General features: G+C 40.0%; 43 protein-coding genes, 1 tRNA gene and 3 pseudogenes (1 of these 47 running past the window's edge). 26 read left to right on the forward strand and 21 right to left on the reverse strand.

Annotated elements, in window-relative coordinates:
- Nucleotides 1–257 precede the first annotated feature (257 nt).
- The gene (gene abuO / locus AC1M9D_RS04285; protein WP_481611568.1) at nt 258–1,598 is read left to right on the forward strand and encodes a multidrug efflux outer membrane protein AbuO; all 1,341 of its coding nucleotides are present in this window, start codon (nt 258–260) and stop codon (nt 1,596–1,598) included.
- Between the two features lie 96 nt (nt 1,599–1,694).
- Nucleotides 1,695–2,420, forward strand: a complete 726-nt coding sequence (phoU, locus tag AC1M9D_RS04290) for a phosphate signaling complex protein PhoU (protein ID WP_035263928.1) — start codon at nt 1,695–1,697, stop codon at nt 2,418–2,420.
- Nucleotides 2,421–2,818: 398 nt separating this feature from the next.
- Here phoU and AC1M9D_RS04295 read toward each other — a convergent pair whose 3' ends face one another.
- The 3 genes from AC1M9D_RS04295 to ompR form a co-directional block, all read right to left on the reverse strand.
- On the reverse strand, nt 2,819–4,336 hold the full coding sequence (locus tag AC1M9D_RS04295; protein ID WP_481611569.1) for an acetyl-CoA hydrolase/transferase family protein: 1,518 nt from the start codon (nt 4,334–4,336) through the stop codon (nt 2,819–2,821).
- Nucleotides 4,337–4,544: 208 nt separating this feature from the next.
- Nucleotides 4,545–6,005, reverse strand: coding sequence for an ATP-binding protein (locus AC1M9D_RS04300; RefSeq protein WP_481611570.1), 1,461 nt, complete (start codon nt 6,003–6,005; stop codon nt 4,545–4,547).
- Nucleotides 6,006–6,111: 106 nt separating this feature from the next.
- Complete coding sequence (gene ompR / locus AC1M9D_RS04305) at nt 6,112–6,876, reverse strand: osmolarity response regulator transcription factor OmpR (RefSeq protein ID WP_481611571.1); 765 nt, start codon at nt 6,874–6,876, stop codon at nt 6,112–6,114.
- A 482-nt stretch (nt 6,877–7,358) separates the two neighbouring features.
- On the opposite strand from ompR, the gene AC1M9D_RS04310 reads away from it, so the two are divergent.
- Nucleotides 7,359–9,725 (forward strand): Tex family protein, encoded by a 2,367-nt coding sequence (locus AC1M9D_RS04310; protein WP_481611572.1) that lies wholly within the window; start codon nt 7,359–7,361, stop codon nt 9,723–9,725.
- A 198-nt stretch (nt 9,726–9,923) separates the two neighbouring features.
- Nucleotides 9,924–12,120, forward strand: a pseudogene (locus tag AC1M9D_RS04315) (bifunctional SulP family inorganic anion transporter/carbonic anhydrase).
- 58 nt (nt 12,121–12,178) lie between these two features.
- Here the strand turns inward: AC1M9D_RS04315 and AC1M9D_RS04320 are convergent.
- The 4 genes from AC1M9D_RS04320 to AC1M9D_RS04335 form a co-directional block, all read right to left on the reverse strand.
- On the reverse strand, nt 12,179–12,496 hold the full coding sequence (locus AC1M9D_RS04320; RefSeq protein ID WP_092767300.1) for a hypothetical protein: 318 nt from the start codon (nt 12,494–12,496) through the stop codon (nt 12,179–12,181).
- A gap of 113 nt (nt 12,497–12,609) precedes the next feature.
- Complete coding sequence (locus AC1M9D_RS04325) at nt 12,610–12,909, reverse strand: hypothetical protein (RefSeq protein WP_035263939.1); 300 nt, start codon at nt 12,907–12,909, stop codon at nt 12,610–12,612.
- A 116-nt stretch (nt 12,910–13,025) separates the two neighbouring features.
- Complete coding sequence (locus tag AC1M9D_RS04330) at nt 13,026–13,913, reverse strand: SDR family NAD(P)-dependent oxidoreductase (protein WP_035263940.1); 888 nt, start codon at nt 13,911–13,913, stop codon at nt 13,026–13,028.
- A 241-nt stretch (nt 13,914–14,154) separates the two neighbouring features.
- The gene (locus AC1M9D_RS04335; protein WP_481611573.1) at nt 14,155–15,432 is read right to left on the reverse strand and encodes an O-acetylhomoserine aminocarboxypropyltransferase/cysteine synthase family protein; all 1,278 of its coding nucleotides are present in this window, start codon (nt 15,430–15,432) and stop codon (nt 14,155–14,157) included.
- A gap of 298 nt (nt 15,433–15,730) precedes the next feature.
- On the opposite strand from AC1M9D_RS04335, the gene ettA reads away from it, so the two are divergent.
- On the forward strand, nt 15,731–17,392 hold the full coding sequence (ettA, locus tag AC1M9D_RS04340) for an energy-dependent translational throttle protein EttA (protein ID WP_035263944.1): 1,662 nt from the start codon (nt 15,731–15,733) through the stop codon (nt 17,390–17,392).
- 52 nt (nt 17,393–17,444) lie between these two features.
- Here ettA and AC1M9D_RS04345 read toward each other — a convergent pair whose 3' ends face one another.
- The 5 genes from AC1M9D_RS04345 to AC1M9D_RS04365 form a co-directional block, all read right to left on the reverse strand.
- Nucleotides 17,445–17,750: a hypothetical protein gene (locus tag AC1M9D_RS04345; RefSeq protein WP_481611574.1), complete on the reverse strand. Its 306-nt coding sequence runs from the start codon at nt 17,748–17,750 to the stop codon at nt 17,445–17,447.
- A 158-nt stretch (nt 17,751–17,908) separates the two neighbouring features.
- Entirely contained in the window at nt 17,909–18,250 is a 342-nt protein-coding gene (locus AC1M9D_RS04350) for a zinc-ribbon domain-containing protein (RefSeq protein ID WP_035263946.1), read from the reverse strand.
- A gap of 105 nt (nt 18,251–18,355) precedes the next feature.
- Nucleotides 18,356–18,431, reverse strand: a tRNA-Glu gene (locus tag AC1M9D_RS04355).
- 114 nt (nt 18,432–18,545) lie between these two features.
- A complete protein-coding gene (gene gltX / locus AC1M9D_RS04360) occupies nt 18,546–20,054 on the reverse strand; it encodes a glutamate--tRNA ligase (RefSeq protein WP_481611575.1) in 1,509 nt (502 codons plus the stop codon).
- A gap of 127 nt (nt 20,055–20,181) precedes the next feature.
- Nucleotides 20,182–20,496, reverse strand: a complete 315-nt coding sequence (locus tag AC1M9D_RS04365) for a DUF4179 domain-containing protein (RefSeq protein WP_481611576.1) — start codon at nt 20,494–20,496, stop codon at nt 20,182–20,184.
- 404 nt (nt 20,497–20,900) lie between these two features.
- On the opposite strand from AC1M9D_RS04365, the gene AC1M9D_RS04370 reads away from it, so the two are divergent.
- The 9 genes from AC1M9D_RS04370 to AC1M9D_RS04410 all read left to right on the forward strand — a co-directional run bounded on the left by AC1M9D_RS04370 (nt 20,901) and on the right by AC1M9D_RS04410 (nt 31,337).
- Entirely contained in the window at nt 20,901–21,875 is a 975-nt protein-coding gene (locus tag AC1M9D_RS04370) for a sulfate ABC transporter substrate-binding protein (RefSeq protein WP_481611602.1), read from the forward strand.
- Nucleotides 21,876–22,115: 240 nt separating this feature from the next.
- Nucleotides 22,116–23,132 (forward strand): sulfate ABC transporter substrate-binding protein, encoded by a 1,017-nt coding sequence (locus tag AC1M9D_RS04375; RefSeq protein WP_481611577.1) that lies wholly within the window; start codon nt 22,116–22,118, stop codon nt 23,130–23,132.
- Between the two features lie 184 nt (nt 23,133–23,316).
- On the forward strand, nt 23,317–24,240 hold the full coding sequence (rsmH, locus tag AC1M9D_RS04380) for a 16S rRNA (cytosine(1402)-N(4))-methyltransferase RsmH (RefSeq protein ID WP_481611578.1): 924 nt from the start codon (nt 23,317–23,319) through the stop codon (nt 24,238–24,240).
- Nucleotides 24,240–24,584, forward strand: coding sequence for a cell division protein FtsL (gene ftsL, locus AC1M9D_RS04385; protein WP_035263955.1), 345 nt, complete (start codon nt 24,240–24,242; stop codon nt 24,582–24,584). The genes rsmH and ftsL overlap by 1 nt, the downstream gene beginning before the upstream one ends.
- A gap of 9 nt (nt 24,585–24,593) precedes the next feature.
- Nucleotides 24,594–26,423, forward strand: coding sequence for a penicillin-binding protein PBP3 (gene ftsI, locus AC1M9D_RS04390; RefSeq protein WP_035263956.1), 1,830 nt, complete (start codon nt 24,594–24,596; stop codon nt 26,421–26,423).
- Nucleotides 26,424–26,430: 7 nt separating this feature from the next.
- Nucleotides 26,431–27,927 (forward strand): UDP-N-acetylmuramoyl-L-alanyl-D-glutamate--2,6-diaminopimelate ligase, encoded by a 1,497-nt coding sequence (locus AC1M9D_RS04395; RefSeq protein ID WP_481611579.1) that lies wholly within the window; start codon nt 26,431–26,433, stop codon nt 27,925–27,927.
- Nucleotides 27,928–27,936: 9 nt separating this feature from the next.
- Nucleotides 27,937–29,340 carry a UDP-N-acetylmuramoyl-tripeptide--D-alanyl-D-alanine ligase gene (locus AC1M9D_RS04400; protein ID WP_481611580.1) on the forward strand — a complete coding sequence of 468 codons (1,404 nt, stop codon included), beginning with the start codon at nt 27,937–27,939 and terminating at the stop codon, nt 29,338–29,340.
- Nucleotides 29,341–30,459: a phospho-N-acetylmuramoyl-pentapeptide-transferase gene (mraY, locus tag AC1M9D_RS04405; protein WP_092767279.1), complete on the forward strand. Its 1,119-nt coding sequence runs from the start codon at nt 29,341–29,343 to the stop codon at nt 30,457–30,459.
- Between the two features lie 71 nt (nt 30,460–30,530).
- A complete protein-coding gene (locus tag AC1M9D_RS04410) occupies nt 30,531–31,337 on the forward strand; it encodes a putative RNA methyltransferase (protein ID WP_481611581.1) in 807 nt (268 codons plus the stop codon).
- A gap of 32 nt (nt 31,338–31,369) precedes the next feature.
- Here AC1M9D_RS04410 and ponA read toward each other — a convergent pair whose 3' ends face one another.
- Nucleotides 31,370–33,895: a penicillin-binding protein PBP1a gene (ponA, locus tag AC1M9D_RS04415; RefSeq protein WP_481611582.1), complete on the reverse strand. Its 2,526-nt coding sequence runs from the start codon at nt 33,893–33,895 to the stop codon at nt 31,370–31,372.
- A gap of 168 nt (nt 33,896–34,063) precedes the next feature.
- Between ponA and AC1M9D_RS04420 the strand changes: the two genes are divergently transcribed.
- The 12 genes and pseudogenes from AC1M9D_RS04420 (at nt 34,064) to AC1M9D_RS04475 (ending at nt 49,608) form a co-directional block, all read left to right on the forward strand.
- Nucleotides 34,064–35,122 carry a pilus assembly protein PilM gene (locus tag AC1M9D_RS04420; RefSeq protein WP_035263966.1) on the forward strand — a complete coding sequence of 353 codons (1,059 nt, stop codon included), beginning with the start codon at nt 34,064–34,066 and terminating at the stop codon, nt 35,120–35,122.
- Nucleotides 35,122–35,748 (forward strand): PilN domain-containing protein, encoded by a 627-nt coding sequence (locus AC1M9D_RS04425; protein WP_481611583.1) that lies wholly within the window; start codon nt 35,122–35,124, stop codon nt 35,746–35,748. The genes AC1M9D_RS04420 and AC1M9D_RS04425 overlap by 1 nt, the downstream gene beginning before the upstream one ends.
- The gene (locus AC1M9D_RS04430) at nt 35,745–36,473 is read left to right on the forward strand and encodes a type IV pilus inner membrane component PilO (protein WP_481611584.1); all 729 of its coding nucleotides are present in this window, start codon (nt 35,745–35,747) and stop codon (nt 36,471–36,473) included. The genes AC1M9D_RS04425 and AC1M9D_RS04430 overlap by 4 nt, the downstream gene beginning before the upstream one ends.
- Entirely contained in the window at nt 36,473–37,000 is a 528-nt protein-coding gene (locus tag AC1M9D_RS04435) for a pilus assembly protein PilP (RefSeq protein WP_481586734.1), read from the forward strand. Before AC1M9D_RS04430 ends, AC1M9D_RS04435 begins: the two co-directional genes overlap by 1 nt.
- A gap of 196 nt (nt 37,001–37,196) precedes the next feature.
- Nucleotides 37,197–37,418 (forward strand): annotated as a pseudogene (locus AC1M9D_RS04440) (AMIN domain-containing protein); the annotation flags it as partial.
- A gap of 360 nt (nt 37,419–37,778) precedes the next feature.
- Nucleotides 37,779–39,509 (forward strand): annotated as a pseudogene (locus tag AC1M9D_RS04445) (type IV pilus secretin PilQ); the annotation flags it as partial.
- A 36-nt stretch (nt 39,510–39,545) separates the two neighbouring features.
- A complete protein-coding gene (gene aroK, locus AC1M9D_RS04450) occupies nt 39,546–40,088 on the forward strand; it encodes a shikimate kinase AroK (RefSeq protein ID WP_035263975.1) in 543 nt (180 codons plus the stop codon).
- A 25-nt stretch (nt 40,089–40,113) separates the two neighbouring features.
- Nucleotides 40,114–41,193 (forward strand): 3-dehydroquinate synthase, encoded by a 1,080-nt coding sequence (gene aroB / locus AC1M9D_RS04455; RefSeq protein ID WP_179998859.1) that lies wholly within the window; start codon nt 40,114–40,116, stop codon nt 41,191–41,193.
- Between the two features lie 14 nt (nt 41,194–41,207).
- On the forward strand, nt 41,208–42,053 hold the full coding sequence (locus AC1M9D_RS04460; RefSeq protein WP_481593250.1) for a hypothetical protein: 846 nt from the start codon (nt 41,208–41,210) through the stop codon (nt 42,051–42,053).
- 413 nt (nt 42,054–42,466) lie between these two features.
- Nucleotides 42,467–46,942 carry a glutamate synthase large subunit gene (gene gltB, locus AC1M9D_RS04465; protein ID WP_481611585.1) on the forward strand — a complete coding sequence of 1,492 codons (4,476 nt, stop codon included), beginning with the start codon at nt 42,467–42,469 and terminating at the stop codon, nt 46,940–46,942.
- Nucleotides 46,943–47,014: 72 nt separating this feature from the next.
- On the forward strand, nt 47,015–48,436 hold the full coding sequence (locus AC1M9D_RS04470) for an FAD-dependent oxidoreductase (RefSeq protein WP_035263992.1): 1,422 nt from the start codon (nt 47,015–47,017) through the stop codon (nt 48,434–48,436).
- Between the two features lie 281 nt (nt 48,437–48,717).
- On the forward strand, nt 48,718–49,608 hold the full coding sequence (locus AC1M9D_RS04475; RefSeq protein ID WP_481611586.1) for a metal-dependent hydrolase: 891 nt from the start codon (nt 48,718–48,720) through the stop codon (nt 49,606–49,608).
- Nucleotides 49,609–49,638: 30 nt separating this feature from the next.
- Here the strand turns inward: AC1M9D_RS04475 and AC1M9D_RS04480 are convergent, their stop codons facing one another.
- The 8 genes from AC1M9D_RS04480 to AC1M9D_RS04515 all read right to left on the reverse strand — a co-directional run.
- A complete protein-coding gene (locus AC1M9D_RS04480) occupies nt 49,639–50,025 on the reverse strand; it encodes a Na+/H+ antiporter subunit G (protein ID WP_092767413.1) in 387 nt (128 codons plus the stop codon).
- Nucleotides 50,026–50,040: 15 nt separating this feature from the next.
- Nucleotides 50,041–50,316, reverse strand: a complete 276-nt coding sequence (locus AC1M9D_RS04485; RefSeq protein WP_092767266.1) for a monovalent cation/H+ antiporter subunit F — start codon at nt 50,314–50,316, stop codon at nt 50,041–50,043.
- On the reverse strand, nt 50,313–50,837 hold the full coding sequence (locus AC1M9D_RS04490) for a Na+/H+ antiporter subunit E (RefSeq protein WP_416224323.1): 525 nt from the start codon (nt 50,835–50,837) through the stop codon (nt 50,313–50,315). Before AC1M9D_RS04490 ends, AC1M9D_RS04485 begins: the two co-directional genes overlap by 4 nt.
- Before the next feature lie 3 nt (nt 50,838–50,840).
- On the reverse strand, nt 50,841–52,652 hold the full coding sequence (locus AC1M9D_RS04495; protein ID WP_481611587.1) for a monovalent cation/H+ antiporter subunit D: 1,812 nt from the start codon (nt 52,650–52,652) through the stop codon (nt 50,841–50,843).
- Entirely contained in the window at nt 52,652–53,017 is a 366-nt protein-coding gene (locus AC1M9D_RS04500) for a Na+/H+ antiporter subunit C (protein ID WP_092767259.1), read from the reverse strand. The genes AC1M9D_RS04495 and AC1M9D_RS04500 overlap by 1 nt, the downstream gene beginning before the upstream one ends.
- Nucleotides 53,018–53,020: 3 nt before the next feature.
- Complete coding sequence (locus tag AC1M9D_RS04505; protein WP_481611588.1) at nt 53,021–55,858, reverse strand: monovalent cation/H+ antiporter subunit A; 2,838 nt, start codon at nt 55,856–55,858, stop codon at nt 53,021–53,023.
- A gap of 314 nt (nt 55,859–56,172) precedes the next feature.
- The gene (locus AC1M9D_RS04510; protein WP_481611589.1) at nt 56,173–57,540 is read right to left on the reverse strand and encodes an AAA family ATPase; all 1,368 of its coding nucleotides are present in this window, start codon (nt 57,538–57,540) and stop codon (nt 56,173–56,175) included.
- Nucleotides 57,541–57,567: 27 nt separating this feature from the next.
- Nucleotides 57,568–57,671, reverse strand: the end of a protein-coding gene (locus AC1M9D_RS04515; RefSeq protein WP_481586744.1) for a UvrD-helicase domain-containing protein. The gene runs 1,390 nt beyond the window's last position; only the last 104 of its 1,494 coding nucleotides appear in the window; its start codon lies beyond the right edge, outside the window — the gene reads right to left on this strand; it ends in the stop codon at nt 57,568–57,570.

The raw sequence follows: 57,671 nt of genomic DNA on the forward strand, positions 1-57,671 counted from the left end.
GAAATAGACGGAAACGCTTTGGTCTAAGAATGAATTTAATTGCTGGAATGGTGAATTGGATGCTCTTAAATTAACTTTCGCAAGAGATCTAATGTATAAAACACATACATCAATGCGCATAATTCAAAATAATTCTCCGGATTAAATGAAAAAATAATAAAATTGATACGTAAAAAGCTCGATTAAAGATTATATTTGCAACATCCTATTCTAATTACTTGTTATTCAAATGCTTAAGGTACTGTGAAGTCATTATCATGAAAAAAACTCTACTTGCAGTCAGTTTAATTGCGCTTAGCCCGATGAGCTTTGCATTGAACCTCGTTGAAGCCTATGAGCGAGCAAAGCAAACCGATCCAAATTGGCAAGCCAACGTGTTGCAGTATGAGGCTGATCAGTTAAATATAGGTTTAGCAAAAGGTAATTTGCTACCGACAGTAACCGTTTCAGGAAATGTGACGCGTAAAAACCAAGATGTAAATCGTTCAAGTACAGAATCGAATCCTTTTTTTAATAGTTCTGACCTGATCGCATCGACATCGACCACTCGTCAAATTGCGATTACTGCACGACAACCCATTTTCAGAATGGATGCTTGGCAGGGATATAAACAGGTAAAAACCTCAGTTCAACTGAGTGAAGTCACTTTAAAACAGCAACAGCAACAACATATATTGAATGTCTCTGAAGCTTATTTTAATGTACTACGTCAACAGGCTTTAACGCTCACTAACGCTCAAGAAGAAAAAGCATTATTCGAGCAGCTCAATATGATGAATGCCAAACTCAAAGAAGGTTTAGTTGCTGAAAGCGATGTGAGCGAAGCGAATGCACAATATCAAAATGCGCGAGCAAATCGAATTGCGACAGGTGTTCAATTAATCTTGGCACAAGAGCAACTTGCTCAGTTGATTGGACCTTACCAAGAAAAGCTCGCTGTTTTAAGTGATGATTTCGAGTATCAAAAGCCTGTACCGAATATCATGAGTGAATGGACTAAATTAGCTCAAGAACAGAATCTTGAAATTCTACAAGCGCGTTTGCAACGTCAATATGCCAATGATCAGCGACGTGTAGAGCAAGCGGCGCTTTATCCTCAAGTCGAAGCAGTAGCCACTTATGGTTATAGTGAACAGTCACCACAAACAGCTATATCAAGTGATGGGAAATTTGATCAGGTGGGTGTAGAAATGAACTGGAATGCCTATACCGGTGGACGAACTAAAATTAATATTGATAAAGCGACAAAAAATGTTGAAAAGTCGGAACGCCAATTAGAAGCTGCGATACGTAAAGCAACCACAGATGCTAAAAAATCTTACCTACAAATTGATATGGATAGTGCTACATTGCAAGCGCGCAAAGCTGCCATGGATTCTTCCGCATTAGTCGCGAAAGCATCCCAAGCTCAGTATGATGAAGGGCTTAAAAGTATGGTTGATGTGTTGCTTGCACAAAGAAATGCTTTTGCAACGCGATTAGATTTTGTGAATGCTCAATATGATTATGTGTTGAATGTGTTGAGGTTGAAGGCTTCTGTGGGTCAATTGAATGAAAATGAGCTTCGTCAAATGAATGCATGGTTAGTTGAAAAATAGAATAAATTGATTGTTTTGTCATCAAATATTCACAATTGATATGCTTTAATATGGCAAAAATTTCAATCCATTCACGCTGTGTGGAGTAATAAGACTTTGAGCTCTAATAATCCTGTACTTAGCCACCATATTTCTTCTCAATTTAACGAAGATTTGCAAGATGTCCATACCAAATTTATGGCGATGGGTGGTTTGGTTGAGCAACAAGTTGCTAATGCCATTCATGCTCTTTTAGACACCAATGTGAATTTGGCTGTAGATGTCCAATTTCAGGATAATACGGTAAACCGCTACGAGCGTGAAATTGATGAAGGCTTGACTTTGATTTTAGTACGCCGTCATCCTGCTGCAAGTGATCTGCGTATGGTGATTGCAATGAGCAAGGCCAATACCGATTTAGAACGTATAGGTGATGAAGCAGCTAAAATTGCACGTATAGCCCAAAATCTATGTGAAGAAGGTGAGTCACCTCGTGGTTATATGGAAACACGTCATATCGGTAACCAAGTTCGAGTAATGATTCATGATGCATTGGATGCATTTGCACGCGTTGATGCAGAGCAAGCACTAAAAGTATTGTTGGCTGATGCAGATATCGATCGTGAATATCAATCTGCTACACGTACATTAATGACTTACATGATTGAGGATCCTCGTCATATTTCTCGTGTTCTGAATGTCATGTGGGTGCTGCGATCTCTAGAGCGTATTGGTGACCATGCGCGTAATATTTCTGAACAAGTGATTTATATGGCTAAAGGCTACGATGTTCGTCACACCAGTGTGGAAGAGATTGAGGAAAAAGTTCAAGGTAATCATTAAAATAGAATTCGTCTCAAACACAAAAAACCTCGAATATCGAGGTTTTTTATGTGGACACTAAACTTGAGTTCTGTAAAACATATAGACAAAAAAATTCCTAGATTTTGGGGGAAATCTAGGAAGGAAAACTGATGAAACAGTACGCTGTTATTATTATTTGTTCACTCATAATCTTGCTATGAAATAATAATATTTAAATTATGTGTAAAGTTCAGCTATAAAAGTGTGATTTTGTGTAATTTAATATTAATAAAATGTAAGCTAGTTCACACTTAAGTATCTTATTCAATCCTGCCTATTTTATTGGTTTATGTCAATTATCATGATGATTTAAAAGTATTTTAGAATCATTGAAATAAAAAAAGCCCTGAATATCAGGGCTTTTTTCAAATTCATACTTATGCAGATTTTGCTTCAGCAGGTGCAGATAACATATGACCTGTTTCTTCAAAATTAGAATGCCAAGAGAGCGCTTCTGTAAGTAGGTGAGGGGTTTGTCCACCTTTAGCACATGCACGATCAAAATAGTCGTTTAATGCATCTTTATACAATGGGTGAACACAGTTATCAATGATTGCACGTGCACGTTCGCGCGGTGCAAGACCACGTAAATCAGCAAGACCTTGTTCAGTCACAAGAACGTCTACGTCATGGCCTGTGTGATCTACGTGAGATGCCATCGGCACTACAGATGAAATGTCACCGCCTTTAGCGATTGATTTAGTCACGAAGATTGCGATATGCGCATTACGTGCGAAGTCACCTGAACCACCAATACCATTCATCATTTTTGAACCACATACGTGTGTAGAGTTCACATTGCCGTAGATGTCAAATTCAAGCGCAGTATTGATCCCGATAATCCCTAAACGGCGTACCAATTCTGGGTGGTTTGAAATTTCTTGAGGGCGTAATACAAGTTTGTCTTTGTATTGCTCAAGATTGTTGAATACTTTTTCACCATAACGTGCAGAAAGTGTAATTGATGAGCCAGAAGCGAATTTCATTTTACCAGCATCAATTAATTCAAAAGTACAGTCTTGAAGTACTTCTGAGTACATGATGAGATCTTCAAAATTCGATTCTTTAAGACCCGTTAATACCGCATTGGCAATTGAACCAATACCTGCTTGTAATGGACCTAAATTTTTAGGAAGACGTTCTTCAGCCACTTCTTTTTCAAAGAATTCGATTAAGTGGTTTGCAATTGCTTGAGTCTCATCATCTGGTGCAGTTACTGTTGATGGAGAATCATGGAATTCGCTGTTAAATACGATGCCAACAATTTTAGCAGGATCGATATTAATTGCGTGTGTACCAATACGCTCATCGACTTGAGTGAGTGGAATCGGCTGACGTGTCGGACGATAAGATGGGATATAAATATCGTGCAAGCCTTCGAATGCTGGGCTTAAATTTGTGTTAATTTCAACAATTACTTTTTCTGCAAAGATTGCAAAGCTTGCTGAGTTACCTACTGAAGTAGTTGGAATGATGCCACCATCTTCAGTAATTGCTACAGCTTCGATGACTGCAATATCAGGCTTTTTCAATTGTTTATTACGCATTTGTTCAACAGTTTCTGACAAATGCTGATCAATAAACATTACTTCGCCTTGATTGATCGCCTTACGCAAAGTATTGTCGACTTGGAAAGGTAGACGACGAGCCAATACGCCAGCTTCAGTTAACTGTTTATCTAAGTCATTACCCAAAGACGCACCAGTGATTAAAGTGATCTTTAAAGGGTTTGTATGAGCGCGTTTTACCAATGCCAATGGAACTGCTTTAGCTTCACCAGCACGCGTGAAACCACTCATACCTACGGTCATGCCATCTTCAATAAACGTTGAAGCTTGTTCAGCTGAAATGACTTTTTCATGAAGTGACTCTAAACGAATGCGATCTAAAGACATGGTTTACTCTTCTCTTGATATTCTGGATCTGGCACCGATTGTACCGATCAAGCGAGCCATTTTGCATACCTGTTAGGCTAAGGTCTAATTTTTTCAAAAAATGCGGATATAAAGATATATTATGGTTTGTAAGATATTGTTTTTTATATTTAATTTTCATTGTGGTGAATAATTAAACCAATTCAACCGTTCAACTATTCACCATTCATCAAAATCGTTCGGTGATGGTTTGCCTGATTTTATCTAAGGTGCTATTGGTTGAAATATCAGCAACTTGAGGTGTTGAACGGGGCAGTAGAATGATAGCTTCAAGACCTCCTTCAGGACGATTATGAATTTTTAATTCACCTTCGTGAATATCTACAATTCGTTTCACAATGGCTAATCCGAGACCACTCCCTTGGATGGTACGTGCTTCATTGCCACGTACAAAAGGTTGCATAAGGTCTTCAATTTGATCTTCTGGGATTCCATCACCGTGATCAGCAACACAAATTTTTAGATGATCTCCCTCGACTTTCGCACTTAGTTCAATGGGTTCAGCACCATAACGCTTAGAATTATTAATTAAGTTACCAATTAAGCGCTTGAGGGAAAGCGAACGCGCAGTAATCAGTGGGAGTTCTTCTGGTTCAAAGCGAATATCCAGGGGTTTAAACTGAATAACTAATTCTTGCAAAAGGGTATTGATATTGGTTTCTTTTAGGTCTTCATCTGAACCATCACGCATGTAAGAAATAAACTGATTAAGAATGGCATCCATATCATCCACATCAAAGATTAAGCCTTCTTTCAAGAAGTCATCATCTGACATCATTTCAGCACTCAGTCGAATTCGAGTGAGCGGGGTTCTTAAATCATGTGAAATACCAGCCAACATAATTTGACGATCACGTTCAGTGAGCTCCAATGTATAAATCATATGATTAAAGGCTTGGTTGACTTGGCGGATTTCCAAAGGTCCGTGGTTCGTCTCAAGATAGGGGGCTTTTCCAGTTTTACTATAGCTATTTGCTGCATTTTGAAGTCGGCGTAGTGGGCGATTGAGCTGTCTCACTAAAGTTAAGATAATCATGGCTGAAATCAGCGGTACGCCAAGAAACCATGCCAAAATCAATTCGGGGCTATAATTCGCATAAGTTTTTAACGGCTCTTGAACCCAATTCCCGTCCATTTCTGGAGTTTGAATCCAAATACGTGGACTGGGTTTAAATTGGAAATAGACAGTGACTTCAGGTACGTCGAGTTCTTTGGCTAATCGTTTTTCAACTTGATTCGTAAAGAATTCAGCGATGACTTTGTCACGCTGGTTGGGGAATGCAGCAGGGTCTGTAACGTATTCAATTCCAACACGCTGTTTTAACCATGTGTCAACCTCAAGTTCAGTGTCACCATGAAAAATTCGAAGGTCAGGGTTGTTGATAATTTCGAGTTCAACTGCAAGGTAGCGTGCATGCTGTTGAATCTCTGGCAAATAGAGGGTTTTCCAAAAAAACCAAAGTGACATAAACAGACTAAAGAACACCACAAAAACAACCAAAACTGTTGTTCTCATTGCAGCGGAGCGCGGCTTGATTTTGTCAAGAAAGCGTTCCCATTTCGTTCGTTTTCGCTCTGAATACGCAACAAACTCATTAAATTTTTGTGGGTCAATAGGATCAAGTTTCACGGTCTAACCTGAGAATTTGGGCTTAAAAAGAATAAGTGCATGTAATTGTTCAATACATAAAATAAAGACCCCGACATCATTGATGGCGGAGTCCATTGTTTAAAAATTATTCTGCACCATCTGGTACGAATACGTATCCCACACCCCACACCGTTTGAATATAGCGTGCACGAGCCGGATTTTCCTCGATTAAACGACGTAAACGAGAGACTTGAACATCAATAGAGCGTTCCATTGCTCCCCATTCACGACCACGTGCCAAATTCATTAATTTATCACGTGTCAACGGTTCACGAGGATGTTGCACCAATGCTTTGAGTACTGCGAATTCACCAGTAGTTAAGGTCACCACTTGACCCTCACGAGTCAATGTTCGAGTCGATAGATCGAGTGACCAAGGACCAAATGAAACCACTTCAATATTCTGGCTTGGTGCCCCAGGAACCTCACGCACTTGTCGACGTAGTACAGCTCGGATACGAGCTAACAATTCATTTGGGTTGAATGGTTTTGGTAGATAGTCATCAGCACCTGCTTCAAGCCCTGCAATACGATCAGAGTCGCTACCACGTGCAGTGAGCATAATAATAGGCGTGTCGATGTTAGACTGCCTTAAACGACGACAAATGCTTAAACCATCTTCTACAGGAAGCATAAAATCTAAAACGATGAGCGAGAAAAGTTCACGTTGTAATAACCGATCCATTTGCGTGGCATCATGTGCGGTTTTAACCACAAAACCTTTATCTTCTAAAAACCGTTGTAAAAGGGTACGAAGACGCACATCATCGTCGACGACCAGAATGCGTTCAACTCTGTCAGTGTCATTGTGTACTACATCAGTATTTTCAGCAGGTACAACTAAACTCATGATGCACTCCCTTAAAAGTTGTATTTATAAATATTCATTTGTCTCAGTATAATGCCTAAGTTCTTGTTAAGACTATGTATCAAATTGCTCAAAATTACAATTTTAAGTGTGTTCTGAAACCAAATCACAACATGTATTGACCTGTTTTTAGGCAAATAATATAAAATAAAATCGCTATTCAATATGAAGCTAATTTGAAGTGCTATTGAAAGCAAGAAATTTACATCAAAATCAGAAAAATAAAGTGATTTTAAAGAGTTAAATGTTTTAGTTCATTGTCAAAGTGATGACACAATGACGCATTACACTCAAATAATTGATCAGAGACTTCACCTGAAGATTTTTCTCTGGGAGGTAAAACTAGAAAAATTGAGACTTTTATTTAAAATTTCATTGCAAATATTCAAAACAATTGTGGATTTTATAGTCTCGGTCTTTATAATCACTAACTTTTAGTCCTTATCCTTGTGGAATTTAACACGATGACTGACTTAGTTCAGCAGTTGGCAAGTGAACTTGCCGTACGTCCAAACCAAGTAGAAGCTGCCATTAAGCTGATTGATGAAGGTTCTAGTGTTCCATTTATTGCACGTTACCGTAAAGAAGTAACTCAAGGCTTAGACGATACGCAGTTACGTCAACTGGATACCCGATTAACTTACCTTCGTGATTTATTTGAACGCCGTGAAAAGGTCATTGAATCACTGAAAGAACAAAATAAACTCACGGATGATTTGTTAGCTCGCGTCAATGCCGTTGAAACAAAAAATGCATTAGAAGAAATTTACGCACCGTATCGTCCAAAACGTACGAGTAAATCATTTAAAGCAAAAGAGGCTGGTTTAGGCCCAATCGCTGAAAAAATCTATAATGAAAATGTTGAACCTGCAGAAGCTTTAGCAGGATTTAATCATGAAGATTATCCTGATTTAGAGAGTCAATTAGACGCTGTTCAGCATATTCTCATTGATGACTGGGCACAAAATATTGCACTCACGACAGAGCTTAAAGCGATGTTTGCAAAAACAGCAGTGTTGAAAAGCTTAGTTGCTAGTGAAGAGAAAAAAGAAGTTGGTAAAAAATTCCGTGACTACTTCGATTTTTCTGAAAATTTAAACAAAGTTCCATCACATCGCTTATTGGCAATGTTACGTGGACGTCAAGAGAATGTACTCGGTCTAAAAGTTGATGGTGAAAATGATGCTCCTTTGGCGCGCATTGAAACTGAATACAATCTTGATCAAGTTCAACCTCAAGCCCGTCAAGATTTTCTGAAGCAAACTGCAAAATTATTCTGGCTCGGCAAAGTCCGCCCTACAATTGAGCATTCACTTCTGACAGAAAAGCGTTTGGCTGCTGAAGCAGAAGCAATGCAAGTATTTGCAGAAAATTTACGTCATTTGCTTTTATCAGCACCAGCAGGTTCGCGTACTACTTTAGGTGTGGATCCTGGTATCCGTACGGGTGTGAAATTGGCTGTCGTGAATGCATCTGGAGATGTATTGGCACACAGCACGATTTATCCTTTCGCACCTAAAGAAGATAAAGAAGGTTCGATCAATGAATTGGCACGTTTATGTCGTGAATTCAATGTTGAGCTAATTGCTATTGGTAACGGTACCGCGAGTCGTGAAACAGAAGCTGTTGTTGCGGAAATGATGGCTGCTCATGCTGATCTTAAATTAACGCGCGTGTCTGTATCTGAAGCTGGTGCTTCAGTATATTCAGCATCTGAATTGGCTTCACAAGAATTACCAGATTTAGACGTATCGATTCGTGGAGCAGTATCTATTGCGCGTCGTTTACAAGATCCATTGGCTGAACTTGTGAAGATTGATCCTAAATCAATTGGTGTAGGTCAATATCAACATGATGTGAATCAAACAGGCTTGGCAAAAACGCTTGAAGCTGTAGTGGAAGACTGTGTGAACTCAGTTGGTGTAGATGTAAATACAGCATCTTCAGCGATTTTGGGTTACATCGCAGGATTAAACAAATCTATAGCACAGCAAATTGTAGACTACCGTAAAGAGAATGGTCGTTTTGATAATCGTCAAGATTTGAAAAAAGTACCACGCTTAGGTGAACGTACTTTTGAGCAAGCTGCGGGTTTCTTACGTATTCAAGATGGTTCAGAGCCATTGGATGCTTCAGCAGTTCATCCTGAGTCTTATGGTTTAGTCAACAAGATTGTTGAAGCGAAAGCGACCACTGTAAAAGATATTATTGGCAATACTGAAATCATTCGTCAGGTTAAACCTGAAGAGTTTGTTGATGACAAATTTGGATTACCAACGATCCAAGATGTTTTGGCGGAGCTTGAAAAACCAGGTCGTGATCCACGTCCAGAGTTCCGTACAGCGAAGTTCCGTGATGACATTACTGAGGTTTCACAACTGACTGAAGGCTTAGAGCTTGAAGGTGTAGTGACCAATGTAACGAACTTTGGTGCATTTGTTGATGTTGGTGTTCATCAAGATGGTTTGGTTCATATTTCAGAACTAGCGAATGAATTTATTTCTGATCCACATAAGTTTGTGAAACCAGGGCAAATTGTTCAAGTGCGTGTGTTACAAGTTGATGTGGAACGTAATCGTGTGAATTTATCGATGCGTCCTGCAGGATCTGAAGCACCTGCGAAGGCACCGCGCCAGCCACGTCGTGAAACTCAAGGCCAGCAAGAGCAACGTGGTGAGCGTAAACCACACGCGAAGCGTCCTCAGCAAGCACGTCCACACGGTGATCGCCCACAACATGCGAAAAAACCTCAGCAGCAGAAACCACAAGAACCGAAGATTGGTGGTTTAGGTGCATTATTATTACAAGCAGGGGTTAAAGGTTCGAAGTAATCTTTAATCAGGTAAAAAACCTCCCATATGGGAGGTTTTTTTATGCTTATGTTTTTAAATAAATGAAGAACATCAAGGTGATTTATTTTAAATGTAAACTTTAAGATGGTATAAAACAACAAGAAAAACTTAATAATCAATTCATCACTTCAAAATTATTTTTAACTTTATAAGTCATATAATTAAGAGAAATTAAACATGAGTATATCTCAAAATGAAGAGCTGAAACCTCGATTTTATAGTCGTGATTTGCTCTCAGGTCTGGTTGTTTTCCTTGTTGCACTTCCGCTTTGTTTGGGCATAGCTCATACATCAGGTGCACCACTCATTTCAGGCATTATTGCTGGGGTGATTGGTGGAATCGTTATTGGTTTTTTTAGTGGCTCTCATATCAGTGTATCTGGTCCCGCTGCAGGCTTAGTGGCGATCGTATTGACCCAAATTGAATTACTACAAGGTAATTATCAAGCCTTTTTGTTCACATTTTTTTTAGCTGGAATTTTACAAATATTATTTGGTATTTTTAGGTTAGGCGTTTTCTCAAACTTCGTACCCACCAATGTGATTTTGGGATTACTTGCCGCGATTGGTCTATTACTGATTATCAGTCAATTACCTAAATTGATTGGTTTGGACGTCAAAGGATTTGCTTTGATTGATCAATGGTCAATTCAATCTGTACTGAGTCATATTGATATTGGCTCAGGATTAATTGGTCTAAGTTGTATTGCGTTAATCCTACTGTGGGATAGTAGTAAATTAAAAAAAACTGCCGCTGCCTTCGGCCTTGATTGCGGTGATATTTGCTGCACTTCTCAACTTAATCATGTTGAAAATCGGCTCTCCATATGCAGTAAACCTTCAACAATTGATTAATCTTCCGAATATCTTTTCTGGTTCAGAAACGATTTTCCAGTTTCCAGATTTTTCGTATTGGAATAATAGTTTAATTTATACGGGTGCAATTACATTAGCGGTGGTGGCTTCTCTTGAAACACTGTTGAATTTAGAAGCTGCGGATAAGATGGATCCACAGAAGCGTTCATCACCACCGAATCGTGAATTATTTGCACAGGGTGTTGGAAACTCTATATCAGGATTGATCGGTGGTATGCCGATTACTTCAGTCATTGTTCGTAGTTCAGTGAATGCAACCAGTGGAGCTAAAACTAAATTTTCTGCAATCTTTCATGGTTTTTTACTGATTGTTGCAGTGGTGGCTCTCACTCCATTAATCAATGCGATACCGCTATCTTCATTGGCAGCAATCTTAATCTTGACTGGATTTAAATTGGCAACACCAAGCCTATTTAAACGGATTTATGCGCAAGGTTGGAAACAATTTTTACCTTTTATTGTCACGGTAGTTGCAATCATTGCAACTGATTTACTGAAAGGCATCATGATTGGTCTAGTGATCAGTTTATTGATTATCTTACAGAGTCATTTACACCGTGGTGTACGTGTGATCCATGAAAAACACTTGCATGGTTCACTTACCCGTATTGAATTAGCACCGAATTTAAGTTTTTTAAATCGTGCCGCACTCGTCACCGCTTTAGAAAAAGTTAAACCGCATGAAAATGTGCTAATCGATGCATCCAATACCTATTATATTGATCCAGATATCTATCAAATTATTAAGGACTTTCAAAGTGAAGTGGCGGTAAAGCAAGGGATAAAAGTTAATTTACAAGGTTTTAAAGCACATTATCCAGAAATAAAAGAGGACGAGCTCGATCTTGATGTGAGTACGCAAGAACTCCAAAAACAGCTCAGTCCTGATCAAGTTTTACAGATGCTAAAAGACGGGAACTTGCGTTTTATTAATCATCAGCGTTTACACCATAATATTGCTCGCCAGATTCAAGTCACGTCAAATGCAGGGCAACATCCTATTGCTGCAGTGTTGGGTTGTATGGATTCTAGAGCTCCGACAGAGCGCATTTTTGATGTAGGAATCGGTGATTTATTCAGTTTGCGTATTGCTGGAAATATTGCTGGTCAAAAAGTCGTGGGCTCTTTAGAGTTTGCATGTAAAACCAAGGGTTCAAAACTGATCGTGGTATTGGGGCATACGGACTGTGGTGCGGTAGGATCTGCTTGTCATTTATTTGAGCAAAAAGTGGATTTGAGTCAACTAAAAGATACACCGAACGTTCAGCATTTATTGAAGCCGATTATGCAGGCGGCGGAAACAGTCAAAAATGATATGAGTAATTATCAACTTACAACCAATTTTATTGATGCCGTGACTGTGTTAAATGTGCGAAATAATATTAATTATATTATTAAAAATAGTGATACGCTAAGAGACATGATTGAGCGTAAAGAGATTGGGATTGTTGGCGCAATCTATGATGTGAAATCTGGTCAAGTCAACTTTTTATCTTAAATGATCTCATTTCATCAGTAAGTGATATTAAAAACCTCCCAAATGGGAGGTTTTTAATTTACCCATTAATCATGGGGACAATCCAGCTGGTTAAGATCAATAAAATCCCGAGATGACCTAATTTTCGTGAAATTTTTACGAATTTTGGAACTGATTGTTCGATCTTTTGTGCATAGTCTTGTAGGTTGGCAGCTTTAGTTTGGCGGCTATGCCACAAGAATACGGCAAGATCGATACAGATGAGAATAGTGCCCACATCAGCAACAACGTCTAAAACTTTAAATTCTTGAGTATAAAAACCGAGAGTAACTTGATAAATGAGGAATATCGCAAATGCGATGGCTGCACATTGCAGCACTAAAGCTAAACCACGCATAAGTACAAAGCATAAAATCAATAAGATGCAAGTTTTATAACATAACTCTGCCGCCTAACGAATGATCTCAAAATTTTTTTTACGCCTAGATTTGAACCCAATCATGATTAGCACTAAATAAGATTCGGTAAGATCAAGCTGAATGCAATAGTGCCTAAACCTATTTTTGACAAATGATATGCATAAGACTTTGGTGCTTTGGCATGATTCATCTGCTGTTGATCCAATTCAGTTTTATTTTGAGCATCGGCTGGTTTTATGTTGAATCCCAGCTCAAGCAAAATTAAAAATAAACCTAGCTGTAATAAGGTGTCGAATGAGTAATGTTGCTGAATAATCATGCTCATGATTTGAGTAAAAATCAAAACAGCAACTGCTAGAAAAAATAATCTAAAAAAATAAATTTGAGCCATGACAAACTCCTATTTTATGTTTTGATCATGGCGTTTAATTCTTAAAGAATAATTAAAATCACCCAGTGAAAATGTAACAAGATCATCTCACAAAGTACTTAAATTAACTTGTTCGATCACCAATGTTCGCCAGGAAATAGTCGGGCATATGCACGCTGTACAATGTTTAATTTCTCTTGGCGACCGACAGAAGCAGTAGAGCTTGGAAATAAATTAAATCCAATCGACATCAATTTATTATTAATATCAGGTGCAATCGCATAAGTAATTGATGCAAGTTTTCCAAGACCAGTCGCTACCTTTTTCGGACGGTTTACAATAGCACCAGCGATTAAATCTGCAGCTTGATTCGGTGAAAGTGCTGGCACGTATTTATATATTTTAGTTGGAGCGATCATCGGCGTTCTGACCAAAGGCATGTAGACCGAGGTGATAGCGATATTATGCGCATGTACTTCAGCTGATAGGCAACGGCTAAATGCATCCAATGCAGCTTTTGAAGCGACATATGCAGAGAAGCGTGTAGCATTGGCTAATACACCAATTGAACTAATATTAATAATATGTCCACGTTCACGGTCTATCATATGTGGAAGGACATTTAAAATGAGGCGAACAGCACCAAAATAGTTGAGTTGCATCGTGCGTTCAAAATCATGAAAACGGTCGATGGACTCATGGACTGCACGGCGAATCGAACGACCTGCGTTATTAATTAAAATATCAATATGTGTGACGCTATCGAAGATTTGTTGCGTTACAGCATCGATTGAACTCATATCATTCAAATCACAAGGAAAAATGTCAGCTTTTCCCCCTTTTTGCTCAATCTCATATTTTACTTGTTGTAAAGTTTCCTCAGTTCGTGCCACCAATAATACATGCGCACCTGCCGCAGCCAATTGATGTGCAACAGTTAAACCGATACCACTGGATGCGCCTGTAATCAGAATATTTTTTCCATGGACACGTTTTTTAAAACGCTGTTCTAATTTTTTATTCACTTCATTCTCCCTGTAAATGCAATGAATTGTGCAACACGTATTTTCCAACGTGTCATACAAATCAGCATAGTGGAAAAATGAAAATAAACCATGGCATAAGTTTATGAATTTATTGTAAAAATTAGAGTAAATGCTCTAATTTTATATTGTGGTAATACGAATAAAATAATTGAAAAAGACGATATGGTAAATGAGGATAAAGCCCCAGTCATGAGGCTTTATTTCTAATGTATTACCAAGATTAAACTTGAGCGAGCGCTTGTTCTAGGTCGGCGATTAAATCGTCAGCATGTTCGATTCCAATAGATAAGCGAACCATATCCGTAGAAACGCCAGCAGCTTTTAACTCTTCTTCATTCAGTTGGCGATGCGTTGTAGTTGCTGGGTGACATGCTAAGCTTTTTGCATCACCGATATTCACCAATCGTGTGAATAATTGTAGGGCATCAATAAAGCGAGTTCCGCCTGCTAAGCCATCCTGTACACCAAATGAAAGAATTGCTGAAGGTTTGCCCTTAACGTATTTCTGAGCTAAAGCATGTTGCGGGTGATCAGGTAGTGCTGCGTAATTTACCCATTTTACTTTTGGATGAGCTTGTAAATATTGAGCAACTTTTAAAGCATTTTCAGTATGACGTTCCATACGTAAACTTAATGTTTCTAAACCTTGCAGGATTAAGAAAACATTTTGTGGGCTAATCGCTGCACCTGTGTTGCGTAATGGCACGACACGAGCACGTGCAATATAAGCTGCTTCACCAAGTGCTTCGACATAGTTCACGCCGTGATAGCTTGGATCGGGCGTATTTAACGCTTTAAAACGATCAGGATATTTGCCCCAAGGGAATTTACCGCTGTCAACAATGATACCACCGATCGAATTACCATGTCCTCCGATATACTTGGTTAAAGAGTGAACAACAATATCTGCACCAAATTCAAAAGATTTTTGAAGCACTGGTGTAGCAACCGTATTGTCCACAATCACAGGAATGCCAAGTTCATGTGCAATCTTGGAAATCGCTTCTAAATCAATAATATTGCCGAGCGGGTTACCAATAGACTCAACGAAGACTAATTTAGTTTTTTCATCAACAAGTGCCCGCAAACTTTCTGGATTTTGATAATCGAAGAAGCGCACTTCGATCCCTTGTTTTGGTAGCGTATGTGCAAATAAATTATATGTACCACCATAAAGTGTAGATACAGAAGCGATATTGTCCCCAGCTTCAGCAATGGTTTGAATGGCATAGGTAATGGCTGCCATACCTGATGCAAGTGCTAATGCGCCGATCCCACCTTCGAGTGCTGCAATACGTTGTTCAAGCACAGCAGTCGTTGGGTTCATAATCCGTGTATAAATATTCCCAGAGACCTTTAAATCGAATAGGTCTGCGCCATGTTGCGTATTATCAAATGAGTAAGACGTCGTTTGATAAATGGGTACCGCAACTGCTTTAGTCGTTGGTTCAGGTGAGTATCCAGCATGGATGGCGAGGGTTTCGTCCTTATATGTCATTTTGAGATCTTCTTGTGGTTTAAAAATTGTTCAATGAGAATATAGCACCCTAATCATATTATAAAATTTATAAAATATTGAAAAAGTTATCTAAAATTCTCATATGTTGCTCATTTAAAAGCCATATTCTTGTGCACTTTGAATGGTAAGTTTGATGAAAAAATAAACTTGTAACATTCCTTGCAAGTTCGGGCGTATGGCTTATGTTTTTATCGTATTCATCGTATAATGCTCCCTAATTATTTGTCCGCGATTTGTATTTACAGCGGATTTTGTTTTTTTTATAGAGGAGTCCTACGTGGCCCAATATATTTACACGATGAACCGTGTGTCTAAGATGGTTCCGCCTAAGCGCGAAATCCTTAAAGACATCTCTTTATCATTTTTCCCGGGCGCTAAAATTGGTGTTCTTGGTTTAAACGGTGCAGGTAAATCTACCTTGCTTCGTATTATGGCTGGCGTAGATAAAGATTTCTCTGGTGAAGCTCGTGCACAACCAGGTATCAAGATCGGCTACCTTGAGCAAGAGCCGCCATTAGATGAAACAAAAGACGTTCGTGGCAACGTTGAAGATGGCGTTCGTGAAGCACTTGATGCATTAGCTCGTCTTGATGAAGTTTTCGCTGAATATGCAGCTGAAGATGCCGACTTTGATGCACTTGCAAAAGAGCAAGAAAAGCTTGAAGCAATTATTCAAACTTGGGATGCGCATAACTTAAATAACCAGCTTGAACAAGCAGCGGCAGCGTTAAACTTGCCAGCTTGGGATGCTGATGTCACTAAATTGTCAGGTGGTGAGCGCCGTCGTGTGGCACTTTGCCGTTTGCTCTTGTCTAAACCCGACATGTTGCTTCTTGACGAACCGACGAACCATTTGGATGCATCATCTGTTTCATGGTTGGAACGTTTCTTAAAAGATTTCCCTGGTACAATCGTTGCGATTACGCATGACCGTTATTTCTTGGATAACGTTGCTGAGTGGATTCTTGAGCTTGACCGTGGTATGGGTATCCCTTATCAAGGTAATTATTCTTCTTGGTTAGAGCAGAAAAATGCCCGCTTAGAGCAAGAACAGAAGCAAGAAGAATCTTTTGCTAAAGCATTGAAAAAAGAACTTGAATGGGTTCGTTCTAATGCAAAAGGTCAGCAAAAGAAAAATAAAGCACGTATGGAACGCTTTGAAGAGCTTAACTCTCGTGAATTCCAACAACGTAACGAAACGTCTGAAATCTACATTCCACCTGGTCCACGTCTAGGGAACAAGGTTGTGGAAGTTGAAGGTATCAGCAAATCGTTTGGTGATCGTACGCTTTACAAAGATTTATCTTTTGTTGTTCCACCTTGTGCGATCGTGGGTATCGTGGGTGAGAACGGTGCGGGTAAAACCACACTATTCCGTATGATGACAGGTGAATTACAACCTGATACAGGTACGGTAACGCTAGGTGAGTCAGTTAAAGTGGCTTACGTGGGTCAGATTCGTGACACCTTAGATAACAATAAAACGGTTTGGGAAGAAGTTTCTGGCGGTTTAGATATCTTACGTATTGGTGAATATGAAATCGCATCACGTGCATATATTGGTCGTTTTAACTTTAAAGGCCAAGATCAGCAGAAGCGTGTAGGTCAATTGTCAGGTGGTGAGCGTAACCGTTTACAACTTGCGAAAATTCTACAAATGGGCGCAAACGTTATCCTTCTCGATGAACCATCGAACGACTTGGATATCGAAACTTTACGTGCGCTTGAGGATGCAATTTTAGTATTCCCAGGTACTGTAATGGTCATCTCGCATGACCGTTGGTTCCTAGACCGTATTGCAACGCACATCTTGTCATTCGAAGGTGAAACTCCAGAATTCTTCACAGGAAACTATGCTGAGTTCGAAGAATACCGTCGTAAACGCGATGGCGATGATCTAGTGGCTAAGCGCCAAAAATATCGCAAAATTGGTGGTTAATTCCATCTAATAAAAAAACCAGCCTTCAGGCTGGTTTTTTTATGAATTAATTTTATGAAAATGCTAAAAGACTATAAGTTTGAAGTAGAGTTCTTTTTGCATTTTCATTTCCAGCATTCGCTGATTGGTTCAGCCATTTTTCAGCAATTTGATAATTTCGATCCAAACCTAGTTCACCATTTAAGTAACTCAGACCTAATTGATATTGTGCTTCAGCATTCCCACGTAATGCATCACGTAGGTATAACCACATTTGATTTCGAGGGTTTAAGGATGTGGATGGCTCGAGATTGGATAAATTAGCCGTTCGAGTACGTTTTAGATCAAAGAATAGTGATTGAAATAGTTTTATTATCATTATGGTTCTCCTTGCTTATCCATGCAAAAATGAGATCTATTTCATTAAATTATGCTCTTTTGAAGGTTTTGTCTACTACTCATATATAAAATTTAAATTTATTTAATTTTAAGTCCTTAAAGCTCAAATGAGCTTTTAGGACTGATGAAAATAAACAATTAATTTTCCCATTCGTGATTACATTCACGGCATTTCCATTTCTTTTGAGATTGCATGAAGGCTTGCATCGAAATTTTGAAATCTGGTAAATCTTTCCAGAACATCACACCCGCAATCACTGCAATTAAAAATACTATCACAGTTGCAATTTGAAGTGTCTCGCCAGCACCATTGCTAAAAATCATCAGTACAACGCTAATAATGACCAATAATAGGAGTAAAAATAGAGTGGGTACGAGGATGATTAAGCTTTTAGGAACATTTGGTCGTACAGCAGGTGCATTGGCACTTGCTAAAGGAAGAATTTTACGACTTTGACATTTAGGGCATTGGTACTGCATGAGCGCTCCGTATTTCTTTTGCTTAATTCTATAACATCGAAACTAAAATCAAAAATGTATAGATGAAAAAAAACCACTGATCGAGGTCAGTGGTTTTTTAGAATTTGGCGTCCCTACGGGGATTCGAACCCCGGTTACCGCCGTGAAAGGGCGATGTCCTAGGCCTCTAGACGATAGGGACTTATGAGGCAACACAGTCAATGCTATAAAAGCAATCTAGGTATCAAGCTAAGTGCTCAATCTGTGTGAGCGCTATATTAGGGATATAACACTCATGCGTCAATAAAAAAATTAATTAAGCTTCATCAACTGCATCATTTTTCGGCAATTTTAAGCTTTCATTCAATTTTTCCCACACTTTAAGCTCTTTTTTACTTGGACCGCCAATGATTTCGAGTGCATGACGCAAGCGAGCAAAAGTCAAGTCAGGACCAATGGTCACCATGGTTTGCATCACTGGCGTAGAAGCAGTAGAACCCGCAATGGCAATAAAGAACGCAGGCATAAAGTCACGTAATTTAATTTCCATTTGTGCAGCTAAATCCATTAGCGTTTGGCTAACAGTGTCATTATTCCAAGTAAATAAGCTTTCTAAGCGCCAAATTGCAAATTGTAGGCTTTGACGAACTTGCTCTTCAGATAACTTTTTACTTTCGAATTGTGCTTTAGACAGTGTAGGGAAGTGATTAAAATAATGTGCTGACCAATTCACTGCTTCAGACAATAGGTTAATACGTGGTTGGATTGCGGCAGCAATCTCTTCTAACTTGGCACGATCTGCCTTCCACGCCAATAAAGTATCTAAAAGCTCAGCAGGGCTAAGTGATTTGATCCATTGACCGTTTAACCAATTGAGTTTTTCTACATCGAAAATTGGACCCCCAAGCGATACACGTTGGATGTCAAAATTCTCGATCATCTCAGCCAAATTGAACTTTTCGCGTTCATCTGGCATTGACCAACCCATGCGACCCAAATAGTTGAGTAATGCTTCTGGTAATACACCGATATCTTTGTAGTAATTGATTGAAGTTGGGTTTTTACGTTTAGATAGTTTTGACTTATCAGGGTTACGTAAAAGTGGCATGTGGCAAAGCACAGGCATTTCCCAACCAAAATATTGGTAAAGCAATTGGTGTTTAGGTGCAGATGGAATCCATTCTTCACCACGAATCACGTGAGTGATTTCCATTAAATGGTCATCAACAACGTTTGCTAAGTGGTAAGTTGGTAGGCCATCGGTTTTCAACAGAATTTGCATGTCAACTTGTGCCCATGGAATTTCTACTTCACCACGGAGTAAGTCATTAAATTTACAAATCCCTTCTTCAGGTACTTTCATGCGAATAACATGTGGTTCGCCAGCCGCTAAACGTCTTTCAACTTCTTCTGGCGTATGTTTTAGACCACGACCGTCATAACGAGGAGACTCACCACGTGCTTGTTGTTCAGCACGCATTTGATCTAATTCTTCAGCAGTGGCAAAACAATAGAATGCATGACCTTTTTCAACCAGTTCTAACGCATATTTTTTATAAATATCCATACGTTCAGATTGACGGTATGGTGCATGAGGACCACCCACATCTGGACCTTCTGACCAATTCAACCCTAACCAGCGCAATGAATCGAGAATCATTTTTTCTGATTCAGGTGTTGAGCGGAGTTGGTCTGTATCTTCAATACGTAAGATAAATTCACCGCCATGCTGTTGAGCAAAACATAGGTTAAATAATGCGATATAAGCAGTACCTACATGGGGGAAACCTGTAGGAGATGGTGCAATACGAGTACGAACTGTCATAGCCAGAAAAGTTATCAAATAAAAATTGGTTTTATTATAGCAAAAAGCCCAGTGGCTTAATGATTAATTCATTAAATCGGACTGGGCTAAATTTGGCTCAATTGGGGGAGATTGAGAAAAATATTGCTTAAGATGTGTGCTGAGGAAATAAACTTTGTAAAAAACGCGAAAACTGTTGGTGTTGTGATGCTAGGAAGTTTTGCGTTGGAGCATTCTTAATAGAAGTGATCACTTTAATCTGATCCATCTCTGAAGAAGGTTTGTTCTCAGCACGTTCACGTTTTTGTTGAGTCAATGCGCGTTCGATAGGTGTTAAAGACTTTTCAGCTACATTAGAGTTTTGTAGTGATTTAGCAGGGTTTTGTAACGCTGCTGCATGTGTCTGGCTCATACCAAAAACACATAAAGTTAAGCTTAACGCTTGTAAATAGAACAAATTCATTTCAATTTTCCCCTATTTTGAATTTATTGTAAGAGTAATTAGGTTTACATTTTAACCATAAAATTCACAAAAGTAAAAATGCATCACACTTTCTTACAGTTTTTATTCAACAATCCTTAAGTTACTCAACCTGTAGCTGAAATAAATTTTGCCTCTTTTTATCAATAAAATATGGAGATTCGGTGAAGATATGATGTTAGGGGGTAAAATTTAAAGAGAGTTTATGTGATAAAAATGCAATTCATATGAATAGAATTTATATAAAATTTAAATATTTACAATGAATTAATTCGTCTATTGAATACATTGTGACTGAAGTAAATAAAAAATATAGTGCAATTCATAAATGTAATAAAAAAGAGATTTTAATGAATAAGCACTTTTTCAATAAATTATTGGGAACAATGAGTCTTGGGGCATTGTTGTTCAGTATGACTGCACAAGCGAATACATCATTTTTAAATGTTTCTTATGATCCCACTCGCGAATTTTATCAAGAATATAACCAAAGTTTCGGTGAGTTTTGGAAAAAACGTACTGGTCAAGAGGTGCAATTTAAGCAATCTCATGGTGGATCTGGCAAACAAGCACGTGCTGTAGCAACAGGATTACAAGCAGATGTTGTGACCTTGGCACTTGCAAATGATATTGAAGAAATTGTAAAAGCAGGTTATATCAATAAAAATTGGCAAAAAGAATTTCCAAATAATTCAGCACCCTATACATCTACTATTGTCTTCTTAGTAAAAAAGGGTAATCCAAAAAATATCAAAGATTGGAATGATTTAGTTAAGCCAGGTGTTGAAATCATTACCCCAAACCCAAAAACAGGTGGTGCGCCACGTTGGATTTATTTATCTGCATGGGGTTATGCGCTTAAACAGCCTGCTGGAAATGATGCGAAAGCTCGTGAGTTAGTCAAACGACTATACAAAAATGTCAAAGTGTTAGATTCAGGAGCCCGTGGATCACTCACGACCTTTGCTGAACGTGGAATTGGTGATGTTTTACTGTCTTGGGAAAATGAAGCACTCTTAGCGACGCAAGGTTTGGGTCAAGATAAATTTGAAATTATTTATCCATCCATTTCAATCCTAGCTGAGCCTTCTGTTGCCATCGTGGATAAAACCGTTGATAGAAATGGGAATCGTAATCTCGCAAAAGGATATCTTAACTATCTGTATTCACCTTTGGGGCAGGAATTAGCAGCTAAACATAATTTTAGACCACGTAATGAAAAAATCGCAGCTAAATACAGTGCTAAATTTCCAAAGGTACAATTATTTACCATCGATAAAGTATTTGGTGGTTGGGCGAAAGCGCAGCAAACGCACTTTGTAAATGGCGCGATTTACGACCAAATTTCAGCAGAAAAATAATCTACTTTTAGACCTTATGTGAATGGATCGCGACATGCTATCCATTTTTTTCTTATAAGTAATACATAAAATACTATATATTTGAATATAGGCTGTGTTTAAGATGATTTATGAATTAATTCATAAACTTGAAAGAAAAAATGGTAGCAATATAACGTAAACCACATCTCCAAATTAAATTGATGAATATGATTTTATTTCATATATTTAGCTTAATTATGTATATCTAGATTTTTGACTATGAAAATTCAATTTAAAGCCTTGCTTGCAGCGGGCTTACTCGCAACAGGTTTATCGTTCAGTGTATCTTCTCAAGCAGCACAACGTGATTTCCTGAACGTATCTTATGATGCGACTCGTGAATTTTATGATGAGTTTAATCAGTCATTTGGTCAATATTGGCAGTCAAGAACTGGAGTGAAAGTCAACTTTAAACAATCTCATGGTGGCTCAGGTAAACAAGCACGCTCTGTGGTTGATGGCTTGAAAGGTGACGTTGTCACTTTGGCTTTGGCAAATGATATTGAAGAGATCGTGAAATCGGGTCAAATCAATAAAGGATGGCAAAAAGAGTTTCCTTATAACTCTGCACCTTATACATCAACCATTGTTTTTATGGTGCGTAAAGGTAACCCTAAAAAAATTCAGGATTGGCAAGATCTTGTTAAGCCGGGTGTAGAAATCATCACACCAAACCCTAAAACAGGTGGTCTACCACGCTGGGTATATTTATCAGCTTGGGGTTATGCACTCAAACAACCAGGTGGTAATGAAGCGAAAGCAAAAGACTTTGTTGGCAAGATGTACCATAACGTCAAAGTGATGGACTCTGCGGCGCGCGCTTCTATGACGACATTTGCTGAACGTAAAATTGGCGATGTGTTGCTCACTTGGGAAAATGAAGCACTGGTCACTCAAAAAGCCTTGGGCAAAGATCAGTTTGATATTGTTTATCCATCTATTTCGATTTTAACAGAGCCTTCAGTTGCCATCGTTGATCGTACTGTAGATAAAAATGGCAATAAATGGTTGGCAACTGGCTATATCAACTATTTATATTCACCATTAGGTCAGGAGATGGCTGCTAAGCATTTCTATCGTCCGCGTAATGCTGAAGTGTTAGCAAAATACTCAAAACAATTTCCTAAGTTAAAAACATTCACCATTGATGAGGTTTTCGGTGGTTGGGCAAAAGCACAACAAGCACATTTTGTGAATGGTGCGATTTTTGATCAGATTTATAACAGTCGTCGTTAATATACTGAAGTAATTGAAAATTAATAAAAAAGCCTCCAAGTGAGGCTTTTTTATTTGAACATTCCAGTGAATGAAACGGTTTTGCCTATAGAAAGTAAAATTTACCTACAAAAAGTCGTTTGGAGCTTTATTAAAACAAGGTAATAATGTGCAGTTAAATTTTTAGATGTTCTGAAACGTTATTATGTCGCATATTTCTGTATTACTTCATGAAACTGTAGATGCCCTATTGGGTGGGCGTAATACAGGGATTTATGTAGATGGCACCTTTGGTCGAGGAGGTCATACTCGACTTCTCTTGTCTAAATTAGATGAACATTCTCGTGTCTATGCCTTTGATAAAGATCCGCAGGCTTTGGATGTGGCTGCTCAGTTAGAACAAGAAGATCCAAGATTTACCATTATTCATGCAAGTTTTGCAGATATTAAAACAGCCCTAAATCAACGCGGTGTTGAAACTGTCGATGGTGTTATGGCAGATTTGGGTGTGTCATCACCACAGCTTGATCAGGCCGAACGTGGTTTTAGCTTTATGAAAGATGGTCCACTGGATATGCGAATGGACAACTCTCAGGGCCTAACTGCAGCGCAATGGTTGGTGGAAGTAGATGAAGAGCATTTAGCGAATATTATTTTTCAGTATGGCGAAGAACGATATAGCCGCCGCATTGCGAAAGCGATTAAAGCAGCAGGCTATATTGAGACTACAGGTCAATTGGCTGAAATTGTAAAAGTTGCCCATCCGAAATGGGAAAAAAATAAGCATGCTGCGACACGTACATTTCAAGCAATTCGAATTGAAATCAATAAAGAATTAGAAGATGTGCATGCTTTTTTACCTGAAGCGCTGGAGATGCTTCATAATGGAGGTCGATTAGCGGTCATCAGTTTCCATTCCTTAGAAGATCGAATTATTAAACAATTTATTCAAAAAGAGTCGACTTTAGCTGAGGATGATGGTTGGGGCTTACCTCAGAAACCTAAAGAAACTCGTCGTTTGAAAAAAATTGATCGCGTACGCGCGAGTGAAGAAGAAGTGAAACAAAATCCGCGTTCTAGAAGTGCTTGGTTGCGAGTTGCAGAGCGAATAAATTTTAAAGGCGAATAATGAAAAAGGAAAAAGACGTAGAACAACAGGAACCTGTAGCAACGCCCTTGGTGCGTAAAAAAATACTGATCTATAGCATTTTAACCGCTATGGTCATGGTGAGCGCATTTATGGTGGTCTATCAGGTCTATTCTTATCGTCAAGATTTTCGTGAATTCAATACGCATATGCGTGAGCTTGAAGACATCAATGCTGAATGGGGTCGTCTACTTATTGAGCAACAGACATTTGGAGCGACTGCACAGATTGGGACACGTGCAGTGACACAATTACGTATGTATTCACCACCAACATCTCAGACTGTGGTGATTTCACTTCCTGCTGAAACCGCGAAAAATCAATAGGCACGCTGAATGGTTGATAAAAGCAAAACAAAACAAACACGTAAAAAACAGCAGCCCATTACACAGAAAAGAACCGTTGCTGTAGATATGTGGCGTTTCTATTTAATGTGGGGCTTAGTCCTGACATTTTTTGTAGTATTGGTTGCACGTGCCTTCTATGTTCAAATTGTGAACAAAGACTTTTTGCAAAATAAAGCCAACGCCAAAATTTTACGTACTGAAAAATTAAGCGCGATGCGAGGGGTTATTAGTGACCGCAATGGTGTGCCCTTGGCAATTAGTACACCAATTATGAAGGTGGTGATTGATCCTCAACATTATTTTGAAACTAAAGCAACTTTTGATGAAATCACCGAAGAGTTAAAAAAGAATCCAACCAGTCGTAAATTAAAAAATCAGTTACCACAGGAAAACCTGAATTTAGATGAGCTAGCAGATGCAGTTGGGTTGGATCGAGCTGACCTCAAAAAGCGTGTTCAAGATCGAGCTCGTTCACGTTATTTAGTATTGAAAAAAGAAGTACCACCTGCTCAAGCGGCTCTGTTAGCACAACGTAATTTTGCTGGCGTATATTCTGAAAAATCATATAAACGTTATTACCCACAACCACAACCCAACTCTCAAATCATTGGTTTAACCAATACCGAGGGAACAGGGATTGAAGGTTTGGAGATGCAGCTGAATAAGCGGCTTGCAGGGGTCAATGGCGAACAGAAGATTGTACGTGATAAGCATGGTAACCGTGTTCAAGTTCCAGAAGTTATTAAAGAAGTTGAAGCTGGGGAAAATATTACACTGAGTATTGATTCTCGATTGCAATACATTATGTATCGAGAGCTTACCGCGGTAGGCGTGGCAAATAATGCACGTTCTGCTACAGCAATTGCGGTCGATGTCAAAACCGGTGAAATTCTAGCGATGACCAGTTGGCCGTCGTATAACCCGAATGATAAAAAAAGTTTATCCAATAAAGATGCAATGCGAAATCGCGGTGCAGTTGACTCGTTTGAACCAGGTTCGACGATGAAACCATTAACGGTGGCGATGGCGCTTGAAAGTGGTAAGTACACTGCAAACTCAGTCGTTAATACCACCCCAGGGTCGATGCGTGTCGGTAATCATACAATTCGTGATACGCATAATTATGGAGCGCTTACTTTAGGTGGCATTATTCAAAAATCCTCCAACGTAGGTGTAGCGAAAATTGCTTTATCTTTGCCTTATCCGACTTTACCAACGTTCTATAAACGTCTTGGTTTTGGACAGCGTTCGGCTGTTAAATTCCCTGGTGAAAGCCCAGGTCTAATCTTACCGCCAAGTAAATGGAATATTTCAGAAGTTGCAACCATGTCCTATGGATATGGTCTCAATGCCACGGTACTCCAATTGGCAGATGCTTATGCCATGCTGGCAAATAAAGGGAAGAAAGTTCCTTTAAGTTTGTACAAGCTGGATGAAGCTCCTCAAGGTGAACAAATGATTGATCCTAAAATTGCGGATCAAGTCTTGTTAATGATGGAGACAGCAACATTACCAGGCGGTACAGCGACTCGTGCTCAAATACCAGGTTATCGAGTTGCAGGTAAAACGGGTACAGCACACAAATTACGTGCTGACCGTAAAGGTTATTCGACCAATGAATATCGAGCTTTATTTGCAGGTGTTGCACCTGTAAGTGATCCACGTTTGGCGATGGTCGTCGTGGTCGAAAATCCGAAAGGCACATATTACGGTGGTACTGTATCAGCACCTGTTTTCGCAAAAGTAATGCAGGAATCGCTGAGACTATTAAACGTACCATTGGATAAACCCTTAGATACTCCAAAATCCATTCCATAGGTGATGAATGTCGATTACATTTCAACAAATCTACGCTGTAGATCATCCAGCAGAATGGATGCAACAAGCATTTAATGGCTTCCAATTAGATAGTCGTAAAGTTGAAGCGGGACAAGTGTTTATTGCTTTGACTAGTCTTTCTCAACCTGAAAAAACTGCAGAGTATGCACAGAAGGCACTGGATCTTGGTGCTTTGGCTATTATTTCAGAACAAGATCTAGGTTTAACGCCAAGTTTGATCGTTCCGAATGTGCGTATGCTCATGGGACAATGGCAGAAAGATTATTTGCAACAGACACAACCAGTAAATCCACTTCGAGTATTGGCTGTCACGGGAACCAATGGTAAAACGACCATTTCAAGGCTTGTTGCAGAGCTATTGATGTTAAGCAAACACCCATGCGCGGTGATGGGGACGACTGGGAATGGGGTTTTACCTCACCTTGAAGCATCTACACATACCACGTTGGATGCATTGCATATGCAAAATCAATTGCATGCTTATGCTCAGCAGGGGGCTAAGTTTGCTGCTATTGAAGCAAGCTCCCATGGTCTTGAACAGGGGCGTCTCAATGGAACGCCAATTGAAGTTGCTGCTTACAGTAATTTAAGTCGCGATCATTTGGATTATCACAAGACTTTAGAGGCCTATGCTGAGGCAAAATCACGCTTATTTCAGTTTGAGAGTCTTAAAGTTGCAATTATCAATATCGATGATGCTTACGCAAATATCATGCTCAAAGCGGCGGAGCAAAATCGAGCAAAACCTAAAATTTTGACTTATTCCACCACTCAACCCGCGGATTACCGTGTTGAAGAGATTCAATATAGTTTAGACGGTGTTCATTTTAAATTGGTGACCAAGACCCAAAGCTATTTAGTGAATAGTCCATTATTGGGTCATTTTAATATTGAAAATGTAGTTGCGAGCTTAATCTCTGTTGAACAGGCGGGTTTAGATTTATCTCAGTTAGTCGCTTTAGTTCCTCAGCTAAAAGGCGCGCCAGGGCGTATGCAAGTGTTGCGTGATCAAGATCGTTTGTTTGTTGTGGATTATGCGCACACTCCTGATGCATTAATTCAGGTTCTTCAAACATTAAAACGTCATGTTTCACAGCAATTATGGGCTGTGTTTGGGTGCGGTGGTGATCGTGATCGCGGTAAACGACCATTAATGACACAGGCTGCTTTAGATCATGCAGATGTTGTATTACTCACCTCAGATAATCCACGTACTGAAAACCCAGAACAAATTTTTGCTGACATGAAGGCTGGAATTGAATTTTTGAACAGAGAGGTTCATGAAATTCATGATCGTCGTGAAGCGATTAAGTTTGCAGTGAAAACAGCGAAAGCAGGTGACATTGTTGTGATTGCAGGCAAAGGCCACGAAAATTATCAAGAGATTGATGGTGTCCGTCATTGGTTTGATGATGTGGTAGAAGTCCAAGCAGCCATTAAGGGTCAGCATGCGACTGAGCCAGCATCTTATCCAGCAGACTAAGGAATCATTATGCACACATCTACTACAAGTACTGCGATACTTGTCCCATGGGCTTTGTCTGATCTAGTTGCTGCTACTCAAGGGTATTGGTTGAATGATAAAAAACCGACTGGAGAAGTAAAGCGTATTTTGACAGATTCACGTCATGCGGAGTCGGGGGATGCTTTTTTAGCGCTGAAAGGTGAGCGTTTTGATGCGCATAACTTTGTTCAACAAGTGGCTGAAAAAGGCTGTCAGATTGCGATTGTTGAGCGGCCTTTAGATATTGATATTTGTCAGTTGGTGGTAACAGATACGAGATTAGCATTAGGTATGCTTGGTGCATTTCGTCGCGCTCAACATGCGCAATTAAAAGTTATTGCACTAACTGGTAGTAGCGGCAAAACCACCACTAAAGAAATGCTTGGAAGTATTCTTGCTCGCAAAGCACCGACATTGATCACGCGAGGTAATCTCAATAATGATCTGGGTGTGCCTATGATGCTATTGGAGCTTCGACCAGATCATGAATATGCAGTGATGGAGCTAGGAGCAAGTCATCAAGGAGAAATTGACTATACCTCGAAGCTCGTTCAACCTCATGTTGCGGGTATTATTAATATTGGTACGGCTCATCTTGGTGAGTTCGGTGGGCGTGACGGAATTTGTAAAGCTAAATCTGAAATCTATGGTCATGTTTCAGAAACTTCGATCGTACCAGCAGCTGATGATTATATAGACCAGATCCGTCAAAGTGTGAAAACAACAAAAACCTTAAGTTTTGGAGAAGGTGGCGATGTCTATGCTTCAGATATTCAGCTGAATCCACAAAGTGCTCAATTTAAATTACATACGCCTGTAGGTGTCCAACCCGTGGATTTACCTTTTGCTGGTGAGCATAATGTTCAAAATGCTTTGGCAGCTGCTGCATTTGCATTGTCATTAAATATCAGCTTGGATGATATTGTCACGGGTTTAGAACAAGCTGTGGGTGCAAAGGGGCGTTTGAATTTTATTCAAAAAAATGATTTTTTATTTATCGATGATACATACAATGCCAATCCGACGTCGATGCGTGCAGCGGGTGAAGTGCTTGCACAGCAAGAAGGTATTCGTGTCATGGTGATTGGGGATATTGGTGAGTTAGGTCCGACTGCTGCTCAACAACATTATTTACTCGGGCGAGATTTGGTTTCGATTCGCGGACTCAACTTTGTTGTTGCTGTTGGTGAGTTTGCACCAGCAACACAGGAAGGCGCACGTAGTACTCAGTACGGGAAAAAGTTACAAGCTTTCCTCAATCAAGAGCAAGCTCTACCATTTTTAATTAGTCTAATCGAAACACATCAACCGCAAAAAATGAGTTTCTTATTCAAAGGTTCTCGTTATACCCATATGGAAACGTTGATGGCAGATTTGATGGAGAAACTCTAAATGCTGTTATGGTTATTTGAACAACTTTCCGGCTATCACAGCTCGTTCCAAGTGGTTCGTTATTTAACATTACGTGCGCTGCTCAGTGTCTTGACAGCACTCACGATAGGTCTAGTTCTTGGTCCTGTTATGATCCGTAAGTTACAAGCTTTAAAATATGGCCAAGCGGTAAGTTCTTTCGCTCCGGAAAACCATGCCAAAAAAATGGGAACACCAACCATGGGTGGTCTCCTTATTTTGCTTTCTATTGGGATTTCAACTTTACTTTGGGCAGACCTTTCAAACCCTTATGTTTGGATTGTGCTTGGCGTGATGGTGATATTTGGTGCCGTAGGTTGGGCTGATGACTGGATTAAAATCCGTTATAAAGACAATGCAGGTTTGCCAGCACGTAAGAAGTTTTTTTGGACATCTGTCGCTTCTCTAGGTGCAGGGATATCACTCTACGTAATTGCGACTCAGCAAACTAATCCTGTACACACTGCGAATATGTTGGATTTGCTGATCCCTTTCTTTAAAGATCTTACAATTCCTTTATCGGTAATCCCTTTAGGGATCGGCTTTATTATATTCACTTATTTAGTGATTAATGGTGCGTCTAATGCTGTTAACCTAACTGACGGTTTAGATGGCCTTGCAATTATGCCAATTGTATTGGTTGCGGCGGGCTTAGGGGTGTTTGCTTATTTGGCGGGTGATGTTCGTTTTGCAAATTATTTACATATTCCCTATGTGAAATACTCATCTGAACTCGTTGTTATTTGTGCTGCAATGATAGGTGCAGGTTTAGCATTCCTTTGGTATAACGCGCATCCTGCACAAGTATTTATGGGTGATGTTGGTGCCTTGTCGCTTGGAGCGATGCTGGGAACTATTGCGGTGATGGTACGTCAGGAAATTGTATTTGCAATTATGGCGGGTGTATTTGTAGTCGAAGCAGTCTCTGTATTCTTACAAATCGGTTCGCTTCGTATGCGAAATAAACGTGTTTTCCTTATGGCGCCGTTACATCATCACTATGAAAAGAAAGGATGGCGTGAAACACAGGTGGTCATCCGTTTCTGGATTATCACAATTATGCTGGTAGTTTTAGGTCTAATGACCTTAAAATTGCGCTAAGCAAGAATCAAATGAGATCAAGTCGGCTTATGCCGGCTTTTTTTCATCGCTAAAATTTTTTGGAGAAATTGATGAATCTGTTGATGTGTCCTGTTTGTCGCGAGGCATTGGCGCTTGAGGGGAAAACATGGCGCTGCAAGAGTAATCATAGTTACGATATTGCAAAGCAGGGTTATGTGAATTTGCATGTCGTACAGCATAAACACAGTAAGAATCCAGGGGATACCCCTGAGTCTGTTCAAGCTAGACGGTCGTTTTTATCAGCGGGATTTTATGCGCCATTACAGCAAGCTGTCGTTGCTAAAATCCGAGAATTACGTATTGAAAATCTTTTAGATATTGGTTGCGGTGAAGGATATTACACCAATGCAATGGAAGCTGAAGCGATACAAGTTGTGGGGGTGGATATTGCTAAAACTGCAGTTCAGGTAGCAGCAAAATTAAATCAAAATGCCACTTGGGTTGTGGGTACGGGGGCTGTGTTGCCTGTTTTAAGCGAGACCATCGATTTATGTACCAGTTTATTTAGTCCTATTCCCGAGGCGGAAATATTACGTGTATTAAAATCATCGGGGTATTTAATGGTTGTTACCCCAGGTCCACAACATTTATATAAAATGCGAGAAGCACTATTTGAAGAAGTTAAGGCACATGAGCCACATAAATTTGTAGCGCAGTTGAGCGAGCACTTTGAATTAATTGATGAAAGCTTAATCCAAGCACCATTGGTGTTAAACCAAAATGATTTAAAGTCTCTTATCGCAATGACGCCATATGCTTATAAGGCGAAGCCTGAACGGCGTGAGCAATTAGAGCAAGTTGAAAAATTTGAATTGAGTGCAGAGTTTCAGATCTATATTTTAAAAAAGAAAAGTTAAAAGAAGCCCTCTTTTAGAGGGCTTTATTTTGGTTATTGAACTTGATTAATCAAATTTTCGATTGAATCTCGTTTAACTTGTGGTGTTGAATTCATATCCGGTGGTATCGACGACGTCGGAGTTAACGGTTGATCGGTATCTGGTAGATCATCAAAATCGCGATCATTCGTTGGTGCTACCACTGGGGCTGGGCGGTAAATCGGACGAGCTAAAGGTGGAGTTTTATCTTTTTGCTCATGGTTTAATGTCTGTACACGACCACGTTGTTCTCGAGTTAAAGGAGCTTTTGCATTTTTATCTAAACTTACCCAAGCATATGGTGTATTGGCAAGAGACTTCTCCATAAAGTCACTCCAAATTGGAAGAGCAGCGATACCCCCATATTCACGACGACCTAGCGTAGTCGGTTGGTCGAAACCTACCCATGAAACTGCGACTAGATTGCCGTTAAAGCCAGCGAACCAAGCATCTTTTGCATCATTGGTTGTTCCTGTTTTACCTCCTAAATCACCACGACCAATTTTCAATGCTGCGCGACCAGTACCATGCTGAATTACGTCTCGTAAAATATTCGCCATATCAAATGCTGAGCTGGATTTTAAAATTCGATGTGCTTGACGATATTGGCTACGCTCTTCATCAGTTAAAGTGGGTTGCTTATCCTCTAAAGACTGATTGGTAACTTCAATAATTTCGTCGTCTGGTGTTGTTGCTTCAGCAGTGGTTGTACCTTGCTTCTGAGATTTAATACATGAAATACATGCGTATTCTGGATTGGCTTGATAAATCACTTTGCCGTAAGCATCCTCAATACGGCTAATGAAGTGAGGTTGCACGCGGAAACCGCCATTGGCAATTGCGGCATAGCCTGTTGCCATTTGAACAGGGAGTACTTGAGGTGTTCCTAATGCAATCGTGTAGTTACGTGGAATCTGATCATCCTGCAAACCAAAATCCATAAACAATTGGCGAGTATGTTCTAGACCAACTGTTTGTAAAAGGCGAACAGAGACAGTATTACGTGACAAATATAAAGCGCGACGTAATGGAATCATCCCCAAATAGCGCCCATCAGAATTGCGTGGTGACCATTTACCAATGGTAATGGGGTTATCACTAACCATGGTATGCGGCGTCATACCTCGTTCAAGTGCAAGCGAGTAGACAAATGGTTTGATAATAGAGCCAGGTTGACGCCAACCTTGCAGCGCACGGTTAAATTTCGATTGATAAAAATTATATCCACCAACGATCGCGACAATTGAGCCATCATTTGGGTTAAGTGCAATTAACTGACCTTGTACACGAGGCACCTGTACCAAGGACCACATACTACGATTTTGATTTGGACGTAGACGAACAATATCTTTGACTTTTACAATTTGTGAAGCATTGCTAGGTGCACCACCCACACTATTGGCATTGCGATAGCGTCTCGCCCAAGACATGCCAGACCAAGGAACAGTGACTGATGAACCATCTTGTAAAGTTGCTTCAAAAGAATTACTTAAAACTTTAGTGACTTCAGCAGGGTAGGTGTTTGCAAATGGTACAAAGTCTTTTAAGGGTTTGTCATGGGCTTCTGGGCCACGCCATCCATGACGACGGTCATAACTTTCTAAACCAACACGAACTGCTTCTTCGGCAAAGGCTTGACGATTGTAATCAATAGTGGTGTAAACCTTATATCCTGAATCGATCGCGAGATCGCCGAATTTTTTTACGAGTTCCGAACGAACCATTTCACCGACATAAGGGAATTTATTGTTAATACCGCGATCAGGCATGTCCAAAGCGATAGGCTCTGATACAGCATCTTCATATTCAATTTGGCTGATATAACCCAACTGTAGCATACGACCTAAAATCCAATTGCGACGTTCTAACGCACGTTCAGGATTGGCCACAGGATTATACTTAGAGGGTGCTTTAGGTAATCCTGCAATCATTGCCATTTGGGCAATTGAAAGATCGTCTAAATTCTTGTTGTAATAAATTTTTGCTGCTGCGGCGATGCCATAAGCATTTTTACCGAGGAAAATTTTATTGACGTAGAGAGTTAGAATTTCTTCTTTTGATAATTTTTGTTCGATTTTACGTGCTAAGAAAATTTCGGTGAGTTTGCGCTTGAGAGTTCGTTCTGGTGTTAAATAATAGTTTTTAGCCACCTGCATGGTAATTGTAGAACCACCAGTTTGAATGTCAGAACCCGTGATCGATTCACTTACTGCACGTCCTAAACTTTTAAAACTAATACCGCTATGCTCAAAAAAAGAAGAGTCTTCTGCAGCTAAAAAAGCATGAATAAAATCTTGTGGGATTTGCTCATAATCAACTGGAACAGAAAGTTTGCCACCATATTCTGCGATTAATTGGTTATCTGCTGTATAAACTTGCAGCGGTTTTAATAATGGAGCCTTCTTAAAAGCAGTCATCTCTGGCAAAGATGGTGCAATATAGAGATACATTCCATAAAAGCCCATTGGAATTGTGACTAAGATAATGATAATCAGCAAAAAAAAAGGGTGAATCTGTCCACAACAAGATAGCTTTTTCATAACAAGTAAGTTTTAATAGGTGCTAAAGGCAAACTAATAGAAGGTCAGTATAGCTTCTCATTTAACAGAATGTTAGTTGAGTTATTATATCCGCAAAAAAATTAGACCAAGTGTAGTTAGTTTGTATTGTGCTGTTGTTGGGGACAAAAAAATAATAGGAATTGCATTGTGCTTAGACTATATCGTAAGCCAAATAAGGGGTTAGTGGGGGTAGATGTTAGTTCGACCTCTGTTAAGCTATTAGAGCTATCAGTTAAAAACGGTCGCTATTGGGTTGAAAGTTACGGGTTAAGTCCATTGGTTGATGGGAGTGTTGTTGAAAAAAACATCCTCAATCAGGATAACGTGGCTGATGCTTTAGAGCGCGCGATTAATATTGCAAATCCGCAATCAACGAATGCTGCTTTTGCAGTGCCTACGTCTATGGTGATTCACAAGGTCATCGAGATGGATGCCGACATGAGCGATGATGAGCGTGAAGTTCAGATTCGTATGGATGCTGAGCAATATATTCCATTCCCACTTGACGAAGTCAGTTTAGACTTTGAAGTGCTTCCTGAGCGATTAAACAATCCAAACAGAGTGAACGTTCTACTCGTTGCGACACGTACTGAAAACGTGGACTCTCGTATTGAAGTATTGGATTTGGTCGGCCTTACCCCAAAAGTTGCCGATGTTGAAAGCTATGCACTGGAACGTAGTTTTGAAGTCTTTGCAGATACATTGCCGATTGGTGCAAATCTTGTTGGCGTTCTTGATATTGGTCATACCATGACGACTTTATCAGTCATGCAAAATGGCAAAATTATTTACACGCGCGAACAAGTGTTTGGCGGTAAGCAATTGACTCAAGATGTGCAAAATCGTTATGGCTTATCTTATGATGAAGCTGGGCGTGCTAAAAAAGACAACACCTTACCAGATGACTTTGAAACAGAAGTTTTAATGCCATTCCTTGATGCAGTGATTCAACAAGCAGCGCGTTCATTACAGTTCTTTTTCTCTTCTTCTCAATTTAACGAGATTGATCATATTTTATTGGCGGGTGGTAATGCCAATATCCCAGGTCTTGCAAAAATGATGCAACAAAAATTGGGATATCGCGTCACCATTGCTAATCCATTTTTACAAATGGGCTTTTCTCCTCAAATCGACCTGAAAAAAATAGAAAATGATGCACCGTCATTATTGGTGGCGTGTGGCTTGGCATTGAGGAGTTTTGATTAATGGCTAAAATTAATTTACTCCCTTGGCGCGAAGAGCTAAGAGAACAGCGAAAAAAGCAATTTGTTTATATCTGTATCGCAGTGGTATTACTTGCGATTTTATCGGTTTTAGCAGCTTGGTTCTTCTTGAATCATAAATTACAAGACCAAGAACAAGCAAACCAACTTATTGTAAGCACCAATCAAAGTTTAGACGTTCAATTAAAATCCTTGGAAGGATTGCAAGAACGTCGAAATGCTGTGATTGAGCGGATGAAACTGATTCAAGGTCTTGAAGGTCAACGGCCTGTAACTGTGCGTTTAGTGGATGAATTGGTTCGTGTTGTTCCTGAAACGGTGTATCTGACGAAATTTACCCGTACTGGTAATAAATTTACCATCGAAGGTAAAGCAGAAAGTCCGAATGCGGTAGCAGAGTTATTACGTGGTTTAGAAGCTTCCCAGTGGTACCGAAATGCATTTATGAATTCATTCTTGGCTGCGCCAGAAGTGAAGGAAAAAGCACCTAGTTCGGTAATCCCTCGAGTTGAAGAGTCATACGGTACATTTATCGTGACTGTCGACTTGGGTGCAATTGCTCAACCGACAGCAGATATGGACGCGAATAATGTGGGAGGTGCACCATGAGTCGTAATGATTTAAATGATTTTGATTCAGATGTCACTGCACCTAAAAAGAAGTCCATGACTGTTGAAAAGTTCTTTCAGCAATTTAATACTTTGGACTCCAATAACTACGGTAGTTGGCCACTGTCTGTAAAAATTACCTGTTGGATTTTTATTTTCCTATTTGTTTGTGCTATTGGTTACTTTTTGGTGCTTAAACCAAAACTTGAATCAATTGATCTTGCTAAAGCACAAGAGGCAAATTTACTGACAGAGTTTAAAGAAAAGGATTCTAAGCTCCGTAATTTGCAGCAATACCAAGCACAGTTGCAACAAATGGAAATGAATTTCAATGAGCAATTACAACAATTGCCAAAAGAAACAGAAATTCCAAGTTTAGTTGAAGACATCAACTTAACAGGTGTGAATTCAGGGCTCAAATTTAAAAATATCCGTCTCGAAAATGAAGTGGCTCAAGAATTCTTCATTGAGCAGCCAATTTCGATAGAAACGACAGGTGATTATCATTCATTTGGGCGTTTCGTGAGTGGAATTGCGTCTTTACCGCGTATCGTGACCTTACATGATTTTGTGATTACAGCGACGCCAAGTACAGATAAAAAATCAGATATTCCACTGATCGATTATTCATTAAAAGCCAAAACATATCGTTATGTTGCATCGACTGAAGATACGGTAGGTTCAGCGGTTGTTCCACCAGCTGATATGCCAGCAGGAGGACAATAATGAAATCATTTAAGCTTTTGTGCGGATTAGTTATTGCAACGACTATGGTGGGATGTGATTCGCGTATTGATGCGGTCAATCAAGAAATGGCGAATATTCGTAGCCAGCCGCCTTTACCCATAGAACCGGCACCTGTATTTAATCCAGTTCCAAATTTTCTTTACTCGGCGCATCAACTTCGAAGTCCATTCTTGCCAAACTCATTGGCAACAGAGCTAAGAATCATGTCGGGTAAACGTGTTTATCCTAATTTTAATCGTCAACCACAGCCTTTAGAAAGCTATGCATTGGAAACGTTAAACTTCAAAGGAAGTTTAAAACGTAACAATGGCCAGATTCTCGCTTTGATTCAAACCCCTGATGGTGAGATTGAACGTGTGCAACGTGGTAATTACATGGGGATGAACCAAGGGCGCATCGTGAAGATAACGCCGACTCAAATCGATCTGATTGAAATTGTTTCAGATGGTCGAGATGGTTATATCGAAAGACCAAGAAGCTTAGTGCTGCTTGGGCCTGTTGGTTAAGACGAGATAAGGAATAACAATGAAAAAGAGTATGCAAAATTTTTGGGGTGGGGATCGACATTATATGAACCGTTTTCTTCGTCAATTCGCTATGACCACTGTTTCTATAGCTGTTATGCAGGCAGCGGCGGCTAAAACTACGATGACTAATATTGTGCCTTTGCAGGTGCCAGGTCAAGGAACAGAAATTCGTGTCATGTTTAACGGATTACCTCCACAGCCACAATCGTATCAATTGGAAAATCCATCTCGACTCGTTTTGGATTTTATGCAGGCAGGTCAAACACTGGCGAATACTAAAATACCTGTGTCGACCGCTGAAGCAAACTCAGTTGAAGTCATTTCTAATGATCAGCGTTCACGGTTAACTGTCAATTTAACGCAGAAAGGTAGCTACACGACACGTGTTGAAGGCAATACCTTTATTTTAAAAATAAATAATCCGAACTCTGCGAAAGTGGCAATACCTGCGGCGCCAGTGGTTACCCAAGCCAAAGGACCAGAACCAGCGACTCAACCAAGTGTTTTAAAGCCAGTTATACGTCCTAATCTGACGAATAACGTTACACCTGTTACGGCTACAGCTGTGGCAGCGACACCTGTAACGCCTACACCTGTGATTCCTGTTGCAGCACAGCAGGTATTGAAACCAACTGCACCAACGCCTACGGTTTTAAGACCTGCCGCTCCACCTGTGCCAGTGGTTCGTCAGCAAGTTGCAGCACCTGTACCACCTCCAGTAGCTCCTGTTTATCAGCAGCCTGTTGCGTATACACCGCCAGCGCCTGTCGCTTATCAAGCAGTACAACAAGGACTGCAAGATATTGGTTTTGAGCGCGGTAGTGCAGGTGAGGGACAAGTTGTACTGAATTTAAAAACAGCAGATACACCAGTAGATGTACAACAGCAAGGTAGCAAAGTTGTGGTGCGTTTCCTCGGTAACAAAATTCCATCGCATTTGGTGCGCCGTTTAAACGTTAATGATTTTGCGACGCCTGTCTCTACAGTAGATGCTTATAATGATAAGTCGAATGGTGTAATTTCCATTCAATCGAGCGGTAGCTTCGAATATATGGCTTATCAAACAGATGGTAAGTTAACGATCAGTCTAAAACGCCCAGAAGAGAAAAAAGGCTTAAGCAGCCAAAATCGTACACCGAAATATACAGGCAATAAGATTTCTCTCGATTTCCAAGATATTGAAGTGCGCCGCGTATTACAATTGTTGGCTGATTTTACCGGCATTAATATGGTGACTTCGGATTCAGTTCAAGGGAATATTACATTACGCTTAAAAGATGTGCCTTGGGATCAAGCGCTTGATATTGTAATGAAAACCAAGAATTTGGATAAGCGTCGCAACGGAAATGTAATTTGGATTGCACCGGTTCCAGAATTGATTAAAGCCGAAGAAGAAGAGGCGAAAGCCATTGCACAAAGTGTGAAATTGGCACCATTGCAAACCGAATATATTCAATTGAGCTATGCCAAAGTTGAAGATATTGAAAAGTTGATTACTGAAGGTCGTAACAGTCGTTCTTCTAATGGTAATAATACAAACTCAACAACTGACCCATTGGGGGACAGTGTCGGGTCATTATTAAGTCCACGTGGTACAGTTTCAATTGATCCACGTACCAATACATTGATCATTAACGATACAGTTCAAAAAATTGATCAAATTCGCAAGATGATTGATTTATTGGATGTTTCTGTAAAACAAGTCATGATCGAAGCTCGTATTGTACGCGCGACAACAGATTTCACCAAAGAAATGGGTGTGAAATGGGGTGTAGTATCGAAAGGTGTTGCAACCAATAATGATCTTTTGGTTGGTGGTAGTGATCAAACGCTGTGGGATTTAAAATCACCAAGTGAGGATGGTCGTTATAATATTCAACGTCCTGATAACTTAAATGTGGATTTAGGTGTGGCTGGGGCTGCCGGTAAAATTGCATTTGGTTTAATCAATATGTCTGATTTTATGCTGGATCTTGAGTTGTCGGCATTACAAGCTGATGGCTACGGTGAGGTTATTTCTACACCAAAAGTTCTCACTGCTGACAAGCAGCAAGCGAAAGTTGCTTCGGGTCAGGAAATTCCTTACCAAACCACTGAAACTGCAGGTGGTGCTGCAACGGCGACGACTTCCTTTAAAGAAGCGTTGTTAAGCTTAGAGGTAACTCCAAGTATTACGCCTGATGGTAAAATTCAAATGAAATTGAACATTACCAGTGATTCACCAGCAGGTTATGCACAGAATGGTGAAATCATTTTGAATAAAAATCAAATTGATACCAATGTACTCGTGAACAACGGTGAAACTGTGGTGTTAGGTGGTATTTTCGAGCAAGAAACGATTTTTAACCAAACCAAGGTGCCTTTCTTTGGTGATATTCCTGCTGTTGGTCGTCTATTCCGTAAAGACAGTAAAACAGAGAATAAGCGTGAGTTATTAATCTTTGTGACACCAAGAATTGTTAATGACAGGCAAACTAGAAACAATTAATATAGTTTCAATGAAAGCAATTCAATAGGTGACTCCTTGCCAAGCAAAGAGTTTGAAACCCTACCGAATATTTATTTGGTAGGGCCCATGGGAGCTGGTAAAACAACCGTTGGTCGACATCTTGCAGATTTACTTCATCGAGAGTTTCTTGATAGTGATCATGAGATAGAAAGAAAAACTGGGGCGACCATCCCATGGATTTTTGAGAAAGAGGGTGAACAGGGATTCAGACATCGTGAGTCACTGGTAATTGATGATTTAACATCAAAACAAAATTTAGTTGTTGCGACGGGTGGCGGCGCAGTTACTCAGTCGATTAATCGATCTTATCTAAAAGATCGAGGTATTGTGATTTATCTTTATACTCCCGTAGAAATACAACTTCAAAGAACCTACCGTGATAAAAATCGACCTTTATTACAAGTCGAAAATCCTGAACAGAAATTACGTGAATTATTGAATATTCGTGATCCGCTGTATCGTGAAGTTGCACATCATATTATTGAAACGAATCAAGGTGCTGCGCGTGATTTGGCACAACGTATTCTTAATGTGATTGTCGCAAAAGAATTGAATTAAATTTGTTTTATTGGCTTATAACATCATGCAAACCTTATTCGTTGAACTCGGTGAACGCCGTTATCCTATTTTCATTGGTAGTGATTTAGATCCGCAACAATTACTTGAACCCTATATTCATGGGCAACAGGTCATGATTGTCACCAATGAAACGGTTAAACCGCTGTATTTAGATCACTATGTATCAGCTGTGGAAGGTTTAGGTAAAAAAGTTGGGACATGTGTTCTACCTGATGGTGAATGTTATAAAAATATTGAACATTTGAATTTAATTTTTGATGCCTTGCTTGAGGCAGGATTTAACCGCGATTGTACAGTGCTTGCTTTGGGTGGAGGGGTGATTGGTGACATGGCTGGATTTGCATCAGCTTGTTTCCAACGCGGAGTGTATTTTATTCAAGTCCCGACCACGCTGCTATCGCAAGTCGATTCGAGCGTTGGTGGTAAAACTGGAATCAACCACCCATTAGGCAAAAACATGATTGGCGCATTCCAGCAGCCACAGGTCGTACTTGCGGATATGGCGCAACTTAAAACATTGCCTGAGCGTGAGTTGTCAGCAGGTTTGGCTGAAGTCATTAAGTATGCCCTATTAGGAGATGTTGATTTTCTTGCATGGCTTGAGGAAAACATGGATGGTCTCGTTGCACAACATCCAGAATTACTTGCTGAAGCAGTGTACCGCTCTTGTGCACACAAAGCGCGAATTGTAGCCAATGACGAGAAAGAACAGGGTGAGCGTGCATTACTGAATTTAGGTCATACCTTTGGACATGCGATTGAATCTTATCTGGGATATGGTGAGTGGTTACATGGTGAGGCTGTGGCGACGGGAATGGTGATGGCGGCAGATTTATCTTATTTAATGGGGTGGATCACAGAAGCTGACCTTGAACGTACAAAAATTATCATTCAACGTGCGAAATTACCGATAAAATGTCCTCAAATTCCACTTGATGAATTTTTGGCATATATGTCTCATGACAAAAAAGTCCTGAACGGTCAATTACGTTTAGTGCTCTTGAAGTCGCTAGGGCAAGCAGTAATTACCAAAGAGTTTGATGTGGAATTAATGAAACAAGCGATTTTACGTAATCAAGCATAATCTTAGGTTTTCTCATGACGGTACGCCACTCATCCCCACGCACAGCGCAACAATATATTTGGTTGATCGGTGGCATACTGTTTTTAGTCGCATCTTTTGTATTCTGGATTTTGACAGATAGCAAAGAGTTGGTTGCTCAGTCTAAGCAACTTGAAGAAACTCAAGTTCAGATTCAACCAGAAAAGGTGGCAGCAACAAATTATTTGGGTGGGCTGACTGATCAAGTGCGACCTTTAGAATTAACTGCGCGTAAAGTTGCTTCAGGAAACCATTTGCCTGAATTTAGAGGCACAAAGTTTATTCAAGACAATAAAAATAATTATTTTATCGAACTATTTCGCGTTACCAATGAAGATGTAATTAAAAGTTTTCTTAATAAGCAAACTGATCGTAAATCATACATTTATTTTCGTTTGAGTGGTGAAGACCAAGTCGAACAGTACATTTTGGGTTATGGGCTGTTTATGGGGGAAGGTGCTGCTAAGACAACTTTAAATGGATTGGATTTAAAGTTACCACCTTCTGTGGCGCCTAAAGTTGCTGGCTTTAATCAGTTTGTGGGTCAAGTCAATGACATGGGATCTGAAGAACTGACAACTGCAAAATTATACGAAGTTAAATTACGACCTGCGGCTGTGCCATTGATTGATGAGTCCTTGCTGGTTCGTCCTAAGCCAACCCCTGTGGTTGATCCTGCTAAGGCAACAACTAATGTGACTATTACAAGAAAAGATCAGTCAGGAAATGTGGTTGATGTGAGACGTTCGCAATCGAATGTTGACCCTATTTCGAGCGATAATTCAAAGAATAATACGGATAAACGGAATCAAGAGGCTCAAATTAGTGATCCATTTAATTAAAATGGTATAAAATGGCGCAAAATTAAACGAAAGCATAATAAATTTGCACATCATTGGTGCGATAAAGTGGTTCTAATTTGGTGCCTTTTCGGTTAATAATGACAAAATAATTGAAATAAAACGCTTGCACGGAATAAATAAATATTGGCATAGATTTTGCTTTATTGGTGCACTGATTAAGTAAATTGTCCCTATTTTGGAGCGAAGACCTTAATTTAGTGTGCGATTTAGTCAAATTGATCTGCTTTAAATGGGTGCAAATCGTCTCGTACATTTGTGAAATTAAATCAGAAAAGACGTTCAATAACGAAAGACATACAGAATCATGTCTTTGTTTTATAAAGAAATCGTATTTGAAGAATAGATAAGTTTTGCCCAATGAGGGCCATGTTGAAGAAGGGTACGCTATGCACATGCCATCGCCTAATACTGTAGCTCCCGCTAAAGGTCTATACCAACCGGATGAGTTTAAAGATAACTGTGGTTTCGGATTAATCGCCCATATGCAAGGTGATGCGAGTCATGACTTGGTCAAGACCGCGATTCATAGTTTAAGTTGTATGACGCACCGCGGTGGTATTGCTGCAGATGGTAAGACGGGTGATGGATGTGGTCTACTGTTGGCTATGCCTAAGCAATTCTTCCGTGAAGAAGCAAAACGTTTAAGTGATATTACACTCAGTGAAATTTTTGCAGTAGGTACAGTTTTTCTTAGCCTAGATCCTGCAATTGCTGCACATGCAAAACAAGTGCTGACTAAAGAAATTGAATCAGAAGGTTTGCGTGTAATTGCATGGCGCTTAGTGCCAACCAATAATGAAGCATTAGGCTCAATTGCGATGCAGTCTTTGCCAGCATTTGAACAAGTAATTGTTAACTGTCCAATGGGTGTTGAAGAAGTTGAGTTTAACCGTAAGTTATTCTTGGCTCGACGTCGTGCTGAACAAAAATTAAGTCAAGATAGTTCATTCTACGTTACAACACTTTGTTCAACTGTGATCTCTTATAAAGGCTTAATGATGCCTGAAGCGATTGCAGATTTTTATACAGATTTGGCTGATCCACGTTTGGAATCTCACATTGTGGTGTTCCATCAGCGTTTCTCAACCAATACATTGCCACGTTGGCCATTGGCACAACCTTTCCGTTACTTAGCGCACAATGGTGAAATTAATACCATTACAGCAAACCGTAACTGGGCGATGGCACGTACACCAAAGTTTGAAAACCCGCTCTTACCTGGTTTAACTGAGCTCAACCCAATCGTAAACCGTACTGGCTCTGACTCTTCAAGTTTAGACAACATGCTCGAGATTTTGGTTGGTGGAGGTATGGATTTATTCCGTGCACTACGTATGCTCGTTCCACCAGCATGGCAAAACGTTGAAACTTTAGATGCTGATTTACGTGCATTCTATGAGTTTAACTCTAAACATATGGAAGCATGGGACGGGCCAGCAGGTCTTGTGATTCAAGATGGTCGTCATGCGATTTGTATGCTTGACCGTAATGGCTTACGTCCTGCACGTTGGGTAATTACTAAGAATGGTTACATCACACTTGCATCAGAAATTGGTGTCTGGGGTTATGAACCAGAAGACGTAGTATCTAAAGGTCGTGTTGGACCAGGTCAGATCTTAGTCATTGACACTTTCACTGGTAAATTGCTGGATACTAAAGACGTCAGTAATCATCTGAAAAAAATGCGTCCTTATCGTCAATGGTTGCGTGAAAATTCAGTGCGTATCCAAGGCAGCCCAGAGCTAGAAGAATATCTATGTGATCAAGGCTTAAAAGGCGATGCTTTAAAAGCAGCGCAAAAAATGTTTATGGTGACATTTGAAGAGCGAGATCAGTTATTACGTCCAATCGCTGAAAGTGGTCAAGAAGCAGTAGGTTCGATGGGTGATGATACGCCGATGGCTGTATTGTCTCGTCAAGTACGCCATGTAACAGATTACTTCCGTCAACAGTTTGCTCAGGTAACCAATCCACCAATCGATCCATTACGTGAATCGATCGTAATGTCTTTAGAAACATGTTTGGGTCGTGAACAAAATGTATTTGAACAAGGTCCAGAGCATGCGGATCGATTAATTATTTCAAGTCCTGTACTGTCAAACTCTAAAATGCATCAAATTCGCACTTTAGGTCGTAAGGGCTATGAGATTGCAGATATTGATCTAAACTATGCAGAGACTGAAGGTCTAGAAGCCGCGATTACACGTATTTGTGAAGAAGCAGCACAAGCAATTCGTGATGGCAAAACCCTATTGGTGATTTCTGATAAGAAAATTCGTGAAGGGTTCTTACCAGCCAATGCAGCGATGGTAACGGGTGCTATCCACCATTACCTCATCCATGCAGGTTTACGTACAGATGCAAACATTATTGTTGAAACAGCTTTAGCGCGTGATCCACACCAGTTTGCCGTAATGCTTGGCTTTGGCGCAACAGCAATTTACCCATATCTTGCATATGACGTCATTAATGATTTAATTGCGAAAGGTGAGTTGTTAGGTGATCCGATTCATGCGCAAGCGAATTTCCGTAAAGGGATAGAAAAAGGATTGTTGAAAGTCCTTTCAAAAATGGGTATTTCCACCGTTGCTTCATATCGCGGTGGGCAGTTGTTTGAGGCTGTTGGTTTATCTGAAGAAGTTGTTAATAAATGCTTCACAGGTGTTCCAAGCCGTATTAAAGGTGCGACTTTTGTTGATCTTGAAAATGATTTGAAAAAATTAGCAGAAACCGCTTGGAAATCACGTAAGCCAATTGAGCAAGGTGGTTTGCTGAAATTTGTATTTGATAAGGAATATCACGCTTTTAATCCTGATGTAATTAATGCTCTACATAAATCTGTACGTTCTGGGAAATATGAAGATTTTAAAGAATATGCTGAGCTTGTAAATAATCGTCCAGTGGCAACCATTCGTGATTTATTTAAACTCAAAACAGAAAATTCAATTCCACTGGATCAAGTTGAATCTGTAGAAGCGATTCTTCCGCGTTTTGACTCTGCAGGGATGTCTTTAGGGGCATTATCACCAGAAGCACATGAAGCGATTGCCATTGCAATGAATACAATTGGTGGTCGTTCGAACTCAGGTGAGGGTGGTGAAGATCCAGCGCGTTACGGCACAATCCGGAACTCAAAAATCAAACAAATCGCATCGGGTCGTTTTGGTGTAACGCCTGCTTACTTAACTTCTGCAGAAGTACTGCAAATTAAAGTGGCACAAGGTGCAAAACCGGGTGAAGGTGGTCAGTTGCCAGGTGGTAAAGTGAATGGCTTAATTGCACGTTTACGCTACTCTGTACCGGGTGTGACATTAATTTCTCCACCACCGCACCACGATATTTATTCAATCGAAGATTTATCGCAGTTAATTTTTGATTTAAAACAAGTGAACCCTCAAGCGATGGTCTCTGTAAAACTGGTATCTGAGCCAGGTGTGGGTACGATTGCTGCGGGTGTTGCAAAAGCCTATGCTGACTTTATTACCATCTCTGGTTATGACGGTGGTACAGCAGCATCGCCATTGTCTTCGATTCATCATGCGGGTTCGCCATGGGAGCTTGGTCTTTCTGAAGCGCATCAAGCCCTTCGTGTAAATGATTTGCGTGGTAAAGTTCGCGTTCAAACGGATGGTGGTTTAAAAACGGGTCTAGATGTCGTGAAAGCAGCTATTTTAGGTGCGGAAAGCTTCGGTTTTGGTTCTACACCAATGATTGCGTTGGGTTGTAAATACCTCCGTATCTGCCACTTAAATAACTGTGCGACTGGTGTAGCGACTCAGCAAGATCATTTGCGTCAAGAGCACTATATCGGCGAACCACAAATGCTCATTAACTTCTTCACCTTTATTGCTGAAGAAACACGTGAGTGGTTGGCTGCATTAGGTGTATCAAGTTTGAAAGACTTGATTGGTCGTACCGATTTACTAGAAATGCTACCTGGTGAAACAGATAAGCATGCTCACCTAGATTTAAGAGCTTTACTTGAATCACATCCAGCTGCTGAAGGCAAAGCTCAATATTGCGAAGTCGAAGGAAATGCACCATTTGATAAAGGTGTTTTGGCTGAGTCTATGATCGCAGAAATATTGCCTGCGATTGAAGCTGGTACAGGTGGTGAATACAGTTTTAGCATTGGTAACTGTGACCGTTCTATTGGGGCACGTGTTTCAGGTGAGATCGCTCGTCGCTATGGTAACTTAAGTATGGAAGCACACCCTGTTAAAGTGAATTTGACAGGTACTGCTGGACAATCACTTGGTGTATGGAATGCGGGTGGTCTGCATATCAAGCTTGAGGGTGATGCGAATGACTATGTGGGTAAAGGTATGGCGGGTGGTCGTATCTCAATTTTCCCACCGAAGGGTTCTCCATTCCAAACACAAGAAACAGCGATCATTGGTAACACATGTTTATATGGTGCAACAGGCGGTAAATTATTTGCTGCAGGTACAGCTGGTGAACGTTTTGCTGTTCGTAACTCAGGTGCGTTCGCGGTGATTGAGGGTGCAGGCGATCACTGCTGTGAATACATGACAGGTGGTATTGTGACGGTACTGGGTAAAGTTGGTCATAACTTCGGTGCAGGTATGACAGGTGGTTTTGCTTATGTACTTGATTTAGATAATGACTTTGTTGATCATTATAACCACGAGTTGATCGAGCTTAATCGTATTTCGACCGAATCAATGGAAGAACATAAAGAGTTCTTAAGCCGCATTTTAGATGAGCATATTAAGGAAACTGGTAGTGCTTGGGCGTATAAGATCCGTAATGAGTTTGATTTCTACAGCCGTAAATTCTGGTTGGTGAAACCGAAAGCTGCAAACTTGCAGACTTTATTAAAAACAACTCAAGCTGATCCTCAATAATTCCACTACTGCAGATATATAGGCAGATGCAGCTGAACTAACAACAGACTGCATCTACCCACGGAGAGAGACATGGCAGAACGCCTTAATAATGACTTTCAATTCCTGGATGTCGCACGCCAAGATCCAGAGAAAAAAGATCTCAACGTCCGCAAAGCTGAGTTTGTGGAAATTTATAAACCTTTTACAGCCGAAGTTGCGAAAAACCAAACACATCGCTGTTTAGGTTGTGGTAACCCTTACTGTGAATGGAAATGTCCAGTACATAACTATATTCCAAACTGGTTAAAACTGATTGCTGAAGGTCGTATTTTTCAAGCAGCAGAGCTTTGCCACCAAACCAATACACTACCGGAGGTGTGTGGTCGAGTTTGTCCTCAAGACCGTTTGTGTGAAGGTGCATGTACACTAAATGATGGGTTTGGTGCGGTGACCATTGGAAATGCTGAAAAGTATATTAATGATACGGCATTTGCATTGGGCTGGCGTCCTGACATGTCTCATGTCAAATGGACAGATAAAAAAGTCGCGATTATTGGTGCAGGCCCTGCAGGTCTAGGTTGTGCGGACATTTTGGTGCGCAATGGTGTTAAACCTGTCGTATTTGATAAGCGCCCAGAAATAGGTGGTTTGCTGACCTTTGGTATCCCTGAGTTTAAGATGGAAAAGGACGTGATGAAACGTCGTCGTGAAATCTTTACAGGCATGGGGATTGAATTCCGTTTAAATACAGAAATTGGCACAGACATCACCATTGATCAATTGCTTGCTGATTATGACGCTGTCTTCATGGGTATGGGAACATACACATACATGAAAGGTGGTTTCGCAGGTGAAGATTTGGAAGGTGTTTATGATGCCCTTGATTTCTTAATTGCCAATGTGAATCGTTGCCAAGGTTGGGAAAAAGATCCTTCAGAATTTATCAGTGTGGAAGGTAAGAAAGTTATTGTACTTGGTGGCGGTGATACTGCTATGGATTGTAACCGTACTTCAATCCGCCAAGGTGCAACATCTGTCACTTGTGCATACCGCCGCGATGAAGAAAACATGCCAGGTTCACGCCGTGAAGTTAAAAATGCGCGAGAAGAAGGTGTTGAATTTCAGTTCAATCGTCAGCCGATCGAAATCGTGGGTGAGAATGGAAAGGTCACAGGTGTTAAATTTGTGACGACTCAACTCAGTGAGCCTGATAGTCGTGGTCGTCGCAGTCCTGAACCGATCCCAGGTTCAGAGGAAATCTTACCTGCTGATGCAGTGCTGTTGGCCTTTGGTTTCCGTACAAGCCCTGCAGAATGGTTTAATGATGTAAGTATTAATTTAGATGGTTCAGGTCGTGTCGTTGCTCCTGAGCATCAACAATACAAGTTCCAAACTTCTAATCCGAAAATCTTTGCCGGTGGAGATATGGTGCGTGGTTCTGACTTGGTCGTAACTGCGATTTGGGAAGGACGTCAGGCTGCTGAAGGTATTTTAGATTATCTTGATGTTTAAACGAAAACATGCCTTACAAAAAATCCTACTTCGGTAGGATTTTTCATTTATATGCATGACTTGTTTGACAATCTCTTGTTGAATATTCAAAAGTATCCAATTCAAGAACTATCTTAAGAATCATGTAATTAAATTAAAAAAGAGAATGGAGTTGTAATTTAATTTGCGACTTTATTGGCAAAAAATATAATTTATTTGTCTGTGTGGTTATTTTTGCAATATTAAATCTGATTTATTCTGACAGTATGAATAAGAAATGCTATATCCATATAGGCTCTAAAATGACAACTACACAAATCGCCAAAGATAAATCTTATTTAAATCGTCCAAAAGCGATTGGGATTACCGTACGACGTTTAAATTATAATCCTAAAGCCATTCGACGCCATTTTTTCGCGAATTCTCCAGTCATGTCACATTTGTTGACAGCACTTTCTTCTACCTTTCCAATTGGTGAACAATTTTTTGTTCATAGTGTTCGTAATGTACGAGATAAAGTGAAAGATGAAAAATTACAAGCGCAGATTGCAGCCTTTATTGGTCAAGAGGCGATGCATTCAAAAGCACATGCGGAATTTAATGACGCTTGGCGCCGTGATGATTATCAACTTGATAACTTTCAAGCATGGTTAGCGCGACGCGATGAATTTATTCGTACTACCCATCCAAAATTGCAGTTAGCAATTACCTGTGCTTTTGAGCATTTTACAGCGTTATTGGGTGGTTATATTCTTCGTCATCCTGAAGTGCTGTCGACCTTAGATGAAGATGCAACTAAGCTTTGGGTGTGGCATGCAATTGAGGAAATCGAGCATCGAGCAGTTGCATTTGATGTCTACCAAGCGGTATATAAAGATACCAAAGTGCGCCGCAATATTATGCGTAGCGTAACCACAGGTTTTGCGAGTCTTACATTTTATTCAGCAACTCGATTATTTTGGCAAGATCGTCGAAAAAGCTTACCGAAGGTCAGTGGAAACTTATATGGTATTTACTTAATTTCTAAAATGATGATCGAACTAATTCCAGAATATCTATCATATTACAAAGAGGATTTTCATCCTTCTGAAATTGACTATACGGATATCGTGAATCATTGGAAGGCCAAATTAGCTGAAGAATATCAAGTGGAAGGCTTCCAAGAGCATTCCCAACCTGTACTGTATAGCTAATAAAAAACCTAGCGAAAGCTAGGTTTTTTATTACTTAGATGAATCTTGATTAAACTGACGCATTCTTCTTTGGCGCTGCCAAGGGAGGGGGCGGTCGAGTGCTTCAGGAACATCACCTGATGTAGAGCGTAAACGTAAATGTAATGCAGCTTGTGCAATTAAATTTGCCGATACAGGCGCCGTAATAAAGGCAAGTAATGTAATCAGTAGTTCAGCAAACCCTAAGCGACTATGAAAGGCTGAATAAATCATAGCTGCTATTAAAAAACTACCTAAGCCTAATGTGCTCGACTTTGTAGGGGCATGCAGACGCATGAAAAGGTCAGGCAATTTCACCATTCCAATTCCACCTACAAGTGTAAAAAAGGCACCATTGATCAGGAAGAAGGAAACTAAGATTTCCATAATCAGCTGAATATTCATAGTTTTCTCCTAGTCCACCACATGGCCTGTCGTAAAATAGCGAGCTAATGCTGCTGTCGATACGAAACCGAGCATGGCTACCAATAGTGCACCTTCAAATAAAGAGGTGCTAGCCCAATAAATTCCTAGAACCACAACTAAACACGTAGCATTCAGAAATAAAGTATCTAATGCAAGTAGTCGATCAACCATTGAAGGACCGATTACAAGACGGATTAGACAGAGCAACATTGAAATCGTAATTCCAATTAAGCTAATTCCCAATACATAAGGAAGAATGATCATTGAGAATCTCCTTGCTGTTTTACATGGAAAATTGCGATGAGAGGCGCTTCGTAGCGCTGTTTGATTTCTAAAATATCAGCCTCTGGATTGTCTGTATTAATCGAGTGAACAAGAATATCTCCACGTTCTTGGTCGATTCCAGCACTGACTGTACCAGGAGTAGTCGTAATGATCATTGCCAGTAAACTGTTTACTTGGTCATGATCCGTATCTAGAGGTACCCGATACCACTTAGGGTGTAGACGATCAGTAGGTCCTAGGACTTGTTTAGCAACACGAATATTACTGATGATAATGTCCCATAACACAACAAAAACCAGTTTAACTGCTAAATCCCAATGAATATTGGGTGTACGAACGATAAAAGGTTGTACTAGCTTAGGAATGACTAAACCAATAAGAATAGCAACCAATATATCAAACAACGCTGCGCTGTTAGCCAACATCAGCCAACTGATAGCCACGATAACTGAAACAAAAGGATGTGGCATGATTCGATCAAATAGAGAGCTCTTTTGTATCATTTACTGCTCCATCGGTTGAAGCTTAGATTGGGCTTCTTCAGGTTGTCGCTGGTTCAATTCTTGTTCTTTGATTTGACGGCGCTTGAACTCTGAGATGTGTTCGCCCTCAAGTGATTTTTCACTTATAACATGTGGAATATAATGTGCATTTGGGTCTGCAAACTCTCCGCCGTATTTTGTTTCTGGAAGATAATTGGGATCAAATGGTTGTACACTAATTACTTCACCACGTTCATCCATTTTTAAAACAGCAGTAATATATTGTTCTGAATCATTTAACTGATTTGCAGTTTGTTGAATATACAGTGTGACTGGATGAGCAAATATCACATAAGCGATTAAACTTATAATAAAGACAAAAATTGTGGTGTCATTACGTGGAGGTGCCTTGCTTGGTAACTTTTGATATTCATGATAAGACTCTTGATTAGGGTCATTTTCTGGTACAGTTGAACGCCATAAAATAACGAATCCTAAACGAGTGAAAGCTATGATACTAAGCAAGCTCACAATCAGAATGACAATAATAATGAGCAATTGATAGCTAGATACAGAGGCCGCTTGAAGGATAAATACTTTTCCAAAGAATCCACTGAAGGGTGGAAGTCCTGCCATCATGAGTGCAATAATGAAAAAGCAAATCGAAACTAGCGTCTGCTGTTTCATGATTGGTGCGATTTTTAGATGATCTTTGAATGCACCACGCTGCGAAGTAATCCAACCGCATAGCAAGTAGAATGCAGCGGCAATAATCGTACTATGCACGAGGTAATATAGCGCTGCAGCCCAAGCATCTGCAGTCATCAGAGAAAGGGCGATTGCAATCGTTCCTATAGACGATAGGATCATGAAACCAACAAAACGACGCATTCGCTCTGCACCAATCGCACCAATTACACCATAAATAGTCGTAATTAAACCAATTGGAAGCAGCCAAGTGCTGAGAATTTCTCGCGAAAGCTCATCGGTGAATACGGTTCCATTCACACGTAAAATGGCATAGATACCCACTTTGGTCATGATGGTGAATAATGCGGCTACAGGGGTCGTGGCGACGGCATAAGTTTTAGGTAGCCATAGTCCGACAGGGAGGATTGCAGCCTTGATACCAAAGACTACAAACAGCATTAATCCGCCTGCAACTGCCATATTGTACTGATCACCTTCAAGTGTACGTACAATTCGACCCACATCAGCCATATTCAGGCTACCAGTATTACCATAAATCATCCCTAAGCCAATCAAAAAGAATGCAGACGCTAATAGGTTGATCGTTACATAGTGAATACCAAGTTGGAAACGTGCTTTGCCTTGACCATGTAGAAGCAATACATATGAAGCCATCAACAGCACTTCAAAGAAAACAAACAAGTTAAATAAGTCGCCTGTTAGAAATGCACCACATAATCCCATGAGTAAAAAATGGCTCATTGCATGGAAATAGCGTCCACGTTCATCCCATTCTTTACTTGCAAACCAAATAATTGGTGTCGCAAGAGCATAGGTGAGCACGAGCATAAAGGCTGCCAAACGATCTAGTACAAGTACAATGCCAAAAGGAGCTGACCACTCGCTTAAACTATACACATAGATCTGACCAGAGTTTGCCTGAATTAAGTAAATGATTGCAGTCGCTAAACCAAGAAAAACCGATGTTAAACTGATTCCACGACGCCAAGGTTGACGCCAGTCATGCGCTAAAGATCCTGAACCTGGATTACCCAATAGCACTAAAATAAATGCAGTAAATGTCGGAATTAAAATACTTAAAATTGGCGAGTGGGTGAGCCATAAATCATAAAAATTCATCATTAAGGCTCATCCTCTCTTGGGTCTGTATTGATTATTTCTTCTTTAGAGTCAACATGATCAGTACCCGATTCATAGCGACTTCTCAATGCTAGTTGCACGATAAAAGCAGTTGTGGCAAAACCGATTACAATTGCCGTTAATACAAGTGCTTGAGGTAATGGATCTGTAACTTGAGTGGCATTGGTTAAAATCGCAGGTGAATTTAATTGAATCCGCCCCATTGCGAAGAGAAATAAATTGACTGCATACCCTATCATGGCCAAGCCTAGTACTACAGGGAAAGTGCGGGCACGTAAAATCAGATAAATACCAGTGGCAACCAATAATCCAATAGCGGAGGCGAGTAAAAATTCTAAACTAATCATTCTTTACTCCTTCGGTACAGGGCCGGTGATGCTTGAGTTGCGTGAGTCGCCTAAAACGGAAATCATGAGCATTGTTGCACCAACGACTGTGACATAGACACCAACATCAAATGCTGCAGCAGATGGCAAATGCATTTTTCCGAGAATGATCGGCTCTACATAAATATGAGCACTGGTCAGGAATGGTCGACCCCAGAACCACGCAGCGACCCCAGTCAGACCAGCAATAGTTAAGCCAGTACCAATCCAAATTTCATAAAGACGCCCAGACTTTGCTCGTAAGAGTTGTTCAGTGTGATCTTGACCTAGTGCAATGTACTGAATCACAAGCGCCATTGATGTAATGAGACCTGCGATAAAGCCACCCCCTGGAAGATTATGTCCGCGTAAGAAAATATATAAGCTGACGACTAAGGCAATCGGAAGGACCCAAGATGCGGTCATTCGGAACATCAACGGTGATGGATTAAAGCGATAGGTTAAGCCTTGTGTAATGGTCGTACCATGAGCACGCATTCCATCCATTAAACACAGTGTCCCAATCGCAGCAATACCCAGTACTGTGATTTCACCAAAGGTATCAAATCCACGGAAATCGACTAAAATTACGTTCACAATATTTGAACCACCACCGAGCGGTAGAGATTGTTGAACAAAGAACCATGAGATTGAATTGTGATCACGCGTTAGAATCATCCAAGTGATCCAACCGATTCCTAGGCCTCCGATGATTGCAATAACCGCATCTCTCCAACGACGAGTGCGTGAAGATTCATAAGGCGTAAGTTGTGGTAAGAGGGACAGACTCATCAGAAGTAAAACAGTTGTGACAACATCGACTGTGATTTGTGTGAGTGCCAGGTCTGGTGCTGACATCGTAACAAAGACCATCGTCACGACAAGACCGATTGCTCCACTGATAAGAACGGCTTTAATGCGTTCATGGTGAAACCAAAGCATCATCCAGCACGCTGAAAACAGTAGTAACCAAAGCACGATTGCAACCAATGGTGCATGCGTCAGTTCGCGTGTACCTGCATAAATACCTTGACCAATGAGAGGCATGGAGACTAAAGCAACAGCAAAAATTAATATCCACAATAAATAGTTTTGTAGAGAACCTGTTTCTGTTGCTCTTTTTAATTTTCGCGAATTTAAGAGCAAATGTTTGAGAAAGAGATCAAACAGGACTTTACCTTGAAGTTTGCCAAGTATTGGATCAAGGTCAATGTCACGAATTCTACTGTTCTTCGCAAGACTAAAATAAAAAATAATACCGCCAATCAATGCAATCGCACTCATCAATAAAGGCACGTTAAAGCCATGCCAGATTGCTAGATGTACGCCTTCAAAAGCTGGAAGGTTGGTGCTTGCTCGTGCACCAGCATTGACGATATCGCCTACTAAGAGCGCTGGTAATAGACCAACTGCAATACATAATGTAGCTAATAAAATTGCAGGTGCACGCATACCAATTGGTGGTTCATGCGCATCTTTATTTGGAATCGCTTTGCCTAAATCACCATCAAAAAATACGCCATGAACTAAACGAACAGAATACGCGACAGCAAACAGACCCGCGAGTGTTGCAATAATTGCTGCGAAGACACCTATACCACCTGAGAGATTCGCTAATAGTTCAGTAAAGAACATTTCTTTAGATAAGAATCCATTGGTCAGTGGTACACCAGCCATTGAGGCTGCTGTGATCATGGTTAAAGTCGCTGTAAATGGAAGTAACTGCCATACCCCACTGAGTTTTCTTAAATCACGGGTACCTGTTTCATGGTCGATAATGCCGGCGATCATGAATAATGCTGCTTTAAAGGTCGCATGGTTAATGATATGAAAAATAGCTGCAGCCACAGCGAGTGGTGAACCAATCCCCAGTAAGCAAACGATCAAGCCTAAATGACTAATGGTGGAGTAGGCGAGCAAACCTTTTAGATCTTCCTTAAAAATGGCAAAGAATGCGGCCATACATAAGGTAAATAAACCAATGAATGTGACGAGGTTATGATACAGAGCAGAACCAACAAAGATCGGCATTAAGCGCGCCAGTAAGAAAATTCCGGCTTTAACCATTGTCGCTGAATGCAAATAAGCTGACACGGGTGTTGGAGCAGCCATTGCATTTGGCAACCAAAAATGGAAAGGGAATTGAGCACTTTTGGTGAATGCACCTAAAAGAATAAGGAGCAAGGCTGGCACAAATAAATGACTCGATTGAATCTGCGCCGTCATATTGAGGATTTGATCAATTTGATATGTGCCAGTGATTTGACCTAATAGAATAAAACCACCGAGCATGGCTAAACCACCCATACCCGTGATGGTTAAGGCCATTCTTGAGCCACGCTGTGCTGCTTCGTAGTTACTCCAATAACCCACTAAAAGAAATGAAGAAATACTGGTCATTTCCCAAAAGACAAGAAGAATAAGTAAATTATTAGAAAGTGAAATGCCGAGCATGGCGGCCATGAACAGCATCAGTAAGAAATATAGCTTACTTAGACAGTTTTTATGATTTAAATAATAATAAGCATAAATATAAATGAGTGTCCCAATCCCTGTAATAAGGAGGGAGAAGATCAAGCCTAATGCATCAAGTCTAAAGCTTAAGTCGATACCAAACTGTGGTAACCATGACCAATGTTCAGAGATGACTTGACCTTGAAAGACGTCTTTGGCTTGAGTCAGCAACAAGATAAAACTTGTTAAGCTGACTCCAATTGCCCCTAATGCTGTAGCCCCGCGAGAGATTTTTTGCAGCCAGAGGACAAGAAAAGTGCCAAGTATTAATGGTAACAATATAATAATCGGTAGCACACTCGTATCCATAGAGTTGTAGGCCGGAACCTATGATGAGTTTTATCTTTCAAAAGCTTGAGGATGGCAAAGAGTCATCCAACTACTTAAACTTTGAAAGCCGAACGAATTTTAAAAACAAAAACAAGTTGTGTTGCGCAACTTGGAAAGCTAATGCAAAGAAATAGACATTTTTTGATTAAAAAATGAATGAGTAGATTTTATTACATGTATAAAATTACATCAAACTTTTTAGCTACACAATTCAGAATTATAGCGAAAAAAAGCTTAAATTTCTGTTTAAATTGAGTGAGTCATACCCGATTAATTCATCTAATTCCAATCAATTAGGGTGATGAAATACTTGATAAATCTCCAGCTTGGAGATACTCAATAAAGCGCTGTTTTTCTGACACTGATAAATTTTTGAAGTATTCAAACAAACGCAAGCCATCAAGCGTATCAGTAGATCGACTCACTTCAGTGATTTGATCATCTTGTAAATCATTAGCCATGAGTTGAGCAAATAGTTCATCATATTGTTCCCTGATTTGGTTTTGTTCTACTTCAACAATTTTTCGATTTTCTAACTTAAAATGTTGTACATCTACTTCATTGTTTAAAATCAATTCAGAGCATGCAGATGCGATAATTTGAATTTGTGGGAATGCTTCATGCAAACGGCTGAGTACGTTTTGCACAAAATCTTCATCTACTTGAGCATCAATATTGTCAATTAATAGAATGCCTTCACCATCAAGGCATGGGTCAATACTATGAGGATTCAGGAGACAAAGTCGTCTGACAATATCACCTACTAAACACAACCATTGACGATACGAATTAGATAATTGCGAAAAAGGAATTTCTTGACCATTTTGTACCAGCATCAATTGGATCTTGGGCGTGTATTCAATATAAATGTCACTGATCGATGGGAATAATGTCTGGATGGCTTTCTTGAGTGTTTTGAGTGATGGTAGTTGCATCTCTGCTTCAAGATTCAATAATTTTGCAACTAAATCCTCTTGGTCATGATGAGAGGATAATTTTTGATTGGTTTGAATTTTTTGAAAAACTTGTGCTAATCGTGCATTTTCGATGTCACTAATTTCACGAAACCATTCGAAGAACCGAGCAAAGGTTGTATAAGGGAGTGATGCAAGTTCGTAGGCTGCATGTGTTTGTAATACAGCAGGATTATTTTTGCTTAGCAAATTAACTTCGTTGATAAAGCGATCAGAAGGATAATAGGCCACCATAGGCATGCCTTGAGCAGGATCTTGTTTGATCGCTTGTTGATAAAGATGAACGAGTGATTCTAATTGAGTCGTTAGCGCTTTACTATGGCCTACACCTTTACTGGTTAATGTTTTATAGAGTTGCCATTCGCACAAACCCTCTTCATTGTTTTGCACGGTCGCAGCCTGTTCAATAGATCCAATATCCGTGGGATATTGAACACAAATATCTATTTTGGCTTGAATGTGTTTGTGCTTAATATCCGAATCAAGCATGACTACACCAGCGGTTCTTAAATCTTTGGCGCGTGCAGCAAACCACGTTAAAGCTTGATAAATATTTTTAATAATCGCAGTTTTACCAGAGGCCTGATCACCTAAAATAATAGATATTGGTCGTTGAGTTGGATCAAATTTAATTTTTATATCTGAAAAATGATAACAGTGACGTAACTGAATAGATTGAACTTTCATATTTTGCCTGCAACTTATCGTAGGGGATTATGCTGTTGCTTTCGTTTTAATAGTGGATTTAAGTTTGAGTTGTTGTATTAAATCATAAATATGATGAATATTTAAGCTGCTTTTTGCTCGTGTACATGCAA

The organism is Acinetobacter sp. ANC_7682 (assembly GCF_056779795.1).

Bases quoted from the DNA above. Each gene is read 5' to 3' on its own strand.
- abuO (WP_481611568.1), top strand. From the start codon at position 258: ATGAAAAAAACTCTACTTGCAGTCAGTTTAATTGCGCTTAGCCCGATG.
- AC1M9D_RS04295 (WP_481611569.1), bottom strand. From the start codon at position 4,336: ATGTCTTTAGATCGCATTCGTTTAGAGTCACTTCATGAAAAAGTCATT.
- ompR (WP_481611571.1), bottom strand. From the start codon at position 6,876: ATGAGTTTAGTTGTACCTGCTGAAAATACTGATGTAGTACACAATGAC.
- AC1M9D_RS04310 (WP_481611572.1), top strand. From the start codon at position 7,359: ATGACTGACTTAGTTCAGCAGTTGGCAAGTGAACTTGCCGTACGTCCA.
- AC1M9D_RS04320 (WP_092767300.1), bottom strand. From the start codon at position 12,496: ATGCGTGGTTTAGCTTTAGTGCTGCAATGTGCAGCCATCGCATTTGCG.
- AC1M9D_RS04325 (WP_035263939.1), bottom strand. From the start codon at position 12,909: ATGGCTCAAATTTATTTTTTTAGATTATTTTTTCTAGCAGTTGCTGTT.
- AC1M9D_RS04335 (WP_481611573.1), bottom strand. From the start codon at position 15,432: ATGACATATAAGGACGAAACCCTCGCCATCCATGCTGGATACTCACCT.
- AC1M9D_RS04345 (WP_481611574.1), bottom strand. From the start codon at position 17,750: ATGATAATAAAACTATTTCAATCACTATTCTTTGATCTAAAACGTACT.
- AC1M9D_RS04350 (WP_035263946.1), bottom strand. From the start codon at position 18,250: ATGCAGTACCAATGCCCTAAATGTCAAAGTCGTAAAATTCTTCCTTTA.
- gltX (WP_481611575.1), bottom strand. From the start codon at position 20,054: ATGACAGTTCGTACTCGTATTGCACCATCTCCTACAGGTTTCCCCCAT.
- AC1M9D_RS04365 (WP_481611576.1), bottom strand. From the start codon at position 20,496: ATGAATTTGTTCTATTTACAAGCGTTAAGCTTAACTTTATGTGTTTTT.
- AC1M9D_RS04370 (WP_481611602.1), top strand. From the start codon at position 20,901: ATGAGTCTTGGGGCATTGTTGTTCAGTATGACTGCACAAGCGAATACA.
- AC1M9D_RS04375 (WP_481611577.1), top strand. From the start codon at position 22,116: ATGAAAATTCAATTTAAAGCCTTGCTTGCAGCGGGCTTACTCGCAACA.
- rsmH (WP_481611578.1), top strand. From the start codon at position 23,317: ATGTCGCATATTTCTGTATTACTTCATGAAACTGTAGATGCCCTATTG.
- ftsL (WP_035263955.1), top strand. From the start codon at position 24,240: ATGAAAAAGGAAAAAGACGTAGAACAACAGGAACCTGTAGCAACGCCC.
- ftsI (WP_035263956.1), top strand. From the start codon at position 24,594: ATGGTTGATAAAAGCAAAACAAAACAAACACGTAAAAAACAGCAGCCC.
- AC1M9D_RS04395 (WP_481611579.1), top strand. From the start codon at position 26,431: ATGTCGATTACATTTCAACAAATCTACGCTGTAGATCATCCAGCAGAA.
- AC1M9D_RS04400 (WP_481611580.1), top strand. From the start codon at position 27,937: ATGCACACATCTACTACAAGTACTGCGATACTTGTCCCATGGGCTTTG.
- mraY (WP_092767279.1), top strand. From the start codon at position 29,341: ATGCTGTTATGGTTATTTGAACAACTTTCCGGCTATCACAGCTCGTTC.
- AC1M9D_RS04410 (WP_481611581.1), top strand. From the start codon at position 30,531: ATGAATCTGTTGATGTGTCCTGTTTGTCGCGAGGCATTGGCGCTTGAG.
- ponA (WP_481611582.1), bottom strand. From the start codon at position 33,895: ATGAAAAAGCTATCTTGTTGTGGACAGATTCACCCTTTTTTTTTGCTG.
- AC1M9D_RS04425 (WP_481611583.1), top strand. From the start codon at position 35,122: ATGGCTAAAATTAATTTACTCCCTTGGCGCGAAGAGCTAAGAGAACAG.
- AC1M9D_RS04430 (WP_481611584.1), top strand. From the start codon at position 35,745: ATGAGTCGTAATGATTTAAATGATTTTGATTCAGATGTCACTGCACCT.
- AC1M9D_RS04435 (WP_481586734.1), top strand. From the start codon at position 36,473: ATGAAATCATTTAAGCTTTTGTGCGGATTAGTTATTGCAACGACTATG.
- aroB (WP_179998859.1), top strand. From the start codon at position 40,114: ATGCAAACCTTATTCGTTGAACTCGGTGAACGCCGTTATCCTATTTTC.
- AC1M9D_RS04460 (WP_481593250.1), top strand. From the start codon at position 41,208: ATGACGGTACGCCACTCATCCCCACGCACAGCGCAACAATATATTTGG.
- gltB (WP_481611585.1), top strand. From the start codon at position 42,467: ATGCCATCGCCTAATACTGTAGCTCCCGCTAAAGGTCTATACCAACCG.
- AC1M9D_RS04470 (WP_035263992.1), top strand. From the start codon at position 47,015: ATGGCAGAACGCCTTAATAATGACTTTCAATTCCTGGATGTCGCACGC.
- AC1M9D_RS04475 (WP_481611586.1), top strand. From the start codon at position 48,718: ATGACAACTACACAAATCGCCAAAGATAAATCTTATTTAAATCGTCCA.
- AC1M9D_RS04485 (WP_092767266.1), bottom strand. From the start codon at position 50,316: ATGATCATTCTTCCTTATGTATTGGGAATTAGCTTAATTGGAATTACG.
- AC1M9D_RS04495 (WP_481611587.1), bottom strand. From the start codon at position 52,652: ATGATGAATTTTTATGATTTATGGCTCACCCACTCGCCAATTTTAAGT.
- AC1M9D_RS04500 (WP_092767259.1), bottom strand. From the start codon at position 53,017: ATGATTAGTTTAGAATTTTTACTCGCCTCCGCTATTGGATTATTGGTT.
- AC1M9D_RS04505 (WP_481611588.1), bottom strand. From the start codon at position 55,858: ATGGATACGAGTGTGCTACCGATTATTATATTGTTACCATTAATACTT.
- AC1M9D_RS04510 (WP_481611589.1), bottom strand. From the start codon at position 57,540: ATGAAAGTTCAATCTATTCAGTTACGTCACTGTTATCATTTTTCAGAT.